This window comes from Snodgrassella alvi, assembly GCF_002777855.1.
GTDB classification, from domain to species: Bacteria; Pseudomonadota; Gammaproteobacteria; order Burkholderiales; family Neisseriaceae; genus Snodgrassella; species Snodgrassella alvi_E.
This window is the reverse complement of sequence record NZ_MEIK01000035.1, coordinates 57,672-115,342: the sequence shown is the minus strand read 5'-3', so window position 1 is coordinate 115,342 and position 57,671 is coordinate 57,672. Positions and strand designations below refer to the sequence as shown.

The window sequence follows — 57,671 nt, the reverse complement described above, 5'->3', positions numbered from 1 at the left end:
TACTAGTTGTATAACCATTCTCATTATTCTCAAAATTTGCTGTTTCTGTTTCTGAAAGTCTTGAGTCAGTAGCAATAACTGTATTCTGACCTTCATTTACTTTTAAGCTACCATTATTTATAAAATCTCCTTTATCACCTAATATAACACCTTTAATTTCAGTGTATAAATTATCTAGTTCATCTTTAATAGTAATATCAGCTCCTTTCGAAGCATTATATTTTCCATTGGATACAAAAATTGCAGAAAAATCTTGGCCAGGACGATCTTGTTTTTGTTCTTGAACTTGATCTCTATTTTTTATCATAGAAATAATTGTTTCACCACCAACATTTATTTGGCCAGATTCAACGCGGATAGCCTCATTTTCATCTAATATTTCACCAGCATTTATTTCAATATTATTATTCACATTTATTGATGGTGTTTTGGCGTTGTTATCAACAGATGTTTGTATAATCGCATTATTTCTATCTTTTTGATTAATAATGATATTATTTGCAGAAATTGTACCATTAACATTATTAATAGCTGTTGTGCCACCGTTGCTTCTTTGTGCATTAACAGTTATGTCACCTTGAGCAATAATTGTACTGTTATTATTTTCAATTCCATCAATAACAGTTCTGGCTGTATCAGTTACAGTTATATTTCCCCCTACATTTAATGTAGAACCGTTAGAATTTTTAATAACAGTTGTACTTGTGCCTGAAGAGTTTGCTTGCAAATTTTGCTCAATGTTAGCTACAGATTTATCCAGTGAAAGAGCGTTAGAGTCTGATGAACTTGATGCTTTGTTTACAGTTGTTACATTTTTTGCGGTTAATGATGATGAATTGTTTAATTCAATTGTTTTTTTAGATCCGGTAGCACGAGAAATTGTACCTGTAGCATTAATTGTCTCTCCTACCAGTTTTGCGCCATCAGTAGCAGAAATTGTATTATAACTACTCGCATCTAAATTACATTCACTTTCAGAACCCGAAGCTATTAAATTTGGATCGGCTCCGGTAGTTGGTACAGTGTCACAAGCCGCATAAGCACCGAAACTGGCTATGGATAATGCAACAGCCAAAATGATTTTAGTACAATTATTTTTTGTTTTGCCACGTGTCAGTTCCGAGCAGGCTACCCATGTATTGGTAGATTCACTCCATTTGGATTTGTAGATGATATTCATCAGTTTTCCTTGGTTTTGCAGATTCAATAAAATAAATCTTAACTCTTGATTAAAATTTAATTAATTAAGCTTTTTATGTAATTGGATAATGAATTAATACTAAATAGTATTAATTCATTATAGAAGATATGTTATATCGTATCCAAATAAAGTTAACTTAATGCTAATGGTTTGTGTCAGTTAGTTTGTTAGCATTTTTTGTGTGAATCATTAAAAATTCTAATATATTCATATATATAATCATTTGACATACCTATGATGTTCAATAAAACATTCAAAATAAAAAAGTGTGGTTAACTTTACTTTGTTATTTTAATACACCCTAAATGTTATGAACCTATTTATAAGTGTTAATAGAAAGTTTTGTTATTTATAGGGAATATTATTTTATGTTTTTTGAATGTGGTTGTTGCCAGAGCTTCTATTGGCGGGAAATTCAGGCTATAAAAAGAAAAATAAATAATATATAAATAAGTGTATGAATTTTGCAACTAATTTGTAGCAGAGAATGTTTTGCGTTAACTAAATTTGGATATCAAACTATATTAGTCATTATGTTGAGTTTTAATAATTAAAAAATCTTGGTTTAAAGATGGCTGAATTTAATCAAAAACATTCTTTTTATCGCTTGATTTTGTTTTTAAAAAGCAGTAAATGCTAAAGAGAGGAAAGGATATTTCAGAAAAATATAAATTAAATATCTATATTAAATATTAAACTTTAATTATTTTTGAATAACCTCGGTTGTGAAAAGTTGCATTTGTTAAAAAGCAGAATCGAAATAATTTTATTGTAGGTTTAAACCAAAAAATGAAAATTTTTGATGTTGTTGAATTTATATCTTAGATTTTTTGGGTAAAAAAATCTCATGAGATGAAAATTCAAGCTTTATGCTAATTTTTTATTGAGATTAAATAGTAATAGTAGAATAGATAAACTAAATCTCTGATAAATAGATCAGCAGATAATTAAGAAATCAGCACTGTTAAATTAGATACCTAGCTGATACAAAATCATATGAGGTTTTTTGGTGGGTCCAGTGGGTTTCGAACCCACGACCAAGGGATTATGAGTCCCCTGCTCTAACCCCTGAGCTACAGACCCGAGAAAGGCGTATTTTAGCTAATACGCCAGACGATTGCAAGGTTTTACATAAAAAATCATCCGCAGAGTGCGGATGATTTTGGTTTTAAAAGTAAAAAATTTACTGTTTGTTTTCGTCACTGTCGAGAAAGCTCTTTAGCCGGTCAGAGCGAGTAGGGTGACGCAGTTTGCGTAATGCTTTGGCTTCAATTTGACGAATACGTTCGCGGGTAACATCAAACTGTTTGCCCACTTCTTCGAGTGTATGATCTGTATTCATGTCGATACCAAAGCGCATCCGCAAAACTTTGGCTTCGCGCGGTGTTAGGCTTTCGAGTACATCTTTTGTGACTTCCCGCAGACTGGAATACATGGCTGCGTCTGCCGGTGCAACGTTATTCGCATCTTCAATGAAATCGCCCAGATGTGAATCATCATCATCGCCAATTGGTGTTTCCATGGAAATCGGTTCTTTGGCAATTTTCATGATTTTTCGGATTTTATCTTCCGGCATTTCCATCAGTTCGGCTAGTTTGGCTGAGTCGGCCTCTTCACCGTTTTCTTGTAAATACTGACGGGAAATACGATTCATTTTGTTGATGGTTTCGATCATATGTACCGGTATGCGAATAGTACGAGCCTGATCTGCAATTGAGCGGGTAATAGCCTGTCGTATCCACCAGGTGGCATAGGTGGAGAATTTATAGCCTCGACGATATTCAAATTTATCCACGGCTTTCATCAGGCCGATATTGCCTTCCTGAATTAAATCCAGAAATTGCAGACCACGATTGGTGTATTTTTTAGCAATCGAAATTACCAAACGTAAGTTGGCCTGAATCATTTCTTGCTTGGCGGCGGCAGTTTCCTGCTCACTTTTGACCATGTTTTTGTTAATCTGTTTCAGCTCATCCAGTGAAATCTGAGCGGCCTCTTCCAGATTAGCCAGTTCAGTTTGCTTTTCAATAATGGCATACTGGAAACGACGTAGTGCTTCTGTCCAGACGCGGTTCAGAGAAAGTTCTTCATCTACCCAGCCCAAATCGGTAGTGCGATTGGCAAAGCTTTTGATAAAGTAATCACGCTCCATATGCACACGATTCAGAGCTATATCGCGAATATCTCGTTCCAGCTGACGTACTTGATTGACGCGCATGCGCAGGTTTTCACATAGGCTTTCAATCTGGCGGGTAGCAAAGCGTACCTGTAATAATTGCTCTGCAATTTCCTCTTGCAGTTTGAGGTAGGTAGCGTCTTTGCTGCCTTTTTCCTGAAGTGCGGCAACCATGGCTTCATAACGGCTCTGAATTCCATCGAAGTGTTCTAGCGTTTTTTGGCGCAGCTCTTCTAGATTAGCAGATGCTGCTAATGCAGCATTTTCTTCTTCGTTTTCTTCAGAATCATCGTCTACGTCAACGCTGTCTTCATTGTCGTCCTCTACCTCAGTATCCTCATTTTTGCTGTCGATACCGATACCCAGTTCATCGAGAAGTTCTTCATGTGGGTCGACAATAGCCTCTACAACTTCATCAACTTTGATTTCTTCTTTGCGTACAGCATCAATCAAAGCCAGTATTTCAGCTACAGAACCTGGGCAGGCAGAGATGGCCTGAATCATGTTGCGCAGGGCATTCTCAATTTTTTTGGCGATGATGATTTCATCTTCACGCGTTAATAGGTCTACCTGACCCATTTCGCGCATGTACATACGTACGGGGTCGGTGGTTCGTCCAAATTCATTATCTGCATTAGACAGAGCTGCTTCAGCTTCGGCTACCGCATCGTCGTCAGTCATGTTGGCGGTGTTATCGCCCATTAGCAGACTTTCGGCATCAGGTGCTTCTTCGGTAACCTGAATTCCAAGGCCAGATATCATCGAAACAATGTTATCAATCTGGTCGGCATCCGACATTTCATCCGGCAAAGCATCATTTATTTCAGCATATGTAATGTAACCACGTTCCTTGCCCTGAATAATCAGCTGACGCAGTCGTGCACGTTGTTCCTCAGCGGTTAACGGACGAGTATCGTCTTGTTCCTTACTACTATCAATAGTGGTTTTTTTGGGTGTTGGGTTTGCCATATTTTACTCAATATATTGCAGCAGCTATGGCGCTGCAAGGGGTTAAAATAGACGTCAGGCTAAGCTGACGGCATTTTGGGCGGGCTTAAGAGCAGCAGGAGTAACTGTTTTTCGTCGGCACTGAGACGTCCATGCTGGAGTTTGCGCTTCAACGCATCAATCTGCTGGGTCTTAAGACTATCCAGTAATTTTTGCATGCCCTGTTTGAACGTGGTGCAGTCATCTTCATTTCCTGGCTGCAAGATATCCGGTGAGTCCAGATAATCATGGATAATCTGCCGAATGACGGGTTCAAATTCTGTATTACGCATCAGTTCCAACACAGCTCCGCTGTTTAACGGTGTTACGGAGGCTTGTATGCGTTCAGCCAGCGCAGCGAGGCATGCATAATCGCCGTGCAGGTCCAGATATTCTGGTAATTCTATAAATGCGGCCCATTGCGGATTTATCAATAGTGCCCGTATCTGTTTTTGTGCCAGTGACATGACAGGAGGTTGTCGGAAAGTGTTCTGTGGTAGACGGTAACTTTTCTGTCTGACAGGTGCTGATCTAGGTTGTTCTTGACCCAATAGCTGAGCCAGATTATGTTCATCTATACCTACTTTCTGGCTGAGTTCTTGGCGCAGTAGGAAAGACAATGCTGGTGCCTTGATTTGAGCTAGCAAAGGGCTGGCAGTTTTAATCAATTCTGCTTTACCTTCCTGAGTGTTAAGGTCAATCTGTGCAGTTAGTGTTTGCCAGAAGTAAGCAGAAAGTGGCAAGCTTTGGTTCAGTAGTGCATCTTCAAATGTGCTTAATCCATAGCTGCGTACATAGCTGTCGGGGTCATGTTCAGCTGGTAAAAAAAGAAAGTGTAAAATTTTGTCATCTTTTAATTGTGGCAAAGCGTTTTCCAATGCTCGCCATGCAGCTTTTTTGCCGGCAGTGTCACCGTCAAAGCAGAAATAGATATGATCGCTTTGCCGCATCAGCAAATGTATGTGTTCTGCCGTGGTAGATGTGCCAAGTGCAGCTACAGCATATCCTAGACCATACTGTGCTAAGGCAACGACATCCATATAGCCTTCTACGACCAGTACTCGCTGTGCATCTTTGATTGCCGCGCGTGCTTCATATAGTCCGTACAGACTCCGCCCTTTATCAAATAGGGGCGTTTCAGGTGAGTTGAGATATTTAGGTTCGCTTGCATCAATAACGCGAGCACCAAAACCGATTATTTGTCCACGGGTACTGCGTATGGGGAACATAATGCGATCGCGGAAGCGGTCATAATGGCGGCTGTCTTTTTCGATAACCATGCCACTGTTTACCAATGCATTGCTGGGATAGGGCTGAAAAACTTTGGCTAGAGCCTGCCAGTCGTCCGGTGCATAGCCAAGGCCATAATGAATGATAATTTCATCACTGAGGCCACGCTGCTGTAGATATTGCTGTGCACGCAGTGAGGTTTTTAGCTGTTGTTGATAGTAGGTGGCAGCCGCAGCTGTAGTTTGCTCTAGTGTCTGCTGAATCTGTTTATGAGCTTTCTGTACATGTGGATTGGATTTTCCAGACTGTTTTGGGACAGTCATGCCGATGCGGTCTGCCAGAAATTGTACGGCTTCCTGAAAGCTCAATCCTTGATATTCCATGACGAAGCCAATGGCGGATCCATGTACGCCACAACCAAAGCAATGATAAAACTGTTTGGCAGGACTAACCGAAAACGAAGGGGATTTTTCTTTGTGAAAGGGGCAGCAGGCCATGTAGTTGGCACCACTTTTTTTAAGTGGTACAAATTCTTCAATGACATCAACGATGTCTATTTTATTTAAAAGCTCGTCAATAAATTCGTTTGGAATCATGCCTACCATGCCCGTCAATTGCTGCACATAATTTCTAGACCTGATTATCCTGTCTCTTTTTTTGGATGTTGAATTAATTAGGCCAAGAGCTGTTTGATTTTCTTACTAACTTCACTCATATCGGCTTTGCCTGCCAGTGTTTTTTTCAATATGCCCATTACTTTCCCCATATCACTCGGTTGAGAAGCACCCACATTGGCAATAGCATCTTTGATAGCAGCTTCAATAGCGGTATCGTCTAGCATTTCGGGTAAGTAATTTTGGAGTAAGTTAATTTCTGCTTGCTCCTTTTCGGCAAGATCGTTTCTACCACCCTCGTTAAACATGCGTACCGATTCTTTCCGCTGTTTAACCATTTTGCTGATAACTGCTACGAAGCGGCTATCGTCTACCTCGATTCTTTCATCTACTTCAATCTGTTTGATAGCAGCCAATGCCATACGAATGGTAGACAGGGATGCTGCATCGTGATTGCGCATTGCTGATTTCATGTCTTCCTGTAATTTTTGTTTCAGGCTCATAATGGGGCTCGCAGTAAGTGAATTGGTTATTATAGAGATTTGCTGAGAAAATACGTTTTACTTCAAGTTTTACCTGTAAAAAGCAAATACCGCAAGCAATGCCTGCGGTATTCTGATTAATTGTAATTTCCCGGTTGTTAATGCAAAGCCGGAAATTCCAATTAATAATTTTTAGGTGGCAATTGCTGGCTGCGTAGGCGTTTCTGTAAGCGTTTAACGGCTGCTGCTTTTTTACGTTTACGCTCAGTTGTTGGTTTTTCATAAGCTTCGCGTGCGCGCAGTTCGGTCATCAAACCTGTTTTTTCAACAGAGCGTTTGAAACGGCGCATAGCAACTTCAAAAGGTTCATTTTCTTTTACACGAATAGAAGGCATGTTTTTTCCTGAATAAATAATTATATTACTGATTGTATATCAGATAGATAAATACTAAATAAAGGCCACTAAAGGCAAAGGCGGTGTTTACGGTTCCGCATTACCGTTTACAACATCACCTCCCAAGGTGTAATTGAGGCTATATCTGTTAGAAGTTGAAGTAAAACGGATATAGGGTTACTTTAAACAAATAAAGAAAGATTATGGCTGATTAAATATGTTTCGTCAAGCAAGCTGGAAAAGTACGCTTGTGACAGAATTAAAGATGATGAGCATTATATTCTGTTTACACGACGAATCTGGGGGACAGAATGTAAATCACGGGTAATATGATTGAGCTGATTTAAATCTTTTACCTGTAACACAAAACGAAATTCAATAAATCCTTCCACACCTTCGAGTTTTTTTGAGGTGGTTTCTACAGATGTTATATCACCGCCATTGGAAGAAATAGCCTGAGCAATGGTGGCCAGTAATCCATGACTATCAATAGCATTGAGGCATAAAGTTGTCTGATAGTTATTTGCTTGTAGTAAATCCCAGTTTGCATCCAGCTGAAGCTCGGGGTCTGTTTTCAAAATCGTATTACAAGTATCACGATGAATAATAATGCCCTGATCTTTGATTAACAAAGCTTTAATGGTATCACCAGGAATAGGGTGGCAGCATTTGCCTAAATGAATATGAGTTGACTCATTGCCAGTTAAATTAATTGGTGCCAGTTTAATGGTGTCATTAAAATGCTCGCCAGCCAGTTCAGCTATATGCATGGCTACAGATACTGGCTGTAGTAACCCCATACCTACTTCGCAGAGAACATTTTCAAAAGAAGTATTTTTTTTGCGTAAATCGGTCAGATATTTATCTTTTAGAGAGTCTGACAGTAAAACGTTTTCTGGCAGTAGGCTGGATAAGGCTTTTTGTAATAATTTTTCGCCTAAGCGTATCGCATCGGAACGATCCATTTTTTTTATTTGGCTGCGAATGGCACTACGGGCATGGCTTGAAACGGTAAAGCCAAGCCATGCCGGAGTAGGGTGGCCATTGCTGGAAGTAATTATTTCTACGGTATCACCTGTATGCAGACGGGTACGTAAAGGCATTAAATTGTGATTAATGCGTGCAGAAACTGTTCGATTGCCGATATCTGTATGAACAGCATAGGCAAAATCTACAGGTGTGGCACCTTCTGGAAGGGTAATAATTTTACCTTTAGGGGTGAAGACATAAACTTCATTCGGAAATAAATCTGTTTTTACATGTTCCAGAAATTCAATGGCATTGGCACTATGTGCTTGAATGTCTAGAATACTTTGCAACCATTGATTGGTACGCATTTGTGCCTGATCAAAACTGTTCTGCTCTCCATCTTTATGCATCCAGTAGCTAGCGATACCGCGTTCGGCTATAGTATCCATTTCGTGTGTTCGTATCTGAACTTCAATAGGTAGCCCGTAGGGTCCAATTAAGATGGTATGCAGGCTCTGGTAACCATTGTTTTTGGGAATGGCAATGTAATCTTTAATTCGTCCAGGTTTGGGTTTGTACAGATTATGCAGAACACCTAATGCGGTATAGCATGAAGGTATGTTATTTACAATAACCCTGAATGCATAAATATCCATTACATCGGCAAAATGGAGATTTTTACGACGCATTTTTTCATAAATGCTGTATAGGTTTTTTTCTCTACCTCTTACCTGTGCTTCAATATTGGCGCTCACAAGACGTTGACTGAAGGCTCGCAGTACTTTACCTACTATGTCGCGCCTGTTTCGTCTTGAAGACTGAATGGCTTTGGCAAGTACTTCATAGCGGTGGGGGTACAGATGTCTAAATGCTAAGTCTTGCAATTCACGATATACATGATTCAAACCGATACGATTGGCCAGTTGCGCATAGATTTCCATGGTTTCTTGTGCGATACGCCTGCGACTGGCTGGTTTTTTAGCTGACAGTGTGCGCATGTTGTGCAACCTGTCTGAAAGTTTGACAATTATGACACGAACATCTTGTGTCATTGCCATAATCAATTTACGGAAGCTTTCAGCCTGTGCTTCCTGCTGGTTGTTATATTCAAGTTTTTCCAGTTTGGATAGTCCGTCAACCATGTTGGCAATGGTTTCACCGAATTCGGCAATAATTTCTTCTTTGGTAGTACCAGTGTCCTCTAGTACATCATGTAATACACCGGCACATAAAGCCTGAATGTCTACATGCCATTCTGCTAATTGAGTCGCCACGGCCAGAGGATGAGTGATATAAGGTAAGCCGCTGTTACGGAATTGTCCATGATGGGCATGGGCACCGAATTTGCAAGCTCGGGACAGCATTTGTAAATCTTCTTTGCTGAGGTAAGAGGCAGTGTGTAGAAGTTTATTTTCTGCTTCGGTAATAATGTCCTGATAACTTGTTTCAATCTGTTGTTGACAGCATTGTAGCTGGTCGTTTGTGCTGGTGCATGATGAAGTATTAATAGCATCAAATATTTTCATTCCCACCGGACCTATAGCTGCGCTGGGTAAATGACTGTCTGAAGAAGATAAATCTTCAAAGGCTATTTTGATCAGCACGGCTGCCAGTGCTTGTACTCGTTGCTGATTTTGTGCCAAAGATGTAGTAATGGCAAAACTGCGTTTAAGTAGAGCAGTTTTGCCATCTTTTTCGGCCAGAGTGTAGATATAGGCACACGCTTGTTCCAGTAATTCCCAGCGTTCCTGTTTATTTAAATACTCTGTTTGTGCAAAGAGAGTGTTACGCCATTGTTTAACAGGTGGTTTGTAGGTCTGGCTGGGAGGGTACATGGCTGTTTGCCTTATTATTTTTGTTGGTTGAGTAACTCTGCACCAATTTGTCCACTGGCTATCTCGCGCAAAGCAATGACTGTGGGTTTGTCATGATCTTCTTCTACCAGTGATGTTGCACCATTTGCCAGCTGGCGTGCTCGCAGGGCAGCAATCATGGTCAGGTCAAAGTGATTAGGGATGCGTCCGATACAATCTTCTACAGTAATGCGTGCCATAATATAAATTCCAATAGAAATAATTGTTTAACATTAAACTTGAAATATTTATTTTCCAGATAAAATCCGAGTAATGGTTTGTTGCTGCGCCTTTGCGCATAACCCAACCGAACGGATAATTGCTAATAAATCCTGCTCTGCCTGATTAAGATCTTGATTAACAATAACATAATCAAACAAAAGACTTTGTTCAATTTCTTCACGGGATTTTGCTAAACGATAGGCTATCACGTCTTCGCTATCAGTGCCTCTATTTTTAAGACGTTCGGTGAGTTCTATCATCGAAGGAGGTAGTATGAAAATACTGGTAGCATTAGGCAGTAAACGGCGAATCTGTTCCGCACCCTGAACATCAATTTCTAAAATAACGTTGAAACCTTGCTGGGTTAATGATTCTACGGCCTGTAAACTGGTGCCATAATAATTGCCATAAACATTGGCATGCTCAATAAAAGCATTGCTGGCAATCATATCCTCAAATTCACTACGGCTGACAAAATGATAATGTACACCATTTTGTTCACCCTCACGCGGCATTCTGGTTGTATGGGAAATAGATATGCGAATATTCGGCTGACGCGCACTCAGGCGCGAAACAAGTGTGGTTTTGCCAGTACCTGAAGCAGCAGAAACAATGAAAATATGTCCAGATTGCAACATAATATAAATTTAAGGATTACGGTGACTAATTATGCCACAGCCGTGATTATTACGCCAATCCGAGCAAGCAGATTATTGCATATACTTGCAGAGTTTGAAAAAGGGAATGTCTTTCTTTTGGTGTTATTTTCAGCTAAAATGCTAAATTCAATTTCCTGCTGATTGTCATGACCAAGTTTATTTTTGTAACTGGCGGTGTGGTCTCTTCACTGGGTAAAGGCATTGCCGCTGCGTCTACTGCTGCTATTTTGGAATCTCGTGGTCTGAAAGTGACCATGCTTAAACTGGATCCTTATATTAATGTGGATCCAGGTACAATGAGCCCTTTTCAGCATGGTGAAGTATTTGTCACTGATGATGGTGCTGAAACTGATCTAGATCTGGGTCATTATGAACGCTTTATTGATGCTACCATGCAAAAGCGTAATAACTTCACTTCTGGCCAGGTTTATGAAAGCGTAATTCATAAAGAGCGGCGTGGTGATTATCTAGGCGGTACTGTTCAGGTAATACCGCATATTACAGATGAAATTAAACGTAAAATACATGAAGGTGCTGCCGGCTATGATGTAGCAATTGTCGAAATCGGTGGAACTGTAGGTGATATTGAATCTTTGCCGTTTTTGGAAGCCATTCGGCAAATGCGTAGCCAGCAAGGTAGAGCAAATACTTTATTTGTTCATCTATCTTATGTTCCTTATATTGCTGCTGCTGGTGAAATCAAAACCAAGCCTACCCAGCATTCAGTCAAAGAATTACGTGAGATTGGTATCCAGCCGGATGTGCTTATTTGTCGTATGGACCGGCCGATGCCTGAAGAAGAAAAACGTAAAATTGCATTATTCTGCAACGTAGAAGAGCGTGCTGTTATAAGTTGCTATGATGCTGATAGTATTTATGAAGTACCAAGAATGCTGCATGATCAGGGTATTGACAATATTATCTGTGAACAATTGCAATTAAACGTTCAGCAGGCTGATCTGACTGCATGGAATAAAATTGTTTATTTGGTACAACATCCGAAACATAAAGTCAAAATCGCCATGGTTGGTAAATATGTGGATTTGACTGAGTCATACAAATCTTTATCTGAAGCATTAAAACATGCAGGTATTCAAACCGAAACAGAGGTAGACATTCATTATATTGATAGTGAAATACTGGAAACAGAAGGCACTGCATGTTTGCAAAATATGGATGCCATTTTGGTTCCGGGCGGTTTTGGTACTCGTGGCGTTGAAGGTAAAATTGCAGCTGTACGCTATGCACGTGAACACAAAATTCCTTATTTGGGTATTTGTCTGGGTATGCAGATTGCACTGATCGAATACGCACGTGACGTTGCCAATCTAGTTGGTGCTAATTCTACCGAATTTGATTTAAAAACACCGCATCCAGTTGTTGCTTTAATTAGTGAATGGCAAGACCGTGATGGACAGATTGAAAAACGTGATATCAATACTAACCTTGGCGGTACCATGCGTTTGGGTGCTCAGGAAGTTAAATTGGCCGATGGATCACTTGCCAAAACCATATATGGCAATGAGTTTATCCGTGAGCGCCATCGTCATCGTTATGAAGTGAATAATTATTATCTGCCACAGTTACAGCAGGCTGGCTTAGTAATTGGAGGTGTATCTACTGGACATGAACAACTTGTAGAGGCCATTGAATTACCTGACCATCCATGGTTTTTTGCTTGTCAGTTCCATCCAGAATTTACTTCAACGCCTAAAAATGGACATCCATTATTTACTGCTTTTATCAAAGCTGCATTAGCTCATAAAAAATAGTTTACTATTTTATTCAAATTAGTATTTCAGGCTACTGGTGTTATCCAGTAGCCTTTTTTTTAGATTAACCTATTAATGTTTTGCTATCTTTGATTACATTTTGTATGATGGTTTCAGTGCTGATTCTGTAGATAGATTAATTCCCTATTATGAAAAATATTATTTTTCTGGTTATCGTAGCACTGGGTTTCTGGTGGTGGCAGCATAGCTCTGTTGATGACCAGCAAAAAAGTCAGGCACATGAACAAATAATTGATTCATTTAAATCAATTCGCAGTAATTTTTCTAAAGAACCTTTGTCTGTATCTCAGATACGCGAAGCTATTTCTTTAAATCAGGCTCAAAATGAGAATTTAGACAGAGTTCAGGTTTATGGTGATGGCTATGTTATCAAAACTTTACCAGATGATAATAAAGGCAGCCGTCACCAGAGGTTTATTTTAAGTACAGGTAGTAGTACGGTTTTAGTGGTACATAATATAGATATCGCTCCGCGATTAGAAAATTTACAGCGTGGTGACCAAGTAGCTTTTACTGGTGAATATATCAGTAATAAAAAGGGCGGGATGATACACTGGACTCACCATGATCCTAGACACCACCATCCTGATGGCTGGCTGATGTACAAGAAGAAGCGATACCAATAGTTTGCTGGAATAGCATGTGTAATATTTATTATTTGCAGTTTACATTTATCTAAAGGAAATAATGTGAATACTCTTTCTTTTCGTAGACCATTAGCTGATTTGTTGTCTGAAAATTGGTGGATAGTACTAGTTCGTGGGTTTGCAGCTTTAATCTTTGGTTTATTAACTTGGTTTTATCCATTTATTTCGATACTGGTTATGGTGATGTTTTTCGGCTTTTATGCGTTGGTTGATGGTGTAATGGGTATTGTTCTTTCCATCAATGGACGAAAAACTCATCAGGATTGGTGGCTGATGCTAATTTGGGGCTTTATAAGTGTACTTGCCGGTTTCCTAACATTTTTTGTGCCAGGAATTACTTGGCTGGTACTGATTACTTTTATTGCGATTTGGGCGTTAGTAAGTGGTGTTCTGCAAATTGTAGCAGCTATTCGTCTGCATAAATCTGTTGGTGGTGCAGGATGGATGATCACAGCAGGTGTATTATCCATGTTAGTTGGTATTATTTTGCTGGTAAATCCTATTCAGGGCGGAATAGCGCTGACTTGGGTAATTGGCATTTATGCTGCTTTGTTTGGTGTAGTTAATATCGCTTTGGCATTCCGTATGCGTAGACTGGGTAGGGAAAATACTAATTGAGCTTTAATTATTGAGAAATAATAATTAATAGAATAAATTATAAAAAAAACTGGCTGGCTAAATCTTGGCCAACCAGTTTTATTTTTTATCAGTAATATTTCTTATTTCAAGACCTCAGCCATGGCATTGGCAACATATTCTATATTGCTACTGTTTAAACCGGCCATGCACATTCTTCCGTTTTCAACCATATATACCCCATATTCACTTTTTAAACGGGCTACCTGCTGAGGATCTAAGCCTGTAAAGCTGAACATGCCACGCTGTTTAATAAAATAGCTGAAATCACGATCAGGAATTTTCGTCTGCAATACTTTATATAATCGAGAACGCATTTTCCGAATTCGATCGCGCATGATATACACTTCTTGCTGCCAGTGTTCATAAGATTTAGTGTTGTTAAGTACTCGGCTTACGACGTGACCACCGTAGGCAGGTGGACTTGAATATAGACGTCGTACAGTGAATTTGAGCTGACTCTGAACTAATCTGGCTTCTTCTGAAGTTGGACATACAATACTTAGACCACCTACACGTTCACCATAGAGCGACATGTTTTTGGAAAAAGAGTTACTGATATAAACGCATAACCCAATTTCTACTGCTTTGCGGATAGCATAAGTATCGGTTTCTAAATCGTCCCCAAAACCTTGATAGGCTATATCCATAAATGGTATTAGCTGTTTATTTTTAATAATATCTAAAAGCTGGTCCCACTGCTCATGACTGGGATCTACGCCAGTGGGATTGTGACAGCATGGATGTAGTAAAATAATACTGCCTACATCGAGTTGTGTCAGAAATTGTTTTAATTCTGTGAATTTAATTCCGATAGTTTTAGGGTCATAATAAGGATATTTATGTACCTCGATTCCAGCACCCTCAAATATGCTGATATGATTTCCCCATGTAGGATTGCTTACATAAGCTTTTGCTTGAGGAAACCATCGATGAATAAATTCTGCTCCTACGCGCAGTGCACCTGATCCGCCCAGACTAGCTATGGTAGCAACACGACCAGATGTAATGGCTTCATGGTTTTTACCTAATAACAATTTCTGGCATGCCTGCCGATAAGCAGGCAGACCATCCATAGGTAAATAGTCGTGTGGCTGATTTTCTTCTACTAATTGTGACTCTACTGTTTTAATACATTCGAGCACAGGTACATGGCCGTTATCATCATAATACACACCTACACCAAGATTTACTTTTGAGCTGCGTGCATCCTGTTTATATTCATCCATCAGACTCAGAATAGGGTCACCTGGATAGTATTTGACATTCTGAAACATTTCAGTTCCTTAGAAAACAGCAATATTATTTGACAGAAAATGATTGCTGTAATGCAATCTAAGGTGATTGTACTCTAAAAGTCTTTACTTTTTATTAATTTGGTCTGTTATTTTTTTACAAAAACTAAATCCCATACACCATGACCTAATTTTTTGCCTCGTGCCTCAAATTTGGTTTCGGGACGGTAGTCAGGGACAGCTGCATAAGTTTCAGCAGTATTGCGCAACTCAGGAAAGCTGTTTAAAACTTCAAGCATTTGTTCTGCATATTCTTGCCAGTCAGTTGCAAGATGAACGTAGCCATTTGATTGAAGTTTTGGAAGTAGTCGTGCAATAAAAGATGCTTGAATCAGGCGCCGTTTATGATGTCGTTTTTTGTGCCAAGGATCAGGAAAAAATATATGAATACCTTGCAGGCAGTTATCTTCAAGCATGTGCTCAACCACTTCAACTGCATCATGGCGCATCACTCTAATATTTTGTATATTCTGTTCTTGAATTAGCTTTAATAGATTTCCTACCCCAGGCCCATGCACATCAATAGCTAGAAAGTCGCAATCAGGAAGGTTTTGTGCAATTGCTGCTGTTGCAACGCCCATACCAAAACCAATTTCAAGTATCTTGGGTGCTGTTCGATTAAATATGGCATTTAAATCAATTTTATTGTTGACGAAATCAATGCCAAAATTTGGCCATTGGTTATCTATAGCACGTTGCTGGGCCGGTGTCATATGGCCTTGACGTAAAACAAAACTACGTATGCTACGCGGGTGATATTTATTAATGTCCGATTTTGAATCAGAATATTGGGTCATGCTGTTCTGTGTTAACTTAAAGTTGATAAATTTTCTAATGCCAATTCTAACATGCTTCAACTTATATATTGGTTCAATGTTGCTGCTAGGTTTTGAGTTGTTACTTTGTCAGTGATTGTTGCTTCACCCAATTGTTTCAACACCACAAAACGCATGTTACCATCCATAACCTTTTTATCATGGCTCATATGCATCAGCCAAGCTTCTAAAGACATTTTAGGAGGCGTAACAGGCAGGTTAACTTGTGATAATAATCTGATTAGACGCTGCGTGTCATCCTGATGCAAATAACCAAGTTGCTCAGATAAACGGCAAGCAAGTATAGTACCTGCAGCAACAGCCTCGCCATGAAGCCAGTTACCATACCCCATTTCAGCTTCAATGGCGTGTCCAAATGTATGGCCTAGATTCAAAAGTGCTCTGACACCACTTTCTTTTTCATCGGCCGCAACAATATCTGCTTTCATTTGACAGCAACGATGAACCGCATGTGCCAATACTTCAGGTTCTTGATTGGTCAATGCTACGATATTACTTTCTAGCCATTCTAGGAATTTTATATCCCCCAGCACTGCGTATTTTATGACTTCTGCCATACCTGCTGAAAATTCACGTGGTGGTAAAGTATGTAAGCTATTTAAATCAATAAATACAGCCTGAGGTTGATAAAATGCACCAATCATATTTTTACCCATTGGGTGGTTAATTCCTGTTTTCCCACCTACGGAAGAATCTACCTGACTAAGTAGTGTTGTAGGAATCTGGATAAATGGAGCACCACGCTGATAAGTTGCAGCAGCAAACCCTGCCATATCCCCAATTACTCCGCCACCTAGAGCCATAATGGTGGTTTTGCGTTCAGCACGATTTTGCATTAAACCATCGTAAATCAGATTAAGTGTTTGCCAGTTCTTATATTTTTCTCCATCAGGCAAAATAATATTGAAATATTCGCGTCCTGAATGATTTAGTATTTTTTCCCATTGTTGCAGGTATAAGGGTGCTACGGTTTCATTGCTGATAAGCGCAATTTTGTTTGTAAAATAGGGTGCCAAAAGATGATTTGCGGATTCAAGCAGGTTGCTTCCAATGAATATAGGATATTGATGTGATGTGGTAGCAACGTTAAGTGTGTACATAATGATTTAAAGTTGAGGTATTTGTTTAGAATGTTGACGTATTAAACGAATTAAACGATTTAGTGAGTGGAAGCTGTAGGGGCTATTCACATCTAAAACAGTATGTGCCGTAGCTCGGTAGATGGGATCACGTAAGCTATATAATTCCTGCAATTTTGCTAAAGGATCTGAGACTTGCAAAAGAGGGCGATTTTTATCGTGCCGTATCCTGTTTAATAAAACTTCAGGTTGCGCATGAAGATAAATCACATGTCCATTCTGCTGCAAATTTAGCCGGTTTTCAATTTGCAATATCGCACCCCCACCTGTTGCTATAACAACATCTTTTTGTTGTGTCAGCTCACTAATAACAGCTGTTTCTCGAGTGCGAAAACCTGCTTCTCCTTCGAGCTCAAAAATAGTAGGTATTGATACTCCGGTACGTTCACAAATTACCTGGTCACTATCATAAAAAATGCGTTTCAGTTTATTGGCAAGTTGTTTTCCAAGAGTAGTTTTACCTGCCCCCATTAAACCGATTAAAATCAGATTGCCTGCGATGTTATCCATGTTTGTAATTGTAACTTAGTATAAGAATTTACGCATTAATTGGCAGAAAAACCATTATCTGGAATTGCTTTGATTGAAACAGAAACGTTGGGTGTGAAAATTTTTTTAGCTATAGTTATAAAGTCACTATAAATATTATTTTAAGTCATTAGTAATTGTATTTCTCAAATAATTTTATTTTTAAGTATGTTTGAAAATTTTTAAGTCTATAAATTGAAAAAAGTCAGCCTGTTATAAACAGGCTGACGAAGTTAAAAATGCTTACTTAATATTTTAATGGGGCACTGCTTGAATCGACTACACGAGGTGTGATAAATACGAGTAATTCATTACGTTGTTGGGTATTTTTTCTGTGTTTGAAAAGATTGCCAATACCTGGGATGTCGCCAAGTAAAGGTACTTTATCTATACTGTTTTCATTATTTTCATTGTAAATACCACCAATAATTAATGTACCACCATTCTCAATCATTGTCTGAGTCACTACATTACGCTTTTGCATACAAATGTCGCCAGAACGGAGAACATCAGGTGCAACATTTGAGCATGCTATGGGTCTGTCATTCTGTACGTTCAATGTCATAATAATATTACCATCAGGTGTAACCTGTGGGGTAACTTTTAAGCCAAGAACGGCATCTTTGAAACTGGTAGAAGTTGCACCGCTGGAAGTTGATTCCTGATAAGGTACTTCATAACCAGATTCAATTTTTGCTTCTTTTCTATCTTGTGTTAATACTCGTGGAGAAGAGATAATTTTGGTTTTGCCTTGAGCTTGTGAGGCTGAAAGCTCTAAAGCGAGAGCCCCAGATGCAAATTTATGCACCCATGATACTACTGATGTTGGATTGGATACGCCAAGGTTGACATTAGGAAAACCTAGTTCAAAATTAGGGTCACGTGTTGTACCTCGATCTTCATCTTTAAGGGATACACTACCACCAATACCATTTCGATAAGTTCCTCTATAGTAGCCAAATTTAGTTCCCAATTCACGGGCAAAACTGTCTGTAGTTTCAACGATTCGTGCTTCGATTAATACTTGTTGAGATGAAACATCAATTTGAGCAACCAGTTTTTCAAATTTCTTAATTACACTACTAATATCGGTAATGATTAAAGTATTTGTTGCGGGATCCAATAATGCGCTGCCGCGTGGACTCAAAATACTTTTATCTGATGAACTGTTACCATCATCGGATAAATGCAAAATCTTTTTAAAATCTTCAACATTACGGTACTTAAGTTGGAAAGTCTGAGAAATCAGGGGACCTAAGTCATCTAATTTTTTTTGTTGTTCTAATGATGCTGTATCCCTGTTCATCAATTCGTCACGTGGAGCAACATTGATAACATTTCCTTCGCGACGCATATCAAGATTTCGAGTTTCCATAACCAAATTTAAAGCTTGATCCCAAGGAACATCTTTTAATGATATTGTCATTTTACCCTGAACACTGTCGCTCGCTATTATATTCATTCCTGATTCTTTTGCCAGAATCTGTAGGATTGTGCGAACATCAATGTCTTGAAAATCAAGTGAAACCCGTTTTCCTTTGAAGGATTTATTAGTTGATTGTAAGCCTTTAGAGTCTAAATCATATTTGCGGGTAACCTGAAGAACCAGATTAGTCCCACTTTTAATTTGGGAATAATCCCAGTCACCCTGCATTTGAATGTTCACTTCGGTATCATTGCCAATCCTGCGCAGGCGAATAGTCCGTACAGGAGTGCTGAAATCGGTTACATCCAGATTACGTTGTTGTTCAGTTAACAAAGGTACATTTTTATACGTTAAAACCAAATTAGATGCATTGCGTCTAATTGTTGGCTCTCCTTTGTCACTCAAACCACTAATGGAAATTACACCATTACCATTTTTCCCTTTTTGAAAATCTATATTTATCGGTACAGAAGCTGATTGATCAAATGCATTACTATTTGAACTGGCAGGCTGACGGCTGACAACTTGTTCAGTAATGTTATTTGATGCTGTATATGGTGTGTTGACAGTTGCCGGAGAAGTAGTAATTTTTTCTGATTTATTTTTTACTTTATTTTTGGACGGAATAGATTCCTGTACATATACCCAGACTTCATTGCCTTTAATTACAGCATTGTACTGGCCAGTTTTGGCTAAGGATAGCATTACACGAGATTTGTCTGTAGTTTGACCAGCTTCAATTTGCTGTAAAACTGTATCATCAAATTTGAGTAAATTCTGTGGTAAGGTTATTCCTGTCCCAGCAAAGTCCAATGCAATTCGTGCAGGATTTTCGGTTGTAAAACCTTTAGGTAACGCGGGGTCTTTATCAAACTGAATTTTAATCAGACGTTGCTGGTTTGGTAACGCACCGACATTGATGGCTGTTATGTTGCCGGCAAAAAGACTCTGACTCAGTAAACCCAGACCCAGAGTGGACAAAATAGATATGGTTTTAATTTTCATATTGGTACCTTCTTAATTTTAAATGGGTTACTTTTTTCAGTTCTGACCGGATGTCTCTGAAGATGCTGCGTCAGCAGCCTGCAAGGGTAAACTAGCCTTTCTGCTAGTCCAATTGCCATATGAGTCTTCAACTAATTCTGATATAACAATTTCATCAGGTGTTATTGTAGTAATTCGTCCATAGCTTTGACCCAGATAATTACCCAGATTAACAGTGTATACATGTCCATTTACTGAAATAAATGCAGATGGTGCTTTTCCCGCTCCTTTAATTAAACCAACATAATGCAATTCATCTAATGAATAATTTTCCAAGATTTGTTTAGGTCGGTTTAGATCAGGTGCATTAGCACCTTGTAAACCTGCTTTGAGACGCGCAGGTTCAAATATATTCATTTGAGGCTGTGGAGGAGGGGTGTAAGAAGGCTGAATATTTATTGTGGTTTGCTTCTGTTTCATGGGTTTGATTTTTGCCTGTTGGCTGGTATTCCGCATCCATTCATGTAAATCTTCATTTGCTGCCGAACAGGCACTCAGTGTAAAAATACACAGGCAGATTAGATATTTATTCATATTTTTTCCGTAGCTTATATATTAAATTACCCTAGTTACAGCTATAGGCAGCCTATTTTTGGTCGTTTTTATTTTTATTTTGAGCTTTAATTTCTGCATCTGTTAAAGCTTTATATGTATTGGCAACTGCGTTTAAGGTAAGCGTATTATCTTTCTCATTTCGTTTTAGTACGATTGAGTTTAATGTGACTATTCGCGATAGCTTCCCTACATCACGAAGAAACTGACTTATCTGATTATAACTACCTGTCAATGTGATGTTGTAAGGTAAGGTTTGAATTACTTGTTGATCTGATTTATTTTGTGGCTGATCATCTGAGTTTGAATTAAGAACTTGTGCTGGAGTGATACTATCCATATTTAAACCATTTTTAGTAGCACATTCATGTAGTTCTTGAATAAGATTAGGGATTTCTGCTTGTGTTGGGAGCTGTTTTAATAATAAATGAAATGAACCATTAATATTATTAAGTTCTGCTTTCAATACATCAAGATTAGCTGCCTGTTTACTTTTTTCAGTATAGGTTTGCTTTAGAGATTCTTCTTCTTCCTTCAATCCACTAAGCCGCTCATTTAATCCGCTGTAAACAAAGAAATAGGCAATAAGAAGTATCAATACAATGATACCACCGGCTATGCCTAGCTGTACAGGTTTAGCTTGTTGGGAGAGGAAATTTAGATTTATTGATTTAAGATCTATATTTTTGGCCATTGTCAGTACTCCTTCAATTTGTTGGTTCAGATGCACTAGACTCATTTTCTTGCTGAGGTGCTTCTGTATCCTGATTTAGTTCAGTTGATGAAGAGTTTGGGTTAATAGCCTGATTGGTTTCTCTCATATCTTCTTGCTGGCCAATAAGATTATTCAAACGTATACGAATACTAAATTCCTGAGTATTATTAACTCGTTTGATATTTAATAATTCAGGTGTAGTAAATAGTTGTCCTGGTAAAGCATTCATAAAAGCTGCAGTTTTAGCATCACTAAAAGCTTTACCATTAATGACATATGTATTGGCATCTTGAGCTTCTATACTGGTTATATACAATCCTAAAGGTGCTAATGTATTCAACGTATCTAGTATACGAGCTGCTTCAAAACGTTTATTTGATAACTCTTCTACTTTTTCTTGTCTGGCAGTGAAATTTTTGCGCTCATCTTGTAATTGAGCGATCTGTTTAATTTCTCCATCCAGTTTGTCTATTCCATCTTTTAATACTTGATTACGGGCTTCTTGACTGCTTACCCGACTATCTATAGCTAAGTATCCTAATACTGCCAGACCTATACCGATTAAAGCAGCAACGGCCAGTAGAGTCTGAAATTGTTTCTTTTGTTTGGTTTGTAAGGCTTCTCGATAGGGCAGCAGATTAATTTTTAATAAAGGTAACATCTTATAATCCTCTTACGGCCAGGCCAAAGGCTACGGTTAATAAACTACTGTCCTGTTGCAATTTAGCCTGTTGAATGGCATCACCGGGCTGTGCTAACAGTATAGGGTTGATCTGTTGCGCAGGAATACTGGTTTGCTGGCTGATGCTGTCAGCAAGGCTATTGGCTGCCTGATTATTGCTGTAACCAAAAACAAGAATTTCTTCAATTTCATTTTCTTGACTAGCCGAAGTAAAATAAAATTGTAAAACTCTCTGTATTTCCTGAATAAATTGTTGTTGGAATGGCTGTGCTACAGTCTGATTGTAATCTTCTGGCTTAGTTTGACTATAGAGCATTTCCCACGCTTCTTCATCAGTCAGCTGGTAGTTTCGGCGCAAGGATTGCATTAGATGATCATAGCCAAGATTAATTTCTTGTTTATAAAGTAATTTGCCATGACGCATGATAATTGCTTGTGTTTCACCGAAATCAATGTTGAAAACTGCGATACATTTTTCTGTTAATTCAGGCTGTCTGGTGTTTATCCATGTGATGGCGCTATTCATTATTGCCAGTATATCGACATCCATTTGTGTGGGTGTGATACCTGCATCGGTAAAAGCATCCATCAGAATATTGACGTCATCTCGTTTGCTGTTGACCAGTAGCAAACTTTCTTTTCCATCCTCATTGATACTAACATTTTGATAGTCGTAACTTACATCATCCATTGAGTCATATTGACTCAATTCAGCCATGATTTGTTCTTCTTCGGTATACTCTGTATCTTCATCTCTATCGAGAAACTGGATGGAGGTTTGCTTTTGTGAAATGGCTACGGTAATGTTGCGACAATTGCTTTGGAGCATTTGTTTAGCCTGTTGTAGATGAACAACAAGTTCATCATGATTTTCGATGTTGCCGTTACCAATAATATTTTTTGGCAAAGGCACAACAACGTATTTTTCGAGACGAAATTGATTTAAACTGCGTGCATTCAGGAGCACCATGTTAATGCTTTTATCAGTAAGACTGATACCAAGACACTGTCTCGATGAAGTTGTGGCCACCTTCTTATTCTTTGAATTTATTTTGAAATTATTCAGTTTCATGAAAGGGCTTTCTGTCTGTTTATCAAACGGGTGATGAAGTGCTTAAAACTCGATTTTGTATGTTGCTAACGAAATGAAGAACAAAGTTTACTTTATTTTGAATATGTTTCGCAGCCTTTAAATGAAAATTAGTTGATTATGATTAGAAAATTATTGCTATCTACCGTTGGTTTTTTTGTAGGACTGGCGCTATTTGCTGCTGGTCTGGTGGCGATTGCAATTATGGTAACTTATCCTAAATTGCCTTCTCTAGAAGCTGTAACTCATTATCAGCCGAAAATGCCACTTACTATTTATTCTGCTGATGGCAAGCTAATGGGGCAGTTTGGTGAAGAACGACGTGCTTTTACTCGTATCAATGATTTTCCACAAGTACTGAAAGATGCTGTTGTTGCAGCTGAGGATAAGCGGTTTTATGAACATGGTGGTGTTGATTTTATTGGCATTAGCCGTGCGCTTATTTCTAATCTAACTGGTGGTGTGCAATCTGGAGCCAGCACTATTACTCAGCAGGTAGCTCGCAATTTTTATCTTACTAATGAGCGTACCTATACGCGCAAGTTCAATGAGGCTTTGCTGGCCTATAAAATTGAACAAAAACTGACTAAAGATCAGATACTGGAACTTTACTTTAATCAGATTTATCTGGGGCAGCGTGCGTATGGTTTTGCAGCTGCTTCTTTGGTTTATTTTAATAAGCCTGTACAACAATTAGATTTGGCAGAGGCGACGATTCTGGCTGGTTTGCCTAAGGCTCCTTCTACTTTTAATCCTGTTGTAAATCCACAACGGGCTAAAATGCGTCAGCGATATATTCTGAATAATATGGTTGAACTGGGCAAAATTACTCAGGCTCAGGCTGATGCTGCTTATGCTGAACCATTAAAATATGTGCATTATCAGCAGGCAATAGATCAGAATGCTCTTTATGTAGCCGAAATGGTACGTCAGCAGATGTATGAAAAATATGGTGACGCGGCGTATACCCAAGGTTTCAAGGTATACACCACAGTAAATTCTCAGGCTCAGGCTGTAGCTACTCAGGCGCTGCGTAAGGTATTGAACAATTTTGATAAAGGTTCTGCTTACCGGGGTGCTGAAGGCTTTTTTGATTTAAGCAAAATTCCAGATGATATTCGCGATGAACAGATAGAGCAGTATTTGGCCAATCGCTCTGCGGTGGATGGGATGCTACCGGCTGTGGTGACGGCTCTGAATTCCAATTCAATAGTAGTTTATATCGCTGGTGTTGGGGAGATGCGCATTAGTGGTAATAGTTATAACTGGATAAAGCGTGCAATTAACAATGCTAAATTGGGTGAAGCATCTGTACGTGTTGGTTCGGTAGTGCATGTGCATAGAGAAGGTAATAGTTATCGTGTTGTGCAGCAGCCAGAACTTCAAGGTGCAATTGTTGCTTTAGATGCTCAGACAGGGGCAATCAAAGCACTTGTGGGCGGTTATGACTTTTACCGCCGTAGTTTTAATCGTGCCACTCAGGCAAAAAGGCAACCTGGGTCATCATTTAAACCGTTTATTTATTCTGCTGCTATTGCTAAAGGTTTTACGCCGGCTACGATGGTTAATGATGCGCCGATTGTTTTGCCAGGTATGGGTAATGGTGGACGTGCATGGGCACCAAAAAATTCGGATGGACGCTATGCTGGATTTATAACATTGCGACAAGCATTAACTGCCTCTAAAAATATGGTGTCTATTCGTATTTTGATGGCAATGGGGGTGGATTATGCCAGACAGTATGTGCAGCATTTCGGTTTTAGGCCAGATCAGATTCCCAATAGTTTGTCGATGGCATTGGGTAGTGGGCAGGTAACGCCAATGCAAATGGCTGAAGGCTATGCAATTTTCGCTAATGGGGGATACAAGGTTTCCAATTATGTGATAGACCGAATTTATGACAGTCGTGGTAATTTGCGCGCGCAGATGCAGCCGTTGGTGGCCAAACAGAATGCTCCTATGGCTATAGATCCGCGTAATGCATTTATTTTGTATCACATGATGATGGACGTGGTTAATCATGGTACTGCTTATAGTGCTCATGCATTGGGACGGAGTGATATAGCGGGTAAAACAGGTACGACTAATGATAATAAGGATGCTTGGTTTGTAGGTTTCAATCCGAATATAGTTAGTGCGGTATTTATTGGTTATGACCGTCCACGCAGTATGGGACGTTCAGCTTTTGGTGGTACGATTGCGGTGCCAGTATGGCTTGATTACATGCGCTATGCGTTAAAAGATAAACCGGTTGTAAATACACCAGTGCCTGCCGGAATTGTTCAGAAATCCGGTGAATTCTATCTGAAGGAATATCAGACAACTAATCCTGATCTACCACTGGATAATCGAGCTGACGGGCCGATTACGCCAAAGCAGGGAAATAGTAATAATGATGGAGATGATGATGGTGCTGAAATTCCAGTTGTTCCCCAGTCAGGTAATAATGGCCAATTAGATTCTCTTTTCTAAACAATATTAGATAAAGATATTTATTAATAAAAACGGGTAATCTGTATAGATACCCGTTTTTATTAAATATATTTTTGAAAAGAAAAATTAAATTTAAAAAATTATTTGTTATCTGGTTGAATTAAATTTTTATTATGGAAATGAATATTTGAAGATTAGAATTTTTGAAATTACAAAGGTTTTTAGTTGTCATAGTTGTAATAGACTAAGGTTTTATTAATCTATGACATTTTGTTTGGTAAGTAGACTGTACATTGAGTTACAATACTTATACAGATTATCACATTTCTTAAAATGAAAATTTGGCTTACTCTGAGCCATATAGGAAAGGAAGAATATGAGTGAGCAGATACTAAAGCCTGAACAATCCTCTGAAGTGAACAATCAGGATAAAGACACTAAATTAAATGTTTTTGAAAAAAGTGTGCTGGAGTATCGAGGAAAACATTCCGATGAAGATTCATCTTCAGCACCTTTGCCAGCTAGTTATCCATACCGCACTCGGATGCGGCGGGCTACTTATGAGCGTGAGAAAGCCAGATTGCAAATTGAGCTATTGAAAGTGCAAAACTGGGTTAAGGAATCTGGTCAGAAAATTGTCTCCTTATTTGAAGGTCGGGATGCTGCCGGTAAAGGGGGGACAATCAAGCGATTTATGGAACATCTCAATCCGCGCGGTGCCCGAGTTGTAGCGCTGGAAAAACCGACTGAAACTGAAAAAGGGCAGTGGTATTTTCAACGCTATATTGAGCGTTTGCCGACAAGTGGTGAGATGGTTTTTTTCGATCGATCTTGGTATAACCGTGCTGGTGTGGAAAGAGTAATGGGTTTTTGCCAGCCGCATGAATATTTGCAGTTTATGCGTCAAACACCAGAATTGGAACGTATGTTAGTTAACAGCGGGATTTATCTGTTTAAGTTTTGGTTTTCTGTTTCTCGAGAAGAGCAGTTGCGTAGATTTATTTCTCGTCGTGACGACCCGTTGAAACACTGGAAACTTTCGCCTGTTGATATTCAGTCTCTGGATCGCTGGGATGATTATACGGCAGCTAAGAATGATATGTTTTTTCATACGCATACTGGTGATGCACCCTGGACGGTTATTAAATCCGATGATAAAAAACGAGCCCGTCTGAATTGTATTCGCCATTTTCTGACTGAACTTGATTATCCAGGTAAGGATACCAATGCCATTGGTGCTGTTGACCACTTAATAGTGTTGAGGCCACAAACCAATTTTAAGGATTCTACCGATACACATATTGATTAGTTCTATTATGTGTGCAGGGTTCTTTTAGCCTGATAATTTTTACCTATCATGTGGATTTCAGGGTATATGCAAGGGTAGTTGTAATTGGGTAAATGTATTCTTTGTGATTTTATATGAGAATAAGAATGATTTTAGTGTTTTTTTCTGGAAAGTAAATTCACGTGGAATTGACCAAATATATTACTGAAACGGCTAAAGCAGCTAAAGAGGCTTTTTATTCTCTGACTAGAGTTTCTGCTGCACAAAAAAATCAGGCTTTAATGCTGATTGCTAATAATCTAGCTGCACAACAGCACCTTATTCTTGCAGCCAATGAAGCAGATATGAAGGCAGCACGTTTGCAGGGATTGGATGCTGCTTTACTTGATCGTCTGCATCTGAGCAATCGTAGTATTGATGCGATGATTGAAGGTGTTCATAAGGTTGCGGCACTGCCTGATCCAGTAGGTGAAATGGATGATTTTAGAACTCTGCACAGTGGTATCACCGTTGGTAAAATGCGTGTTCCGCTTGGTGTAATTGGTATGATTTATGAATCACGCCCGAATGTGACGCTGGATGCGGCGATTTTATGTCTGAAAGCTGGTAATAGTTGTTTATTACGCGGTGGAAGTGAAGCCATTAATAGCAATAAAGCTATTGCTGCTGTCATCAATTCTGCTTTGATTGAAACTGGAATACCCCAAGCTGCTGTTAATCTGATTACTGAGACTGATCGTGCAGGTGTTGATGTGCTGCTTAATCTGCCCGAATATATTGATGTGATTATTCCACGTGGCGGTAAAGGGCTGGTGCAAAGAGTGAAGGAAAAATCCCGGGTACCGGTAATCAAACATCTTGATGGTATTTGTCATGTTTATATTGACGCTTCCGCTTCTGCAGAAATGGCAGTTGATATAGCTATAAACGCGAAGACTTCGCGCTATGGTACTTGCAATACTATGGAAACCTTATTGATTCATGCTAGCCAAGCAAAAAAATTATTACCTTTGTTACAGCAAAAGTATGCTGAGAAAAATGTTGAATTACGTGGCTGTGCGCAAACTGTGCAGATTTTGAAGGATGATGTTTTACCGGCTACTGAGGAGGATTGGTCTACTGAATATTTGGCTCCAATTCTGTCTATAAAGGTAGTAGCCAATATTGAAGACGCTATAGAGCATATAAATCATTTTGGCAGCCATCATACTGATAGTATTGTAACCAATGATTTACTACATGCTCAGCTTTTTCTACGTGCTGTAGACTCTGCTAGTGTTATGCTGAATGCGTCTACTCGTTTTGCAGATGGCTATGAGTATGGTCTTGGGGCTGAAATTGGTATATCTACTGATAAAATCCATGTACGAGGTCCAGTAGGATTGCAGGGTTTAACCAGCCAGAAGTGGATTGTTTTGGGACATGGAGAGGTACGTATTTAGGGATTAGTCTGTTTTAATCATCGCTATATTCTTTTGACTTAAATGTTTCTTTCTCTATACAGAATGTCACTTTTCAAAGTTGAATTCGTGAATTAAATCATTTCTTTAACTTATATGATAATTTTTGTTTGTGACTTCTGATTTATAAACTGTTTGTTCCAAGTTTGGTATTTAGATTTTTATATGTCAATATGATATTGTGCTGATTAAATTCTGCAGAAATTAAAAGGGCATAATGTGAAACGCATTTTATTGTTTATTGCTACAAATCTAGCCGTTATTATCGTTATTAATATTGTTCTGTACATCTTATGTGCATTTTTGGGTATTAGGCTTAACAGTAATACGACCAGCAGTTTGTTGTTAGTGGCAGCTGTAGTGGGTTTTACCGGTTCGTTTATCTCTTTGTTGATGTCAAAATCGCTAGCTCTTGCTTCGGTTGATGGTCAGATAATTGGTCAACCTCAAAGTGCTGCGGAGGCATGGCTACTAAACACTGTAGCTCGGCTGGCAAATCAGTGGAATATTACTATGCCGGAAGTGGCGATTTATGATTCTCCAGAGCCCAACGCTTTTGCGACTGGTGCTACTAAAAATAGCTCACTGGTCGCGGTGAGTACTGGTTTGTTACATGGTATGTCTCAGGATGAAGTAGAAGCTGTGCTGGCTCATGAAATGGCACATATTGGTAATGGTGATATGGTGACAATGACATTGTTACAGGGTGTGGTTAATACATTTGTGTTTTTCTGGGCACGCCGTATTGCAGATGTTATGGCCAGAGATGAAAATGGAGAAGTGTCTCAGGGTGCCTACTTTGCGATAAGTCTGATTTTGCAGATTATATTTGGTTTTTTGGCCAGTCTAGTTGTGATGTGGTTTAGCCGTCAGCGTGAGTATCGGGCAGATGCAGGTGCTGCGCGTTTAGTGGGCGCACCAAAAATGATCGCTGCTTTGCAGCGGTTGAAAGGTGAAACCAGTCAGTTGCCGACTGGTATGTCTGCTCTGGGAATTGCCAGTGAGTCGGATGACTCTTTGTTTAGCACCCATCCAACGTTGGATAACCGAATTAATCGTTTGCGCCAAATGTGAAATCTGTTTTTTTATAAGTAGACTTCTTTAAATCAATCTCTTATATTTATTTTGTGCAAAATGCTAGTAATTATTTTGAATCTAAATTGCTGATTACTATTATAAATGAGGTTCATTAGAAATTAGTTATAGCCGATTTATACTGCAGCCATAGGTTAGTTGAAAAAATAGTTTGTGGATTTATGATTTTTCGGCTTTTTATAAAAAGTATTTATAAGTTTCTGATCGAATATTTCCCTTATTTGTTTCAGTCTTAGATTTATAATTAAGGTAATTCTGAACACTGCAGAGATAAATAAACAATTCCTTCAGAATATTCTTTTAAAAATGCACTAATTCAAACCTTTGTAATTGACTAATAAATCTGTTTTTAGTTTTAAGAATTTAGCTTTAAGAGTTATTCTGGTTTTATGAATAACATATGAGAATTATGATTTAATTGGTACTTCATATTTGATATTTATTTCAAATTTTAATGAGTTATGATTAATTTTTCTGTCTATTTTGATGAAGGTTTTTGTCTGGATAGATGTTATGGAAATTAGTTATCTAAATAGTTTTTTGCATAAAACTTATGATAAATGCTAAACATATAAGTTTGGAAATTTGAAAAATGTTCGCATTTTATCTTTTTACTTTATATAAGCTTATTGTGAAGCTGATATTTTATTCAGGTTAATCTTTACTGAATCAGTTGTAGGTATGTTTTCTTTTTTTGTTCATCAGGTTTATGATACAGCGAGATATCAGAACCTGATTACCTCTGATTATGATAAATGTATAGATTAATAGAGAGAAATATGCATAATTATTTAACACCTAATTTTAGTTTTGCACCTATGCTGCCTATTCGTGCTGAAGGTAGCCATGTATGGGATGATAACGGGCAGGAATACATAGATTTAGCAGGTGGTATTGCTGTGAATGCTTTGGGTCACTGTCATCCGCTTCTGATTAATGCGTTGATGGAACAGGCACATAAGTTATGGCACATTTCCAATATTTATACCACCCAACCGGCACAGAATTTGGCTGAGCGTCTGGTAAAACACACATTTGCTGAGCAAGTATTTTTTTGTAATTCTGGCGCAGAAGCCAATGAAGCTGCTTTTAAACTGGCCCGAAAATACGCGCGTGACCATTTTCCTGATACAGGAAAACACGAAATAATTGCTTGTATTAATGGATTTCATGGTCGTACGCTTTTTACTGTCTCTGTAGGCGGTCAATCCAAATACAGTAATGATTTTGCGCCCTTGCCTGCTGGTATCCGGCATATTCCGTTTAATGATGTTGCTGCTATTGATGCAGCGGTCAATGATAAAACCTGTGCGGTAGTTATTGAACCGATTCAAGGTGAAAGTGGTGTATTGCCTGTAACAGAAGCATTTTTGCAGGCGGCACGTCGTGCCTGCGATCGTCATCAAGCTTTGTTGATTCTTGATGAAGTGCAAACGGGGATGGGACGTACCGGTAAGTTGTTTGCACATCAGTATTATGATATCCGGCCGGATATTGTTTCAACTGCTAAAGCACTGGGTTGTGGGATTCCTATAGGTGCTATGTTGACGACAGAAGCTGTTGGCCGCAGTTTTACGCCTGGTAGTCATGGCAGTACCTTTGGTGGCAATCCGCTAGCGTGTGCGGTGGGCTGTGCGGCATTTGATATTATAAATACGCCTGAGACCATACAGAATGTTTTGCGGCAAGGTGAAAAATTGAAGGAAGGTTTGCAGGAATTATCTGCTGCATCTGGTGTGTTTGCTCAGGTAAGAGGACAGGGTTTATTGCTTGGTTGTGTAATGTCTGATAATTACAATGGACGGGCTGCGCAATTAATGCAGCTGGCTTTGCAGCATGGCTTGCTGGTTTTGGTGGCAGGTAATAATGTCTTACGCTTTGCACCTAGTCTGCTATTGACTGATGCTGATTTGCAGACTGGCTTGCAAAGACTAAAAGCTGCAATTAAAGCTTTTGTGCACATATGAGTAAGCATTCGTCTATAGGCCGGCATAAAATTGTTGTGTTGACAGGTTCGGGCATCAGTGCAGAAAGTGGTTTGCAGACTTTCCGTAATCATGGTGGATTATGGGATGGTGAAAAAATTGAGGATATTGCTACACCTGAGGCTTTTGAGCGCCATCCTGAACGAGTTTTAGAATTTTATAATCTTTTAAGGCGGAAGTTGCTAAGAGCTCAACCTAATACGGCTCATTTAGCACTAAAAAATCTGGAAACAAGATACGATGTTAATATTATCACGCAGAATGTAGATGATTTGCATGAGCGTGCTGGTAGTAGTCATGTACTACACTTACATGGTGAACTGTTAAAAGCAAGAAGTAGTGTTGATGAAAATTATATTGTCGATTGTTTTTCAGATCAGACGCTGGAAGATAAAGATAATCACGGTTTCCAGATGCGGCCGCATATTGTGTGGTTTGGAGAGACTGTGCCGATGATTGACTCTGCCATTCAACTAATGCGTTGTGCTGATATAGTTATCATTGTTGGCACATCTTTGCAAGTATATCCGGCTGCAGGTCTGTTTCACTATGCGGCAAGATCTGCAGAAATTTTTCTGGTTGATCCTCAACCACTTGAAGGGCTGCAGAATATACAAATCATTCGTGCATCTGCTCAAGCTGGTGTAAGTGGTCTGGTTGATGAGTTATTGTTACGAACTGAAGCTTGACTTTGAATACATATTGGGTTGTGTAAGTAAATGCAGCTTAATTTACAGTTAATGCTAAAATTTATGTTTTAATTTTTGGTTTTATGTGTCTTGGTATGAAAAAAAATAATTTGGTCATTGCTAGTCGTGAAAGCGCACTGGCTATGTGGCAAGCACGACACATACAGCAGTGTTTGCAGGTGCTTTATCCTAATATATCTATCACTATTCAAGGTATGACGACAAAGGGTGACCAGATACTAAGCCAGTCTTTGTCTAAAATAGGTGGTAAAGGACTGTTTATCAAAGAGCTGGAATGGGCATTGCAAGCAGGAACCGCCGATATTGCGGTTCATTCACTTAAGGATGTACCTATGGAGTTGCCAGAAGGTTTTGTTCTGGCTGCTATAACTGAGCGGGCTAATCCTTTTGATGCTTTTGTTTCACAACAGTATGCCCATCTGTCGGAATTGCCAGAAGGAGCCATTGTTGGCACATCTAGTCTGCGCCGCGAAGCTCAGCTTCGATTGCACTATCCGAATTTACACATAAAACCTTTGCGCGGTAATGTGCAGACCCGCCTCAGTAAATTAGATAAACAAGAATATGCAGCTATTATTCTTGCTGCTGCTGGTTTGGAACGTTTGGGTTTAGATCATCGTATCCGTAGCATTTTGCCGGTTGAAATTTCCATACCTGCGGCTGGTCAAGGTGCACTGGCAATTGAGGTGGCTTCTCACCGGACTGATTTATTACACTTATTGCAGCCTCTTCATCATGCAGTTACAGCGGCTTGTGTGACGGCAGAACGAACCATGGCAAAGTTTTTGGGTGGTAGCTGTCAAGTCCCTTTGGCTGCTTATTGTGTTGAAAGCTCTGGTACGCTTGAATTGTTTGGTTTGGTTTCTTCTGTTGATGGAAAAACGGTGCTGCGTGCTAGCGCGCAGGCTTCTATGAGTGATACGGAACAACTGGGTTTAAACGTGGCACAAAAATTAGCCAGTTTGGGCGCCAGAGACTTGATTAATGAAGTGCTGTCCGGTCAATGATTACTCATCCCAGCATTGTATTGATGCGTCCGCGACAGGCTGCGGCTGCTGATATAGAAAGCTGTATTCGTGCTGGATGGCAGCCATTATTAATGGAGTATCAGCAGTTGCTACCTTTTGATGATATCTTGCAGCAGCTGGCTGAGCGCAGCTTGAAACAAGATGTTATTGTGTGGGTCAGCCCTAGCGCAGTGCACATTGCTGCCAAATATCTTGTTCAGTCTGATAATGTAATGCATGTGGCTGTAGGCGCGGCTACAGCAAAAGTGTTAGTTGCTTACGGTTTTAAACAGGTAGTTTATCCGCTTGATGGCAATGATAGTGAAGCAGTTTTACGTTTAGCTATATGGCATCAGAAAAATGGAAGGATGATGCTGATTAGGGGTGTTGGCGGTCGTGAATTGCTGGTTGACAAGCTAGGTCAGCAAGGATGGCAGGTTGAGCTGGCTGAAGTGTATGAGCGCCAGCCACAGCTGCTTAATTGGTCAGTATTGAGGCAGCCACTTAAAGAAAAGCGTTTGAAGGCTGTTTATATGACGACAAGTGCTGCTGTAAATGCGTGGTTTTCGCAGATGCCGCCAGATTTGTACGCAATTGGCAAAAGCTTGTTATACTTAGTTCACCATCCACGTGTGGAAGCAGCGCTGTCGAGTTATGATGTAGCTACGATGCTGGTATCGGATTTACAGCGTGGATTGGAAATTTTGCATTCAGACAGTACAGTGTGATAGTTGTTCTGCTGAGCTGTTGTCCCAATTATCGTGCAGGGAGTATACCGAATGAGTGAACAACAAGATACGCAGTCTGGTCAGTCTCCGGAGCAAGGTAAGCAGCCATTGCTGGTGAATACACAAGGTGAAGTGCGTGTACCTCCTGAATCGACTACATCCGCGGCAGCTGAACCTTCAGATAAACAAAAAGCCGGCATCCATCAAACTAAAGATTTTCAAAAAAACAACACAGGATCAGGAATGTCTGTACCTCAAGAAACCAGCCGGCCAGCTTCAGTAAAACAAGTATCTGGTACGGGTAAGGGAATAGCACTGGGTGCTTTGGTACTGTCGATACTTGCATTGGGTGCCAGTGGATTTTTATTTGTCGAGGGACAGAATCTGCTGAAAAATCAGCAACTGCAATTTGATCAGAAAATCGAAAATGCAGGTATTGGAGCCAGTAAAACCGCGGCTACGGTGGAAACAAGTTTGGCGCTGGTTGATGAATTAAGTAAGCAGTTGCAAGATTTGCAAACGCAGCAGAAAACACAGGGTGATAATGTTGACCGTCTGACTCGTGCTTATCAGGAGCTGGTAAAAAGCCGCACTGATTGGTTGGTTGATGAGATTGAGGCTACGCTAAATCTGGCTGCACAGCAGTTGCTGATATCGGGTAATGTTCCGGTGGCCGTAAATGTGCTGGAAAATCTGGATAGTCGTTTGGCACGTTTTGACCAACCTCAGTTACTACCAATTAAAAAAGCCATCAGTAGTGATCTCGAAAACTTAAAAGGTCGTCCATATCTTGATGTAGCTAGTGCTTCTTTGCGTCTAAATCGTCTGGAATCTGGCGTCGCGGGGTTACCTTTAGTGGTTGATAATCAGTTGCAGCCTAATGTCTCTTCTGGTACGGCAACTATTAATCCAAATGCATCATGGTGGCAGCGTACGTGGCAAGCTACACTGCATTCGCTAAGTAGTATGGTTGAAGTTCGGCATATCAATCATAATGATTCGATGTTAATGTCGCCGGAACAAATTTATTTTGTACGAGAAAATCTACGTCTGCGTTTGTTGGATGCGCGTATTGCGCTGATTCAGCGGCGTAGTGAGGTTTATGCCGCTGATTTGAACACAGCCGAGGCCACGGTTAAACAGTATTTTGATGGTAGCTCTGCGGCGACACAATCTTGGCTTAAAGAGCTGTCTCAACTGAAAATGTTGAATGTTCAGACCAATCAGGACAGTAATCTTTCTGCAAGTTTGGCAGCAGTGCGAGATTATCAGCATCAGGCTGGTATGGATATGTCAACTGCGTTGCCAGATTTAAGTGCTTCAAGTGCCAGCAGTGCTTCTGCTGTGGCCGAAACTCATTCAGCAAAAGCAGCCAGTGCGGAAAGCGCTAAAAATGCAACAGCAGCTTCTGCCGTGCAGGGAGAACATTCATTATGAGATCTTTGTTATGGTTGATTATACTATTTATAGTGGCTGTAGCTGTGGTACTGGGTGCCAAGTATTACAGTGGTGATGTTTATATTGTCGTAGAACAGACGTTGATACGTATTAATCTGCAGCTCTTTATCGGTATGGTGCTTTTGACGGTGGTAATGCTGTATATTTTGCTGCGCATTGTTATGGGTTTTGTGCATCTCCCCGGCCATTGGCAACATTGGCGCATAAATCATCAGCGCCATCAGGTTGAAATGGCCTTGAATCATGCTGGTTTGGCTTATTTTGAAGGACGCTATCAGTTTGCTGCCCGAGAGGCTGAACGAGTGCTGCGCAATAAACAGGGTCAGCATAGCCGATCACTGGCTTTATTGCTGGCTGCTCACAGTGCAGACCAAATGGATGATATGAGTACTCGAGACCGCTATTTAAACGAGGTGGCCAAGCTGCCCGAAAAACAGCAACTCTCACGTTATCTGCTGCTTAGTCAATCAGCTCTGGCTCAGCACAATGAGCTGCAGGCTAAGAATGCATTGGATGCTGCTGCCAAAATCAATCCGAATTTAACTCAGCTTGTGAAACTACAACTACGCTATGACTGGGATCAGTATGATGCACGAGGAGTATTGCAGCAAGTGGATAAACTGAGCCGTGCAAGTGCATTAAGTGATAGTGAACAACAGCAATATAGATATTGGGCTTACCGGCAATTACTGGCTGAAGCCAAAAATCCTGTTGAACTGAAAAATAGTCTCAAATCAATACCAGTGGACGAACAAGAAAGCTTGTTGAATGCAGATATTGCAGAAAAGTATTTACAGCTAGGGATGTATACACAGGCTGTGAAATGGGTAAAGAAATATTATCCACGTAGCCATGATGCTGCATTGTTACCTGCTTTTAATCACGCTAACCAGTTTTTGAGCAGTAAAGAACAGCAAAAAAATATGATAGCAGCGGATAAATGGTTACAACAGGAGCCACATAATGCGGATTTGTTATTGCTGATGGGAGAGATGAGCTACCAGCAGCAATTATGGGGTAAGGCGAAAAATTATTTAGAAGCGAGCTTGCAAGCGAAAAACAATAATGTGACCAGATTGTTGCTGGCAAAAGTGCTGGAGCAATCGGGTGAAAATGAGGCCGCAGAAGAGCAGCGTAATCAGATTCTGTCCAGTATCAGTAATGATGATGAATTGTAATTTTTTATTTTGATTTTACAGGCAGTCAGTACTTTTTTTGCTGACTGCCTGAGGTAGACTATGGCAGTGTTACATAACGATACTTTTTTACGAGCTTTATTGAAACAGCCAGTAGAGTACACGCCAGTATGGCTGATGCGTCAGGCTGGACGTTACTTGCCTGAATACCGCGCTACTCGCGCTAAGGCTGGTAGTTTTCTGGCGTTATGCCATAATACCGAGCTGGCTACAGAAGTAACATTGCAACCACTGGAGCGCTTTGCACTGGATGCGGCGATACTTTTTTCAGATATTCTGACTGTACCTGATGCCATGGGTCTGGGCTTGCACTTTGTGGAAGGCGAGGGGCCTAAGTTTATGAATCCGCTTCGGCAGGAGCAAGATGTACAGCGGTTGCATGTACCGGATATGCAGCGGTTGCGCTATGTGTTTGATGCTGTAAACAGTATTCGGCGGGCTTTAAACGGACGTGTGCCATTGATTGGTTTCAGTGGTAGCCCGTTTACATTGGCCTGCTACATGGTTGAAGGTAGCGGTAGCCGAGATTTTCGTTTATTAAAAACTATGATGTACCAGCGGCCGCAGTTATTGCATCATATTCTGGATATCAATGCACAAACGGTTAGTCTTTACTTGAATGAGCAAATCAGAGCAGGTGCTCAGGCTGTGCAGATTTTTGATACTTGGGGCGGTATTCTGAGTGATGCAGCTTTTCAGGAGTTTGATTTACGCTATCTGCAACAGGTGATTTCAGGCTTGCAGAGAGAAGCAGATGGCCGGCAAGTACCAGTAATTGTGTTTACCAAGGGCGGTGGGCAGTGGCTTGACCAGCTGGCTGATTTGGAAATCGAAGCTTTGGGGGTGGATTGGACTGTAAATTTACATCAGGCACGTAAGTTAGCTGGTGATCGAGTAGCTTTGCAGGGAAATCTTGACCCGTTGGCATTATTTGGTAATTCTGAAAGTATTGAATGTGAAGTGCGTCGTTTACTGACCGATTATGGTAAAGGTAGCGGCCATGTGTTTAATTTAGGACATGGAATTAATCAATATACTGATCCAGAAATGGTAAAGTTTGCTGTAGAAGCAGTACATAATTTGTCAGCTCCATATCATCAGATTTAGTCATCATTAGATACTGACAACTACGGGGCTCATACAGTTTTCAGCTAAATTACCTTAATGTACAGGCAGGCACAGGAAGTGATGATTCCGGTACCTGCCAGATTTTTGTCTGGCTGTTATTTTATTTGCGTATTTATTCTTAGTTGCTTTATTTTTATAATTAATCATTTTTTGTGTTTAAGAACAACAGGTCAGCTTTTATGTTACACAATATTCCTTGGGCAGAAATTTTTGTTGTTTTACACGTGTTGGTGGTGACTGTACTGATGGTACGGGTGTTGTATCACCAGCGTAATACAGGTGTTTCTGTTGCTTGGATATTAATGCTGATGGCGTTTCCTCTTGTAGGTGCTGTGGCTTATTTGCTGATTGGTGAACCCAGACTCGGTTCGCGCCGATTGCGGCGCCAGCGGGAACTGGTGAAATTTTATCATAAATTCAGTGACACCTATCTTCATGATTTCAATCAGCATGCTTGTAGTGGTCTGAATGAGCGCTATCATGGAATCAGCCTGATTGCAGCAGACAAAACGGGTTTTGAGGCTACTGAGTACAATCATCTAACTTTGCTGACACATGATGAGGAAATTATTTCTGCTATCCGCCATGATATTCAGCAGGCCAAAACGAGCTGCCTGCTGGCTTTTTATATTGTTGATCCTCAGGGTGTGATTGTCGATTTGCTGAATGATGCTATGGCGGCTGCTCAACGAGGTGTGGTGACCAGTATGCTGGTGGACAGTATTGGCAGCGCTAGATTCTGGCGTAGTGACTGGCCGCGGCGATTACGCAGTGCTGGTATTACTTTAACAGAAGCGTTACCTATACAGCTGTGGCGTACATTTTTTGTCCGTGCAGATTTGCGTAATCATCGCAAGATTGCAGTAATCGACCAGAAAATTGGCTATACCGGTAGTTTTAATCTGGTGGATCCTCGGTTTTTTAAAAAGAATGCTGGTGTCGGACAGTGGGTGGATGTGATGATGCGCTGTGAAGGCAGTTTGGTTCAGCCACTAGCTGCTGTGTTTGCCGGTGATATGGCTGTAGAGACCGAATCTAATTTGATGCAGGTACAGCAATGGGTAGACAGCTATGGCAAACAAGCTCTAATGCAAAATTTGCAGGTTGCACAAAAAGAAAAGACCGGAGTGGTAGTACAGGTAATTCCATCAGCACCTGAACAGGGAAGTCCGGTGATTTATGACACGATTGTGAACGCTATTCATGCCGCGACACGCCGGATTATGATTACAACCCCATATTTTGTACCGGATGATGCTTTGCTACTGGCACTGACTACAGCAGCTACTCGAGGGGTGGAAGTAACCTTGATTGTACCTGAGGCTGTAGATTCGAAACTGGTTAAATATGCTTCTCGAGCTTATTATCCGATGTTGCTTCAGGCCGGTGTTAAAATTGCTTTGTTTAAAGGTGGTTTGTTGCATGCTAAAACACTAACTGTTGACAGTGATTATACGCTTTTTGGAACGGTTAATATGGATATGCGCAGTTTTTATCTTAATATGGAAATTAGTCTGGCCATTTATGATGAAGGTATGACGGAAAAGATTGTTGCTTTACAAAATGGCTATCTGCGTGATTGTGACTATATTGAACTTAAAGCATGGCAGGCGCGTTCCAAATGGTGGGGACTAGTCGAAAATTCTGTGCGTCTCGTCGGCCCATTATTGTAGCGGTTTGTGAATGTATACAAAGCTGTCTGGTAAAAACCGGCAGCTTTTTTTATTAGCTGATATTGTAGATGCAGTCTGTGCAGAAAAAACTTCAGGTGTGAGTGAGTACAGTTAGTAGCTTGAGTAATCAATGTTTACTGATAAGCTGCTGTTATTAATATTTTTTAAATATTTTTTGCTTTGATTATTATTTTTGTCAATATTTACAGATAAATAGCTGCTTATTTTATGTCTATTTCAGAATATATAAATATTTCTGTTATATTTATGTATCTTTGATTTAGGAAGTAAATATTTACAAATAATATTTCTTTGAAAAATTTACTTTTTATGTATATTACTTATTCCAACATTTGATAATTATGTCTTACACACACTTGAAGAAATTGGTTTTGTCACTGGCTATGTTGCCTGCTGCTGTTTATGCAGAAGATAAAGATAATGCTCAGTTGCCAGATATAGAAGTAACTGCTTTACGCACGCATGCATCGTGGCTGGATACAGCAGCCTCTGTGCATACCGTTAATGCCAGAGCGCTAACTGATACACCTAAAACGAATATTTCCGATGCCCTAAAAGGGATTCCGGGTTTACAAGCTCTGGAACGGGAAAATTATGCTCAGGATATGCAAATTTCGATGCGTGGTTTTGGCGCGCGTTCAACTTTTGGGGTGCGTGGTATTCGCATTTACGTTGATGGTATTCCAGCTTCTATGCCAGATGGGCAAGGGCAGACTTCTAATATAGATTTGAACTCTTTAGATAAAATAGAAGTGCTTGGTGGCCCTTTTTCATCTCTGTATGGGAATTCCTCAGGAGGAACAATACTGGCAACTACCCGTGAAGGCGAAGGTAAGCCCAGTGTTAGTCTTGGATTCAATACGAGTCGTTTTGCTAAGCAGCAAACTTCATTTCAGTTACAGAGTGGGAGCGAATCAGCGTACCTGCCAGCCTATAATATCAGTTCTAATTATTTTGATACCAATGGATATCGTGAACACAGCGATGCACGGAAGGTACTGAATAATGCTAAATTTACATGGAATCTGAATGATGGCAGTACGCTGAATTGGGTGCTGAATCAGGTACGCATCAGAGCGGCCGATCCCGGTGGACTGACACGTGAACAATGGCAGGAGAATCCGCGCCAGATTGCTCAAAATGTCAGGGATTACAATATGCGTAAGGAAATTGACCAGAGCCAGACTGGTCTAACTTGGGATAAACCCATTAATGAGCATAATAGTCTATATGCAATGGTTTATGCCGGCCGTCGTCATGTAGTGCAATATCAGTCGATTCCAGCTAAAGCGCAAACTGCTCCTAAGCACGCAGGAGGCGTGATTGATTTTACCCGACATTATTATGGAGCCGATTTGCGTTGGCTAAACAAAAACACTTTGCCCAATCTCACTCTTATTGGGGGAGTGGCATTTGACCGTGAGAATGAAGACCGGCAAGGATACAATAATTTTAACGGCAGCCATCTGGGGGTAAAGGGTAAATTGCGTCGGGATGAATACAATACTTTATGGAATCTCGACCCATATATGCAGTTTTCGTGGCGATTTGTGCCGAAATGGCATGTGGATGGAGGCTTGCGTTATAGTAATGTACATTTTAAAACGCAGGATCATTATCTAGCTAATGGCGATGATAGTGGAGCACTGCGTTACCATAAATTATTGCCCAGTATTTCGCTAGGCTGGGATTTCCGGGATGATGCGGCTGCCTATATTGCCTATGGCAAAGGTTTTGAAACGCCTACTTTTACTGAAATGGCTTATCGGCCAGATGGTATGGCCGGTTTTAATTTCAATCTTAAGCCTTCTACCAGCGATACTATTGAAGCAGGACTGAAATTTGACCAGCAATGGGGAATATTTTCTGCAACAGCATTTCACACTGAGTCACATAACGATATAGTCTCAGCTGTATCAGCCGGAGGCCGTAGTACATTTCGTAATGCTGACCGTACCAAAAGATATGGCGCAGAGTTAGGCTGGCAGAAAACACTGTGGCAAAATTTGGAGGCGCGGGCTAGCTATTCATATGTTGATGCCAAATTTGATAGTGATATACCGGCGCTAGGAAAAGCTGTTGCTGTGCGTAAGGGAAATAAAATACCGGGAGTAGCACAGAATCAATTGTATTTTGGTTTGCAATGGCAACCGAAGCAAGGATGGCAAGGCGGTATGGATGTTCGTTATATGGATAAAATATACGTTAATGACAGCAATACTGATCATGCCCCTGGTTATGCGCTGGCATCTGCCAATATTGGTTATGAATGGGCTTATCGAGGCTGGACATTAAGCAGCTACGCACGTATTGATAATCTGTTTAATCGACGTTACACTGGTTCGGTGATTGTCAATGATAGTAATGGCCGTTATTTCGAACCCTCTCCTAAACGGACTTTCAGTACTGGTCTTAATATTCACAAAGCTTTATGATAAAAAAAGCACTGATTTAATCAGTGCTTTTTTTAAACGGCGTAATTTATATTACGCAATGTTCTCAATTAATCCTGCTGAATTCCGGCTATTAACCATTCTTGCTGATTACTAAGCGGTTTAACAAAATGCCAGACTTCACTGAACGGTTGCTGAGGGCTGCCCAGATTTTCACTGACCAGTCCACTAAAACGTACGCTGGCAATGTACTGATCATTTTCCTGTGTGCTGTCAACCAGTTCGGCATTGAGGTCGCTGAATTCGGCCGTATCCTGATTCTGGATAATATCGTCGCGGATGGCGGCAAACATTTCAGGTGTAAAGTAGCGTCTAATTTCTTCCAGATTCGAGGCATTATTCATGGATTGCACATGATTAAAACGCTGCCGAGCAAAGCGAAGAAATGCTTCGGTATTACTGCCATCAGCCATACCCGAAAAATTGTTTGGCATGACAGAGCTATTATTGCTTAGATTTTGACCAAATATGTTGGTTCGGGCACTATTACTGCTATTGTTCTGAGTGCCGAAATGATTGCTGTTTTGCTGAGTATTGTAAGGTATATTGCCCTGATTATTTTTTTTTGCTGCAAAACGACGATACAAATAGACTCCGCCAATCACAATAATGAGAAGCCATAGCCAGCTAAAGCCGCTTTTTTGCTCTGGCTGCGCCATTTGTGTCTGCTGATTAGCCTCAGTAGAGGTCTGATTGTCAACATTTTTGACCGAACTATTGTAATCACTTGCAGGGTTAGCGTTGGTGGTAGCAGGTTGCTGCTGGTTGTGGTTTGCCATAGCATGGCCGGCTAATGCACCAATTGCTGCTCCAGCGACACCGGCACCAATTACTCGAGCAGTACTGTTTCCACGAGGCTGAGCCTGATTGGCGTAACCGTTCTGATTATTACTGTATCGGTAATCATTGCGTCCAGAGTTTGAATAAGAGCGTGACATACCTGCATTATTACCTCCACCTAGACGGCTAGACGAAGAATTTGCATAATTGCTGCGGTTGTACTGGTAGGAAGGGCTGCTATACGTGCTGGAATAGTTGGAACGTGACATACCACGGTTTCCTCCGCCTCCAATGCGTTTGGCTTCTGCTAAAGGGCTCAAAGTAAGGCTGAGGATGACAGCTGAAGCAATATATCGTAGTTTTCGATTGTCCATTATTTGGATACTTTCATATCTTGAATACTAAAGTTAACTTTACTGTACATAGCGTTGAAAAATAAGATTTCAAGCAAAAAAAACAGCAATATTTAAACTATTTTACGGTTTAATGGTAGCTTTTGCGAATTGCACTCGGCATTTTAGCGAAAAATAACTAGCATGGTATGATGAACTTTAGCGTTAAAGAGGTTTGGATTGAGTTTGTTAAACAGCGCTCATCTATGAAGAGTTTTGCAGCTTGCTGTTATTTATTTGATAAAAATGGGGATATCTTGATTAAAAGGATTGCTGGTAGATGAATTAAATTCACTCCAGATAAAAAGAACCCTCTGTGCCAAGGGGAGAAGCAGCAGAGGGCCAAAATAATGTTTCGACAAGAGAATACTAAAAAGCATTTGAAATCTTGAGGTTATACGCTTGTTGCTGCGTATGGATATCATCTTAATGACTTAGACTGTTTTTTGCAGAGAAAGTTCATGTATTTTTGTTATATTTTGTAATTTTTCTTTTTTTGAAATCCGGGCAAGGTGATGTTGTAGCGATAAACGATTAAACGGCTGATGACACCACTGATAAACAACACATTAATGCTCAATGGTGTAACCATATTCCAATGATTCAATATGCATAATAGCAGCCCGAGTAATATTGCTATAGTTCCATAGATGTCACTACGCAAAATGATCGGGACTTCATTGACTAAAATATCACGCAGAATCCCGCCACCCACTGCAGTAACAAAGGCTAAGGTGACTACGCCAAACCAGTTTAATTTCAATGCTAAACCCACCTCGGCACCAGTCAGGCTAAATGCAGCCAGCCCGAGCGCATCTGCTACCACAAACCATACTGCAAGAACTCGGTGACGCTGATACTGAATATGAAACAACCACGATAATAAAAGCGCAATAAAAATAGTCCACAATGAGGTATTGCTTTTAAATATCATCGGAATATGTCCGATAAGGGCATCGCGCATCATGCCGCCGCCCACTGCAGTGAGTAAAGCAACGATTATTACACCGAGAATGTCTAGCCTTTTACGAAATCCGACCAAATAGCCAGACACAGCAAATGCTACAGTACCTATGATGTTAATCAGCTGAAAAATAAGATCAGTATTGAGCATGTTGCAGTTTATCGAAATCGGGTTGAAAAAAACGCCAGCCACCTACCGGTAGATCTTCGGCTTGCCAGGGACCAAATGCGCTACGGTGTAAAGCAACTACCCGATTACCCGCAGCTGCAACCATGCGTTTTACCTGATGATACTTTCCGGAAGTAATGGTAAGCAGCAGGGTATGGGAGTCGGTCAGTTCAGCCTTTTCTGCTTGTACAGTTTCATTGTCATCATGTAACAATACCCCTTGCTGTAACTTCATACACAAACTTTCATCAGCAGCATGTTTCAGGCTAACTCGGTAAATTTTAGGTAGCTTGTGTTTAGGCGAGGTACAGCGATGATTAAACTGGCCATCGTTGGTCAAAATCAGAACACCGGTGGTGTCTGCATCTAGCCGGCCAACAGCTTGCATATTTAGATGGCGCAGTGGTTCGGGTAATATGCTGAATACACTAGGATAAAACTGAGGTTTGTGTGAAGTTTCGTAGTCAGCAGGTTTGTTTAGCAGAATATAAAAGTAGGGCAATGGCACAGGTGGGAGATTCACTTCGTCAATTTGCAGACTGCTGACATTCGATGGTTCTATCTCCATACGTGCATCGGTACAAAGCTGCCCGTTAATAAGTACAGCGGCATCTTTAATCAGCACCTGACATTGTTTACGGCTGCCCAGACCCTGCGCTTGCAGGTATTTCAATAAATGCATAACAAATTAACCTTACAGGCCGTTATTTTCTCGATAAATTAAAAAAATAAAAGCGTATCTACAATAAACAATGGAATAAGTATAGTTAAAGACCAACCCATGTAGCCAAAAAAACTGGGCATGGCGATATGCTGCTGCTCAGCGATTGATTTAATCATCAGATTAGGTGCATTGCCAATATAACTGAGTGCTCCCATAAAAACTGAGCCCATGGAAATAGCCAGCAGTGTTTTAGGATATTGCAGCATCAGTAATTGTGCTTCACCACCGGCAAGATTAAAAAATACCAGATAGGTTGGCGCATTATCCAGAAAACCGGATAAAACACCACTCATCCAGAAATACAGCGTATTTACAGGCGCTCCATTGTGGTGAATGAAATTGACTAGTGGCTTAAACTGACCATCTGATCCTAATTGCAGTATTGCCATCACTGGTGCAATGGTAATAAAAATGCCGATAAACAGCTTTCCGACTTCTTGCATTGGTGCCCAGTTGAATTCATTCTGCTGACGCAGTGCGGATGGAGTGTACTTCAGTCCGCATAAGGTCATCAGTAGTAGTAAACCATCACGAATACAGGCTATTAAGCTAATTTCTATGCCAAAAAACTGCCAGATTGGAAAATTTTTACATAAACCAGACAATAGTATGATAACTATTACTGCCAGCAAAAACAGTAAGTTGATTTTACCCTCAATTGTCCATGTAGACTTGTGTGGTTGTGATAGAGGCTCAATTCTGGCTTCTCGTCGCCATAACCAATTATCTATACAGCTAAACAAGACTAGTAAAAGCACTGTATTCAGCAATACTGGTAAAATCATATGACTAAATGTCCACTGGAATCCTACGCCTTTTAGAAAGCCCAGAAACAAGGGTGGGTCACCAAGCGGTGTTAAACCTCCACCGATATTAGCCACTAAGAAAATGAAAAATACTACTATATGAGCACGATACCTTCTCTGTGCATTGGCACGCAGTATAGGCCGAATGAGTAGCATGGAAGCTCCTGTCGTTCCCATCAGTCCAGCCAGAACGGTACCGCTTGCTAAAAGTAAAACATTTAATTTAACACTGCCAATACCATTATTCCGAATTACTATACCCCCAGAAAGGGTATAGAGCGCCAGTAACAGTAGCATAAATGGCAGATATTCCTGCAGTAGAGTATGCAGAACAAGTGAAACACATGTCATGATACTGAATTGCCAGCATAGTGGTAGCAGGAAGATACAGCACCATATAGCAATAATTTTGCCACTATGGTGATGCCAAAGATTTGGTATCAGTAAAGGACTAACGGCAATGGAAAGAAGTACGCCAATAAAAGGAAGACACCACCACAGACTTAGTTCATCAGCTGGTAAGCCAGCAGCCAGCACTGTAGCAGGTATGAAGAAGCCGATAAATGCGCTGATATAGCGCAATATGTGACTTTTTTGGCACAAAATGGCTAAAGCGGACAGGGAAGAGAAATGGGATACCGGAAGCATTACAAAGGTGGTTTATTTTAACAATCGCGATTTTAACAACAAAAATAAAAAATGGTTGAAGAAAAGTTTTTTCTGCTTTAAAAGTGAGTAGAGAAAAGGAATTTAAATCAAAGATATTTAAGATGTATTGTCTATAGATTGTAACCGACGCGCTTTAGTTAACCTGTACTCTTCTGGCCTATATAAATGTAATCTCTGTTCAGTGCTTTTTTTGTAGCGGATACTTTATGCCGAGGCTAGACCATCCTTCCGTACCCATCGTGCGCAATAATGTTTTGTTGCGTTCATAAATGGATCCTGCATCAGGAAAGGCGGCCACAGCTTGATCTATACTGCTCTCTCTAATCAGATGCAGTATTGGATATGGGCTTCGATTTGTATAATTGGTAATGTCTTCAGCTGGTTCATCAGCGAACTGAAAATTTGGATGGAATGGTGCTATCTGAATGGTGCCTGTGGCATCAATATCTTCTAAAACTTGTTCGGCAAGAGCCACTACGTCGAGGAAAACCTCAAAATCAGCGAATAATTTTGGTTCAATAACTAATGTGGTTTCGATTTCAGTGGCTGGTGTCTGTAATAAAAGGTGTAATTCGTTTTCTAGCAAATCAAGAAATGCATCAGTATGTCTAGCATGGCTGATACTGAAGCGTAGTCTGTGTAGCTGGTATGGTCTGCGAGCAAAAGGGCAAAGATTCAGGCCGATTACTGCCCGTTCTAGCCATTGCTGGCAAATGGCGGAGATATCATCATCAGAATAGACATTGGCAGACATAAATCTCGTTATCGCCTCTATATTAACTGTTTTAACATTAGAAATAATTGATTAATCAGATTGTGCCTGACTCATCGTTTTTCTCATATACTAACTAATATTCAGGTGTTCCAGTGGTAAAGAAGTCGTTGCCTTGATTTCTCTCAGAACGAAACTAGATTTGGCATCTTCCACCCCTGGTGTGGCCAGCAATGTTTCCAACACAAAATGTGAGAAAGCATTCATATCGGAAAAAAAAGCTTGAAGAATATAATCTGATTCGCCGGTTAAGGCAAAACAGTTTAGAACGTGCGGCCAATTTTGCACTGCTTGAGTAAATTCATCTCGCTTTTGTTTATTCTTGTTTACACTAACATGAATAAAAGCCTGTAATCCAAGTGCAACGTGGTTTGGGTCTAGTAGCGCAGCATAGCGACGGATGATTCCTGATTCTTCAAGCTGCTTTAGCCGGCGCAGGCAAGGTGAGGGTGATAGTGCCACGCGCTCGGACAGCTCTACATTAGTAAGACGACCGTTGTCTTGTAAAACTTGCAGGATTTTTAGGTCGGTTTTATCTAAAAAACTTATTGCCATAATGCAAGGATCCTGAGGATTACTGCCGCATTGATGCAACAGGCAGCGATACATAGATTAAAGTTAAAGTTTATGAGTGATGCAAAATTGCATTTTATTACATAAAAAAGTTTATTTTGACATTAATTTAATTTTAATACTAGTTATTCTGAATGATTTTTGTTTATCTATCTACTTTAATAATATAAAAAAATGTAGTCAGCTATTTGTGATAACTGAAAATGAATATTTTAGTGTTAAGTTTCAAGGTTAAGCTGTATACGTCAAGGTTTGATTTATATTTCGTTCTACTTTAACAAGTAATATAAGTGCGACTCATAATTATAATAAATGAATTTAAAATTACCATACCTGTGCTATTGAAAACATCTATTTGTCTTACGACGCCAATATAAGCAATATCTTTTTAAAGTTGTTGAAGTGCTTTAGTGCTAAATGTGATGAAAATTTATTTATTATCATGCGTGAAATTATTACTGCTGAAAATCCAAAGTTGTTCTCAAACCTTTTGAAAAGCAGAAAAGCAACATTTTATATAAAGGGTATAATTACCATTCCACAAAATTTAACTCATGTTAAAAAACATTATTCATAACCCTTTGCTTCACCTATCTTGATGATTTCACATGATTGATAAGTGAAGTTGAATAGTTTTAATCAATTATGTCTGACTTATCTGCGGCTTTAGCCAAACCTAAACTAAATCTTGCTCTCATATTTACCGTATTACTCATCGGGGCTCTGGCTTTTGTGCAAGTCTATTCTGTGCAGTCCATATTGCCTGTGCTAATGCAGGAATTTCATGCCAGTGCTGCTACTGTCGGCTCAACCGTAGGCGCTACTATTCTGGCAGTCGCATTGATGTCTCCGTTTCTAGGTATGATTTCAGATGCTTTCGGACGCAAGATGTTTATTGTTGGTTCAATCATATTTATCTCTATCCCAACACTGGCTGTGTCTTTTGTGCATAGCATCAGCTGGCTTTGGTGGCTGCGATTTGTACAAGGGTTGGCTGTTCCCGGTATCACTGTAGTATTGCTGGCTTATATAGGCGAAGAATTCAGTGGCAATCCGCGCATCAGGCTTATGAGTTTCTTTGTTTCCGGTACAGTGCTTGGTGGCTTTCTTGGCCGGTTTTTGATGGGTTATCTCACTGAATTTATCGGCTGGCGACATGCATTTATGATAATGGGTATCATCAGTTTGCTGGGGGGCATACTGGTTTGGCGCAACTTGCCAGCATCCAAACAGTTTGAAGCTAAGCCACAGGTTTCAACCGCATTGAAGACTCTCTGGCATCATCTGCACAATCGTTACGTTCTTGCGGCGTGTGCACTAGGTTTTTGTGTACTGTTTTCATTGGTTGGATGTTTCACTTATATTAATCTGTATTTGGATCAGCCGCCTTATAATCTTTCAAGCTCGCAACTGGCCAATATATTTGCGGTGTATCTGATAGGTATGATTATTACACCGTTGTCAGCTCGTCTGATTATCAAATTTGGAACTAATCTAACTGTATTAATGGCCATGAGTTTGTCGATTTTCGGCGTATTATTAACATTATTGCATCCATTGTGGATGATTGTTTTGGCACTTGCCGTGATGAGCAGTGGAATTTTTATTACTCAGTCTTCCACCATTACTTATATATCTGCTAATGTCACAGAAGGCCGCTCGCTAGCTTCTGGGTTATATTACATGTGTTACTATGCTGGTGGTTTTACGGGTTCACTGCTTTGTGGCCATGCTTTTGAAAGTGGTGGCTGGTTTATGACAGCAGTCACATTGATTAGCGCTCAACTGCTGGCTATGCTGATAGGTGGTGTACTGATGCGAAAAAAGGCTGAACATAATTAGCCTTGAGCACATGTGCAAAGCTAGCAGACAATATTCATTTCCTAGTAATAAAGAAAAAACCAGACCACAACTTCAATTTATCAATAAGATAATTAGCTTTATCTGCCATAGAAAACATATGTGTAATGAGCAGAAAAAATCTGCCGCACTAAAATCTATGCCAAGTACAGATAGGGATAATGCTTATATGGCTGTTTTTACTTTATCGAGTGGTAAATTACGTTAGAATCTGTTTTTCTGATTGTAAAAGGGTGCATCATGCAACCATTGTCACATTATCCGATTGTGATTATCGGTGCTGGTCCGGTGGGTATGCTTGCAGCCCTGATGTTGCAGCAACAGGGAAAATCTGTATTATTGCTTGAGGCTCGTGCCGCCGGCAGCAGATTGACCGATCAGCGTACACTGGCTTTGTCGTATCACAGTATTCAAATATTTCGTCATGCGGGAGTGGAACTCCCAGACGATGTTTTTACTTTCATTCAGAAGGTGCACGTTTCGCGGCAGCATCATTTTGGTCGAGTACTATTGTCAGCTCAGGATATAAATCTGCCTTATCTCGGTGCCACCATTGATTATGTGAAATTGGTTCAGGCCTGTGAACAAGCACTGACTAAACTTCGGGTTCCCGTACAATGGCAGACTAAGGTAGAAAAAATACATACAACGCCACATTGGGCTTCTATCCAGTGCCAGAGTCAGCTTCAGACACGCATATTTACTGCGCAATGGCTAATTCTCGCTGAGGGCGGTAATTTGGCCGCAGACTTACCTGATATTCAGATACGCAGCTACGATTATCAGCAACAGGCTTTGGTCAGTACTCTTAAATTTGAATTCTCCAATCAATCCGTTGCTTATGAACGTTTCACCCTTAATGGTCCATTGGCATTATTGCCGTATGCAAATGATTTTCGTTTAGTATGGACATGTACGCCGCAGGAAGCAAAACAACGCCAGCAGATGGATTTGGATGCGATGAATCAGCAGTTACAAACGGTGCTGGGAAACCGTCTTGGCCGGCTTTGTCAGATAGGCAATGTGGCAACTTTTCCACTACAATTGCGGCAGCTTAGCCGTGTTTACAGCCAGCGAGTAATCTGTATCGGTAATGCAGCTCAGACCATGCATCCCGTGGCTGCTCAGGGGCTGAATTTGGGTGTACGTGATGCAGAAACACTAAGTGTAGTATTTGGCTCATTTGATATTGCAAAACTGGATAATGATATTTTGGCACGAAACTATGCACAAGCACGTGCTTATGATGCGAATGTGGTTGTAGGTTTCACACATGCTTTGGTTCAACTGTTTGATCATGCCCATAGTGGTCTGGCTTACGGCCAGAGTTTAGGGATGAGTATTCTGGGTGCTATACCAGCGTTCAGACAGTCATTTACCAAACAATTGGTTTATGGTCTGAATTCATCCTTCACAAATTTTGCTGAATAAGAATATTGGCATGATAAGGACGTAAAATGCAGCATAAGCAGCAAACAGATTTTGACATCATTGTTCTCGGTGGTGGGCTAATTGGAGCAACTTTGGCACTCATATTGCAGCAGCAGGGCAAAAGTGTATTACTAGTAGAAAAAGCACCACCAACAACCAAGCTGACCAGTCTGACTCAATCATGGGATGCGCGTATCTATGCAATTAGCCCAGCCAACCAACAGCTTTTAAATAAATTAGGTGTATGGCCTGCCGAGAGGGTACAGCCAGTAAGCCGTATGGAAGTACATGGCGACACCAACGGGCATATCAGTTTTGATGCAGCCAGCGTAAAAGTACCTTATCTGAACTACATGCTGGAAAACCGCTATTTGCTAGCCAGAATATGGCTTGCTTTGGTAGAGACTGATGTAACCATTGTGCAAAGTAAGCCCCAAATGATAAGCACTGATGTCTGGTCAGCACAGCTTACATTGGAAAATGGCTCTTCTTATCGCAGTCAGTTACTCATAGGTGCTGATGGTGCTCAATCGTGGCTACGGCAGCAGGCAGGTATTACAGTAAACGTTTCACCGTACCAGCAGCAAGGTTTGGTAGCTAATTTCAACACAGAAAAATATCATCACGGTTGCGCTTATCAGTGGTTTAGTCATGGCGATATTCTTGCTTATCTGCCTTTACCAGGGCATCAAATTTCCATTGTTTGGTCTACAGCTTCCGCAGACAAGCTTTCACACCTGAATGGTGAAGATTTTGCTTGTAAAGTAGCTGAAGCAGGCAATTATCAGTTGGGTGAACTAAGCCCGATCACTCCGGTATTTGCTTTCAACCTTATTAAGCGCCAGCCGCAGACTATCATCAGTCAGCGTATTGCTTTGATTGGTGATGCAGCACATACCGTTCATCCTTTGGCAGGACAAGGTGTTAATCTGGGTTTCGCAGATGTAGAATATCTCAGTCAGTTGCTAGTACATGCCGATGATTTAGGTAGCTGGTCTTTGCTCAGACAATATCAGCGTTCCCGCTTACTAGCAGTGCGTACAATGCAGCAGGGTTGTGATGGATTGTTCAGACTGTTTGCCAATAATTACCTACCCGGAATAAGCTGGTTGCGCAATCAGGGAATGAATATGGTGAATAATTTAGATTCGCTTAAAAATCAGCTAATTCGTCAAGCTATGGGTCTGTAATAATCTCAAGCCTAACTACTGTAAAATAGATTTTAATTAATGAGTAAAAATTCAGATTTCTGTATTGAAATATTTTTATTTATAAAAATATATTAATTTCTGCAAATTTAATAAAAATTGATATAAATATAGATTAATAGGCACTCACATAAAAGTGCTATATTATCAATCATCAAAATGTATTAATTTGGTACGCCAGCTCATTTTGATCAATAACGTTTTCTTATCACATCATAATATCAAGGCTGAATTAAGACTTAATTGCTGCATATTTTGCATGGGTAGTTCTTTAAGTTATTTCTTTCCCTCAGGTAGTAACTTTTGTGAGATAAAAAGCTCTAAAATTAGCTGCTAGACTCAAAATGCTTGAATTATTAAATATTAATCCAGATGATATAGAGACAAAGTACGCATAAACAGAATTAAATTATTTTAATATTATTGATTATGTATTTTTATATTGATGAATTTATTTAATTTTTATTAAGTTGTTATACTGTAACAAGCTTGATGTCGAAAGCTTATATGTTTATTACTATTTTCAGGTTAGAATGTTTGGAATAAATATTTCAACTTTCACAATGCATGTGTTTTTGACTAATTTGTGATTGATAAGCTTCTGACATTCTTAGAAATACGTGTTATTTGTATAATTTATTATTTTTTGGTTTTTTAGCCTGAAGAATCAATAGAGCATAATGCAAGGATTTGGCTTTTTCTTAAGCTCTCACATCGGCTTATTAAAATTTAAAATAAAGTAAGTTATACGTATATTAAGATTGATACTTGTAGTGCTTAAAACTCAAGTTTTAGTTCGAGTACTTTGATTGAGCAATATTAGAAAAAAACTCAAGCTATATCTGAACTGATTAAAGGTTTACCATTGGATGCAATATTATGTGGATTGATTATCACAGTTCAGTTCTAGTTTGTTTTCCCAAGTTTGCATAGAAAACTGCTGATATCACACTCAAATCGGTAACTGAATAAGACTGTACGAAGATAATCTAAAAATTAGCTGTGTACCAATTCTTGGTGTAGATGTTATATTCTGCTATAAATAGGATTAAAAACTTGAACAACTTTAAATATCTAAAGTTCAAACTCATTTGCACAAGTTTGTACATTTATGAGTATATGAGAGTATAGAATGGTGCCCGGAGCCGGAATCGAACCGGCACGGCCGTTTTAAGAGCCGACGGATTTTAAGTCCGTTGTGTCTACCTATTTCACCACCCGGGCGGATGGAAATTAATACAAAAGATGTATTAACTTTTATGTTGGAGGCGGGGGCACGGATTTAAACCGGCCTACACAGCTTTGCACACTGTGGCATAGTCACTCTGCCACCCCGCCATAAAACTATTCAAACTATCTGGAGGCGGGAGTCGGAATCGAACCGGCGTACACGGATTTGCAGTCCGCTGCATGACCACTCTGCCATCCCGCCTTAAATCTTAAATATTTACTCAATCGGGTAGAGCAACTACTAAATCAAAATCTGGAGCGGGAAACGAGTCTCGAACTCGCGACCTCAACCTTGGCAAGGTTGCGCTCTACCAACTGAGCTATTCCCGCATTTTCACTTTATACATGTGAGCATGTTTTTTGGAGCGGGAAACGAGTCTCGAACTCGCGACCTCAACCTTGGCAAGGTTGCGCTCTACCAACTGAGCTATTCCCGCATTTTCACTTTATACATGTGAGCATGTTTTTTTGGAGCGGGAAACGAGTCTCGAACTCGCGACCTCAACCTTGGCAAGGTTGCGCTCTACCAACTGAGCTATTCCCGCGTTGCTCATTCGTACTGAATGAAGAAGCAACATTATATCGATGAAAAAATCTGTGTCAAGGCTATTAGTGAAGCTTGCTTGTTTTTTTTTGCTTTCACTATGATTTTTTAAGATTTAAATTCTTTAGTAGCCATTTTTAAATAATACAGCATGGACCAGATGGTCAGAATGCAGGCTACAAGCATCAGAATATTTCCAATTTTCCATAGCAGATTGGGTTCTGCTAATGGGGGAGATGTCATCAATAGTATAAATATGGCACCCATTTGAGCCGCGGTTTTGAATTTGCCTAGTTTGGCTACTGCCACACTATTGCGTTTACCCAGTTGAGCCATCCATTCACGCAAAGCAGAAATGGTGATTTCCCGCCCGATAATTATCATGGCAAATATAGCGTAAGTGCGGCCGGTTGCTACTAGTAATATCAAGGCTACAGCTACCATTAGTTTATCGGCAACAGGGTCAAGGAAAGCACCAAAATTAGATGTTTGCCCCCATCGGCGTGCCAGATATCCATCAAACCAGTCAGTAATGGCCGCGGCTGCAAAAAAGCCTGCCGCTAGCCAGTTGATAATCTGACGGTCGCTGATCCAGTCTGTAGGCAAATAAAATAAGAGGGTGAATACAGGAATGATAAGGATACGCAACCAAGTGAGCAATATCGGAAAATTCCATGGCATAACGGGGTGTTCCTGATGGGTTTAGGTTTGGTTAGTTCACATGATACCTGTTTGATCGTTTTCAGGTAATTTTTTATTATTCGTTGTTGTCCGCATCAGTGCATAGAAAGATGTAGGTTCTTAATTTCAAAATAATATCGGTTAAATATTGCTTTGGTTCTAGATATGGGCAGTAGTATTTAAATCTTTAATCAGGCAGCATGGCTATTGCACCCGTGCTGCCTAAACGGTAGATATTATTTGACCATATCCTTATAAGCGCCATAGCCTGCTGCTTCCATTTCATCATATGGAATGAAGCGCAGGCTAGAGCCGTTGATACAGTAGCGCAAACCACCCCGTTCTTGCGGACCATCATTGAATACATGTCCTAAATGCGAATCAGCCTGATGGCTACGTATCTCTGTGCGTTGCATACCATGGCTGTTATCATGATGTTCACTAACGGCTTCTGATTGAATTGGCTGGCTAAAAGCGGGCCAGCCACAGCCGGAATTGAATTTGTCACGCGAACTGAATAAGGGTTCTCCACTTACAATATCCACGTAAATACCGGGAACAAACAGCTCATCATAGGGATGGCTAAAAGGTCGTTCGGTAGCAGAATTCTGTGTTACCTGATAGGCTTCTTCGCTTAACTGTTGATGTAAAGCAGCATTATCGGGTTTGTGAAATGAATTAGGGTTGTAGGCTTGAGTAGGAGTAGTTGGCTGAGGCAGTTCGGGCAATGGTTCACGCGCTTTTTGTAAATCAATATGGCAATAGCCCTGTGGATTTTTATCCAGATAGTCCTGATGATATTCTTCAGCCGGGAAAAAATTTTGTAATGGCAGATTTTCCACAACAATTGGTGCTGTGTACCGACCCTGTTCAGCTTTGATGGCCGCCTGAATAATATCGCGATCAGCTGCATCAACATAATAAATACCACTGCGGTACTGGGTACCTACATCGTGGGCCTGCCGGTTTAGGGTAGTGGGGTCAATGATTCGAAAAAAATGTCGCAGAATATCTGTTAAGGACAGAATGTCTGCATCGTATTCAAGTTTGATGGTTTCGGCGTGGCCGGTATTTTGGTTGCATACCTCTTCGTAACTGGGATTAGTAGTACGTCCATTGGCATAACCTGCTTCCGTGTGCAACACGCCTTTTAGTCTTTTAAAATAGCCTTTCATACCCCAAAAGCAACCGCCAGCTAAATAAATAGTTTTTTTATTCATGATGTTATAACCTGTCGCTGTATGATATCTATCTATATGCTATCACCTGCTTATTATGAATGAAAGGTGTTGTTTTGCTTAATTATGTGTGTGTGATATAAAATCTTAATATTTGATGAGTAAATCTACGTAGTGCAGACCTAATTTAAAGAATTGTTATGAGTATTATTACTTATTTGCGTCCGGCACGGGCGGAGGATTGTGAAGACATCTACAATGCGCATCGCTATGCAGTGCAATATACTTGCGCACGCAAGTATGATGAAACCGTGTTGAAAGCTTGGTTATCATTATTAAATATTGAAAGTTATTTACATACTCTGGCTGATACAAATAAAGCTTTATGGGTAGTTGATTATAAGGGCCATATACAGGGTTTTTTTCAAATGGATCTTGTTGAGGCACAATTGGATGCATTATATATCCATCCGTTTGTACATAATCAGGGGTTAGGAACGGCTTTGTTGCAGCGTGCTGAAAATGTTGCCATTCGTGCAGGTTTGGGGATGCTGAAGCTGTATGCATCGCTTAATTCTGTAAAGTTTTATGAAATCAATGGCTATGTTTCTTTGGGAGAATGTGCTTTGCCGCTTAATAAAGAGGTTACGGTGAATTGCCTGCTGATGCGAAAATATTTAACAGAGTAGCTTTTTTACAGAAATCTTTTTTTGTAATCACAATTATTATGTCTATTAATTTTGTAATATCTACAATATATATAAATGGTACTTTTTCTTTTTGTTTTAGATAAATCCAAAATTTAATCAATCCTTCCACATCTTTGTTTATTTGTGAATTTTATTTCAATGTTTATTATGTTTTCACAGGTTGATGTAGATGATTTTAGCTCAGTGAATATATAGTTCCCGATTGTTGTATACACTTAATATTGGTAGGTATTTATAAATTGCCTATTTTTTAATCAATTAAAAATATTTTCTAAAAAACAATAGTATATTATAGTTATCCCCAGATTTTACCCGCAGTTTTGCGCTGAAATTTGTGTACAGGTGGATAAGTTTGCGCTTTATGTTCGAATTGTACTAACTCTGTGTATAAAGAAGCTTGCCAGCCTTGGTAGTGCCTGCCACAATAGTTGTTCAATTCTTTTTTATCAATTTGCATTTATATGAAATGTCCCTTTTGTCAACATCATAATACACAGGTAATAGATACTCGTCTGAGTGAAGGTAATAATAGTATTCGCCGCCGTCGCCGCTGTCTTGCCTGTGATAGCCGCTTTAGTACACTGGAAGTAGTGGAAATGCGCATGCCTTTGATTATCAAGCGGACAGGTGAAAAAGTGCTTTTTGATCCTGCTAAACTTTATACCAGTATTAGTAGGGCATTGCATAAACGGCCAATGGATAGAGAAAGTATTGAGAATGCAGTAGCAGAGATTGAAACCAATCTTTACCATATGGGTATTAAAGAAGTGCCCAGCCATATGATTGGAGATATGGTACTTGGGTTACTGGCAAAACTGGATGAAGTAGCGTATGTCCGCTTTGCATCGGTATATAAAAGTTTTCATGATGTTTCAGAATTCACACAGCTCATCGCTAGTTTAAAAAAGAAAAATTAGAAGTATAAATTCTCATGCTGTTTCTTTCTGTTCGCTGCAATGGCGGCTAAATCTTGTTATACTTTGTAACCATTATGCCTTGTCATGAAAGCTTGAATTTATCATGTTGAAATCTCGTTTATGGTTGCTGGTTGCAATCGCTTTGCTGAGTTTATCTGCTTGTAAACAGAAAGATACCTCTGTAACGATTGATGCCAGCGATACTCAGGCAGCAAGTAGTGCCAGTGACGCTTCTGAGACTAATGCAACCTCTACTCA

Annotated in this window: 46 protein-coding genes, 7 tRNA genes and 1 pseudogene (2 of these 54 cut by a window edge); 22 read left to right on the top strand and 32 right to left on the bottom strand. The window is 40.0% G+C overall.

The features are described 5' to 3' along the window. The 9 genes from BHC43_RS08900 to gmk form a co-directional block, all read right to left on the bottom strand. The coding region annotated (locus BHC43_RS08900; RefSeq protein ID WP_144078751.1) for an ESPR-type extended signal peptide-containing protein crosses the window boundary (this coding region is incomplete at its 3' end): on the bottom strand, positions 1-1,180 show 1,180 of its 2,248 nt. Its footprint begins 1,068 nt before the window's first position. A gap of 1,028 nt (positions 1,181-2,208) precedes the next feature. Then, positions 2,209-2,284 (bottom strand) — tRNA-Ile (locus BHC43_RS08895). Positions 2,285-2,384: 100 nt separating this feature from the next. Continuing rightward, positions 2,385-4,346 carry an RNA polymerase sigma factor RpoD gene (rpoD, locus tag BHC43_RS08890; RefSeq protein WP_100157162.1) on the bottom strand — a complete coding sequence of 654 codons (1,962 nt, stop codon included), beginning with the start codon at positions 4,344-4,346 and terminating at the stop codon, positions 2,385-2,387. A gap of 59 nt (positions 4,347-4,405) precedes the next feature. Further along, positions 4,406-6,190: a DNA primase gene (gene dnaG, locus BHC43_RS08885; RefSeq protein ID WP_100157168.1), complete on the bottom strand. Its 1,785-nt coding sequence runs from the start codon at positions 6,188-6,190 to the stop codon at positions 4,406-4,408. Between the two features lie 77 nt (positions 6,191-6,267). Next, on the bottom strand, positions 6,268-6,711 hold the full coding sequence (locus BHC43_RS08880; RefSeq protein ID WP_100141359.1) for a GatB/YqeY domain-containing protein: 444 nt from the start codon (positions 6,709-6,711) through the stop codon (positions 6,268-6,270). 161 nt (positions 6,712-6,872) lie between these two features. Next, a complete protein-coding gene (gene rpsU, locus BHC43_RS08875; protein ID WP_100141358.1) occupies positions 6,873-7,085 on the bottom strand; it encodes a 30S ribosomal protein S21 in 213 nt (70 codons plus the stop codon). A 275-nt stretch (positions 7,086-7,360) separates the two neighbouring features. Next, complete coding sequence (locus tag BHC43_RS08870; protein WP_100157161.1) at positions 7,361-9,889, bottom strand: RelA/SpoT family protein; 2,529 nt, start codon at positions 9,887-9,889, stop codon at positions 7,361-7,363. Positions 9,890-9,903: 14 nt separating this feature from the next. Next, positions 9,904-10,107, bottom strand: coding sequence for a DNA-directed RNA polymerase subunit omega (gene rpoZ, locus BHC43_RS08865; protein ID WP_100141356.1), 204 nt, complete (start codon positions 10,105-10,107; stop codon positions 9,904-9,906). 48 nt (positions 10,108-10,155) lie between these two features. Further along, positions 10,156-10,767, bottom strand: coding sequence for a guanylate kinase (gene gmk, locus BHC43_RS08860; RefSeq protein WP_100157160.1), 612 nt, complete (start codon positions 10,765-10,767; stop codon positions 10,156-10,158). 167 nt (positions 10,768-10,934) lie between these two features. Between gmk and BHC43_RS08855 the strand changes: the two genes are divergently transcribed. The 3 genes from BHC43_RS08855 (at position 10,935) to BHC43_RS08845 (ending at position 13,846) form a co-directional block, all read left to right on the top strand. Next, complete coding sequence (locus tag BHC43_RS08855; RefSeq protein ID WP_100141354.1) at positions 10,935-12,560, top strand: CTP synthase; 1,626 nt, start codon at positions 10,935-10,937, stop codon at positions 12,558-12,560. 149 nt (positions 12,561-12,709) lie between these two features. Next, on the top strand, positions 12,710-13,207 hold the full coding sequence (locus tag BHC43_RS08850) for a DUF3465 domain-containing protein (RefSeq protein WP_100141353.1): 498 nt from the start codon (positions 12,710-12,712) through the stop codon (positions 13,205-13,207). A 63-nt stretch (positions 13,208-13,270) separates the two neighbouring features. Next, positions 13,271-13,846, top strand: coding sequence for an HdeD family acid-resistance protein (locus BHC43_RS08845; protein WP_180297465.1), 576 nt, complete (start codon positions 13,271-13,273; stop codon positions 13,844-13,846). Positions 13,847-13,947: 101 nt separating this feature from the next. Here the strand turns inward: BHC43_RS08845 and BHC43_RS08840 are convergent, their stop codons facing one another. The 9 genes from BHC43_RS08840 to pilM all read right to left on the bottom strand — a co-directional run bounded on the left by BHC43_RS08840 (position 13,948) and on the right by pilM (position 23,111). Further along, complete coding sequence (locus BHC43_RS08840) at positions 13,948-15,141, bottom strand: amino acid aminotransferase (protein WP_100157158.1); 1,194 nt, start codon at positions 15,139-15,141, stop codon at positions 13,948-13,950. 107 nt (positions 15,142-15,248) lie between these two features. Next, positions 15,249-15,956, bottom strand: coding sequence for a tRNA (guanosine(46)-N7)-methyltransferase TrmB (gene trmB, locus BHC43_RS08835; protein WP_100157157.1), 708 nt, complete (start codon positions 15,954-15,956; stop codon positions 15,249-15,251). A 56-nt stretch (positions 15,957-16,012) separates the two neighbouring features. Then, positions 16,013-17,095, bottom strand: a complete 1,083-nt coding sequence (gene aroB / locus BHC43_RS08830) for a 3-dehydroquinate synthase (RefSeq protein WP_100157156.1) — start codon at positions 17,093-17,095, stop codon at positions 16,013-16,015. 6 nt (positions 17,096-17,101) lie between these two features. Beyond that, positions 17,102-17,644, bottom strand: coding sequence for a shikimate kinase (locus BHC43_RS08825; RefSeq protein WP_373885640.1), 543 nt, complete (start codon positions 17,642-17,644; stop codon positions 17,102-17,104). Between the two features lie 265 nt (positions 17,645-17,909). Further along, the gene (gene pilQ, locus BHC43_RS08820; protein ID WP_100157154.1) at positions 17,910-20,093 is read right to left on the bottom strand and encodes a type IV pilus secretin PilQ; all 2,184 of its coding nucleotides are present in this window, start codon (positions 20,091-20,093) and stop codon (positions 17,910-17,912) included. A 36-nt stretch (positions 20,094-20,129) separates the two neighbouring features. Continuing rightward, the gene (locus BHC43_RS08815) at positions 20,130-20,666 is read right to left on the bottom strand and encodes a pilus assembly protein PilP (RefSeq protein WP_100157153.1); all 537 of its coding nucleotides are present in this window, start codon (positions 20,664-20,666) and stop codon (positions 20,130-20,132) included. Positions 20,667-20,718: 52 nt separating this feature from the next. Next, complete coding sequence (locus BHC43_RS08810; RefSeq protein WP_100157167.1) at positions 20,719-21,378, bottom strand: type 4a pilus biogenesis protein PilO; 660 nt, start codon at positions 21,376-21,378, stop codon at positions 20,719-20,721. Between the two features lie 13 nt (positions 21,379-21,391). Then, positions 21,392-22,060: a PilN domain-containing protein gene (locus BHC43_RS08805; RefSeq protein ID WP_100157152.1), complete on the bottom strand. Its 669-nt coding sequence runs from the start codon at positions 22,058-22,060 to the stop codon at positions 21,392-21,394. 1 nt (position 22,061) lies between these two features. Next, positions 22,062-23,111: a type IV pilus biogenesis protein PilM gene (gene pilM / locus BHC43_RS08800; protein ID WP_180296781.1), complete on the bottom strand. Its 1,050-nt coding sequence runs from the start codon at positions 23,109-23,111 to the stop codon at positions 22,062-22,064. Between the two features lie 180 nt (positions 23,112-23,291). Between pilM and BHC43_RS08795 the strand changes: the two genes are divergently transcribed. The 13 genes from BHC43_RS08795 (at position 23,292) to BHC43_RS08735 (ending at position 41,788) form a co-directional block, all read left to right on the top strand. Further along, positions 23,292-25,643: a penicillin-binding protein 1A gene (locus BHC43_RS08795; protein ID WP_100157151.1), complete on the top strand. Its 2,352-nt coding sequence runs from the start codon at positions 23,292-23,294 to the stop codon at positions 25,641-25,643. A gap of 337 nt (positions 25,644-25,980) precedes the next feature. Next, positions 25,981-26,913: a polyphosphate kinase 2 gene (gene ppk2, locus BHC43_RS08790; RefSeq protein WP_100151997.1), complete on the top strand. Its 933-nt coding sequence runs from the start codon at positions 25,981-25,983 to the stop codon at positions 26,911-26,913. Between the two features lie 161 nt (positions 26,914-27,074). After that, entirely contained in the window at positions 27,075-28,334 is a 1,260-nt protein-coding gene (locus BHC43_RS08785) for a glutamate-5-semialdehyde dehydrogenase (RefSeq protein ID WP_257378013.1), read from the top strand. Positions 28,335-28,571: 237 nt separating this feature from the next. Then, complete coding sequence (gene htpX / locus BHC43_RS08780; RefSeq protein ID WP_100157150.1) at positions 28,572-29,426, top strand: protease HtpX; 855 nt, start codon at positions 28,572-28,574, stop codon at positions 29,424-29,426. An 800-nt stretch (positions 29,427-30,226) separates the two neighbouring features. Then, positions 30,227-31,414 (top strand): acetylornithine/succinyldiaminopimelate transaminase, encoded by a 1,188-nt coding sequence (locus tag BHC43_RS08775; protein ID WP_100157149.1) that lies wholly within the window; start codon positions 30,227-30,229, stop codon positions 31,412-31,414. Next, positions 31,411-32,121 carry a Sir2 family NAD-dependent protein deacetylase gene (locus BHC43_RS08770; RefSeq protein ID WP_100157148.1) on the top strand — a complete coding sequence of 237 codons (711 nt, stop codon included), beginning with the start codon at positions 31,411-31,413 and terminating at the stop codon, positions 32,119-32,121. The genes BHC43_RS08775 and BHC43_RS08770 overlap by 4 nt, the downstream gene beginning before the upstream one ends. A 95-nt stretch (positions 32,122-32,216) precedes the next feature. Further along, positions 32,217-33,149 carry a hydroxymethylbilane synthase gene (gene hemC / locus BHC43_RS08765; protein ID WP_100157165.1) on the top strand — a complete coding sequence of 311 codons (933 nt, stop codon included), beginning with the start codon at positions 32,217-32,219 and terminating at the stop codon, positions 33,147-33,149. Further along, positions 33,146-33,877, top strand: coding sequence for a uroporphyrinogen-III synthase (locus tag BHC43_RS08760; RefSeq protein WP_100157147.1), 732 nt, complete (start codon positions 33,146-33,148; stop codon positions 33,875-33,877). Before hemC ends, BHC43_RS08760 begins: the two co-directional genes overlap by 4 nt. A gap of 51 nt (positions 33,878-33,928) precedes the next feature. Further along, positions 33,929-35,314: a uroporphyrinogen-III C-methyltransferase gene (locus BHC43_RS08755; RefSeq protein ID WP_100157146.1), complete on the top strand. Its 1,386-nt coding sequence runs from the start codon at positions 33,929-33,931 to the stop codon at positions 35,312-35,314. Further along, complete coding sequence (locus tag BHC43_RS08750) at positions 35,311-36,513, top strand: heme biosynthesis HemY N-terminal domain-containing protein (RefSeq protein ID WP_100157145.1); 1,203 nt, start codon at positions 35,311-35,313, stop codon at positions 36,511-36,513. Before BHC43_RS08755 ends, BHC43_RS08750 begins: the two co-directional genes overlap by 4 nt. Positions 36,514-36,573: 60 nt before the next feature. Next, the gene (gene hemE / locus BHC43_RS08745; protein ID WP_100157144.1) at positions 36,574-37,638 is read left to right on the top strand and encodes a uroporphyrinogen decarboxylase; all 1,065 of its coding nucleotides are present in this window, start codon (positions 36,574-36,576) and stop codon (positions 37,636-37,638) included. A 200-nt stretch (positions 37,639-37,838) separates the two neighbouring features. Next, on the top strand, positions 37,839-39,332 hold the full coding sequence (cls, locus tag BHC43_RS08740; RefSeq protein WP_100157143.1) for a cardiolipin synthase: 1,494 nt from the start codon (positions 37,839-37,841) through the stop codon (positions 39,330-39,332). Between the two features lie 362 nt (positions 39,333-39,694). Beyond that, positions 39,695-41,788, top strand: a complete 2,094-nt coding sequence (locus BHC43_RS08735) for a TonB-dependent receptor (protein ID WP_100157142.1) — start codon at positions 39,695-39,697, stop codon at positions 41,786-41,788. A gap of 68 nt (positions 41,789-41,856) precedes the next feature. Here BHC43_RS08735 and BHC43_RS08730 read toward each other — a convergent pair whose 3' ends face one another. The 6 genes from BHC43_RS08730 to BHC43_RS08705 form a co-directional block, all read right to left on the bottom strand. Further along, positions 41,857-42,960, bottom strand: a complete 1,104-nt coding sequence (locus tag BHC43_RS08730) for a Tim44 domain-containing protein (RefSeq protein WP_100157141.1) — start codon at positions 42,958-42,960, stop codon at positions 41,857-41,859. A 490-nt stretch (positions 42,961-43,450) separates the two neighbouring features. After that, entirely contained in the window at positions 43,451-44,092 is a 642-nt protein-coding gene (locus BHC43_RS08725; protein ID WP_100157140.1) for a trimeric intracellular cation channel family protein, read from the bottom strand. After that, on the bottom strand, positions 44,079-44,792 hold the full coding sequence (locus BHC43_RS08720; RefSeq protein ID WP_100157139.1) for a pseudouridine synthase: 714 nt from the start codon (positions 44,790-44,792) through the stop codon (positions 44,079-44,081). Before BHC43_RS08720 ends, BHC43_RS08725 begins: the two co-directional genes overlap by 14 nt. Positions 44,793-44,830: 38 nt before the next feature. Continuing rightward, complete coding sequence (locus tag BHC43_RS08715) at positions 44,831-46,288, bottom strand: sodium:proton antiporter (protein ID WP_100157138.1); 1,458 nt, start codon at positions 46,286-46,288, stop codon at positions 44,831-44,833. A 199-nt stretch (positions 46,289-46,487) separates the two neighbouring features. After that, the gene (locus BHC43_RS08710; RefSeq protein WP_100157137.1) at positions 46,488-47,063 is read right to left on the bottom strand and encodes a DUF1415 domain-containing protein; all 576 of its coding nucleotides are present in this window, start codon (positions 47,061-47,063) and stop codon (positions 46,488-46,490) included. Positions 47,064-47,153: 90 nt separating this feature from the next. Beyond that, on the bottom strand, positions 47,154-47,636 hold the full coding sequence (locus BHC43_RS08705; protein ID WP_100141327.1) for an Lrp/AsnC family transcriptional regulator: 483 nt from the start codon (positions 47,634-47,636) through the stop codon (positions 47,154-47,156). A 663-nt stretch (positions 47,637-48,299) separates the two neighbouring features. Here BHC43_RS08705 and BHC43_RS08700 point away from each other — a divergent pair. The 3 genes from BHC43_RS08700 to BHC43_RS08690 all read left to right on the top strand — a co-directional run bounded on the left by BHC43_RS08700 (position 48,300) and on the right by BHC43_RS08690 (position 52,135). Continuing rightward, positions 48,300-49,496 carry an MFS transporter gene (locus BHC43_RS08700; protein WP_100157136.1) on the top strand — a complete coding sequence of 399 codons (1,197 nt, stop codon included), beginning with the start codon at positions 48,300-48,302 and terminating at the stop codon, positions 49,494-49,496. 258 nt (positions 49,497-49,754) lie between these two features. Further along, positions 49,755-50,945 (top strand): FAD-dependent monooxygenase, encoded by a 1,191-nt coding sequence (locus tag BHC43_RS08695; protein WP_100157135.1) that lies wholly within the window; start codon positions 49,755-49,757, stop codon positions 50,943-50,945. Positions 50,946-50,971: 26 nt separating this feature from the next. After that, complete coding sequence (locus BHC43_RS08690) at positions 50,972-52,135, top strand: FAD-dependent monooxygenase (protein WP_100157134.1); 1,164 nt, start codon at positions 50,972-50,974, stop codon at positions 52,133-52,135. 1,151 nt (positions 52,136-53,286) lie between these two features. Here BHC43_RS08690 and BHC43_RS08685 read toward each other — a convergent pair. The 8 genes and pseudogenes from BHC43_RS08685 to msrAB form a co-directional block, all read right to left on the bottom strand. Then, a tRNA-Leu gene (locus BHC43_RS08685) sits at positions 53,287-53,377 on the bottom strand. Between the two features lie 39 nt (positions 53,378-53,416). Continuing rightward, positions 53,417-53,491, bottom strand: a tRNA-Cys gene (locus tag BHC43_RS10780). A 20-nt stretch (positions 53,492-53,511) separates the two neighbouring features. Continuing rightward, positions 53,512-53,585, bottom strand: a tRNA-Cys gene (locus tag BHC43_RS08680). Between the two features lie 52 nt (positions 53,586-53,637). Continuing rightward, positions 53,638-53,713: transfer RNA gene (locus BHC43_RS08675), tRNA-Gly, on the bottom strand. Between the two features lie 31 nt (positions 53,714-53,744). Beyond that, positions 53,745-53,820: transfer RNA gene (locus tag BHC43_RS08670), tRNA-Gly, on the bottom strand. Positions 53,821-53,852: 32 nt separating this feature from the next. Next, a tRNA-Gly gene (locus BHC43_RS08665) sits at positions 53,853-53,928 on the bottom strand. A 107-nt stretch (positions 53,929-54,035) separates the two neighbouring features. After that, entirely contained in the window at positions 54,036-54,608 is a 573-nt protein-coding gene (pgsA, locus tag BHC43_RS08660) for a CDP-diacylglycerol--glycerol-3-phosphate 3-phosphatidyltransferase (RefSeq protein ID WP_100141323.1), read from the bottom strand. 236 nt (positions 54,609-54,844) lie between these two features. Continuing rightward, positions 54,845-55,831: pseudogene (gene msrAB, locus BHC43_RS08655) on the bottom strand (bifunctional peptide-methionine (S)-S-oxide reductase MsrA/peptide-methionine (R)-S-oxide reductase MsrB); the annotation flags it as partial. 155 nt (positions 55,832-55,986) lie between these two features. On the opposite strand from msrAB, the gene BHC43_RS08650 reads away from it, so the two are divergent. The 3 genes from BHC43_RS08650 to BHC43_RS08640 form a co-directional block, all read left to right on the top strand. Beyond that, positions 55,987-56,475: a GNAT family N-acetyltransferase gene (locus BHC43_RS08650; protein WP_100141321.1), complete on the top strand. Its 489-nt coding sequence runs from the start codon at positions 55,987-55,989 to the stop codon at positions 56,473-56,475. 482 nt (positions 56,476-56,957) lie between these two features. Continuing rightward, complete coding sequence (gene nrdR / locus BHC43_RS08645; protein ID WP_100141320.1) at positions 56,958-57,413, top strand: transcriptional regulator NrdR; 456 nt, start codon at positions 56,958-56,960, stop codon at positions 57,411-57,413. 103 nt (positions 57,414-57,516) lie between these two features. Further along, positions 57,517-57,671: the start of a cytochrome C gene (locus BHC43_RS08640; protein ID WP_100157132.1), read on the top strand. Its footprint extends 436 nt past the window's final position; 155 of the gene's 591 nt are visible here — the first part of the coding sequence; its start codon is at positions 57,517-57,519; the stop codon falls past the right edge of the window.

Coding starts and splice junctions, on each gene's coding strand:
- rpoD (WP_100157162.1), bottom strand. CDS start 4,346: ATGGCAAACCCAACACCCAAAAAAACCACTATTGATAGTAGTAAGGAA.
- dnaG (WP_100157168.1), bottom strand. CDS start 6,190: ATGATTCCAAACGAATTTATTGACGAGCTTTTAAATAAAATAGACATC.
- BHC43_RS08880 (WP_100141359.1), bottom strand. CDS start 6,711: ATGAGCCTGAAACAAAAATTACAGGAAGACATGAAATCAGCAATGCGC.
- rpsU (WP_100141358.1), bottom strand. CDS start 7,085: ATGCCTTCTATTCGTGTAAAAGAAAATGAACCTTTTGAAGTTGCTATG.
- BHC43_RS08870 (WP_100157161.1), bottom strand. CDS start 9,889: ATGTACCCTCCCAGCCAGACCTACAAACCACCTGTTAAACAATGGCGT.
- rpoZ (WP_100141356.1), bottom strand. CDS start 10,107: ATGGCACGCATTACTGTAGAAGATTGTATCGGACGCATCCCTAATCAC.
- gmk (WP_100157160.1), bottom strand. CDS start 10,767: ATGTTGCAATCTGGACATATTTTCATTGTTTCTGCTGCTTCAGGTACT.
- BHC43_RS08855 (WP_100141354.1), top strand. CDS start 10,935: ATGACCAAGTTTATTTTTGTAACTGGCGGTGTGGTCTCTTCACTGGGT.
- BHC43_RS08850 (WP_100141353.1), top strand. CDS start 12,710: ATGAAAAATATTATTTTTCTGGTTATCGTAGCACTGGGTTTCTGGTGG.
- BHC43_RS08840 (WP_100157158.1), bottom strand. CDS start 15,141: ATGTTTCAGAATGTCAAATACTATCCAGGTGACCCTATTCTGAGTCTG.
- trmB (WP_100157157.1), bottom strand. CDS start 15,956: ATGACCCAATATTCTGATTCAAAATCGGACATTAATAAATATCACCCG.
- aroB (WP_100157156.1), bottom strand. CDS start 17,095: ATGTACACACTTAACGTTGCTACCACATCACATCAATATCCTATATTC.
- BHC43_RS08825 (WP_373885640.1), bottom strand. CDS start 17,644: ATGGATAACATCGCAGGCAATCTGATTTTAATCGGTTTAATGGGGGCA.
- pilQ (WP_100157154.1), bottom strand. CDS start 20,093: ATGAAAATTAAAACCATATCTATTTTGTCCACTCTGGGTCTGGGTTTA.
- BHC43_RS08815 (WP_100157153.1), bottom strand. CDS start 20,666: ATGAATAAATATCTAATCTGCCTGTGTATTTTTACACTGAGTGCCTGT.
- BHC43_RS08810 (WP_100157167.1), bottom strand. CDS start 21,378: ATGGCCAAAAATATAGATCTTAAATCAATAAATCTAAATTTCCTCTCC.
- BHC43_RS08805 (WP_100157152.1), bottom strand. CDS start 22,060: ATGTTACCTTTATTAAAAATTAATCTGCTGCCCTATCGAGAAGCCTTA.
- BHC43_RS08795 (WP_100157151.1), top strand. CDS start 23,292: ATGATTAGAAAATTATTGCTATCTACCGTTGGTTTTTTTGTAGGACTG.
- ppk2 (WP_100151997.1), top strand. CDS start 25,981: ATGAGTGAGCAGATACTAAAGCCTGAACAATCCTCTGAAGTGAACAAT.
- BHC43_RS08775 (WP_100157149.1), top strand. CDS start 30,227: ATGCATAATTATTTAACACCTAATTTTAGTTTTGCACCTATGCTGCCT.
- BHC43_RS08770 (WP_100157148.1), top strand. CDS start 31,411: ATGAGTAAGCATTCGTCTATAGGCCGGCATAAAATTGTTGTGTTGACA.
- hemC (WP_100157165.1), top strand. CDS start 32,217: ATGAAAAAAAATAATTTGGTCATTGCTAGTCGTGAAAGCGCACTGGCT.
- BHC43_RS08760 (WP_100157147.1), top strand. CDS start 33,146: ATGATTACTCATCCCAGCATTGTATTGATGCGTCCGCGACAGGCTGCG.
- BHC43_RS08755 (WP_100157146.1), top strand. CDS start 33,929: ATGAGTGAACAACAAGATACGCAGTCTGGTCAGTCTCCGGAGCAAGGT.
- BHC43_RS08750 (WP_100157145.1), top strand. CDS start 35,311: ATGAGATCTTTGTTATGGTTGATTATACTATTTATAGTGGCTGTAGCT.
- hemE (WP_100157144.1), top strand. CDS start 36,574: ATGGCAGTGTTACATAACGATACTTTTTTACGAGCTTTATTGAAACAG.
- cls (WP_100157143.1), top strand. CDS start 37,839: ATGTTACACAATATTCCTTGGGCAGAAATTTTTGTTGTTTTACACGTG.
- BHC43_RS08735 (WP_100157142.1), top strand. CDS start 39,695: ATGTCTTACACACACTTGAAGAAATTGGTTTTGTCACTGGCTATGTTG.
- BHC43_RS08730 (WP_100157141.1), bottom strand. CDS start 42,960: ATGGACAATCGAAAACTACGATATATTGCTTCAGCTGTCATCCTCAGC.
- BHC43_RS08725 (WP_100157140.1), bottom strand. CDS start 44,092: ATGCTCAATACTGATCTTATTTTTCAGCTGATTAACATCATAGGTACT.
- BHC43_RS08720 (WP_100157139.1), bottom strand. CDS start 44,792: ATGCATTTATTGAAATACCTGCAAGCGCAGGGTCTGGGCAGCCGTAAA.
- BHC43_RS08715 (WP_100157138.1), bottom strand. CDS start 46,288: ATGCTTCCGGTATCCCATTTCTCTTCCCTGTCCGCTTTAGCCATTTTG.
- BHC43_RS08710 (WP_100157137.1), bottom strand. CDS start 47,063: ATGTCTGCCAATGTCTATTCTGATGATGATATCTCCGCCATTTGCCAG.
- BHC43_RS08705 (WP_100141327.1), bottom strand. CDS start 47,636: ATGGCAATAAGTTTTTTAGATAAAACCGACCTAAAAATCCTGCAAGTT.
- BHC43_RS08700 (WP_100157136.1), top strand. CDS start 48,300: ATGTCTGACTTATCTGCGGCTTTAGCCAAACCTAAACTAAATCTTGCT.
- BHC43_RS08695 (WP_100157135.1), top strand. CDS start 49,755: ATGCAACCATTGTCACATTATCCGATTGTGATTATCGGTGCTGGTCCG.
- BHC43_RS08690 (WP_100157134.1), top strand. CDS start 50,972: ATGCAGCATAAGCAGCAAACAGATTTTGACATCATTGTTCTCGGTGGT.
- pgsA (WP_100141323.1), bottom strand. CDS start 54,608: ATGCCATGGAATTTTCCGATATTGCTCACTTGGTTGCGTATCCTTATC.
- BHC43_RS08650 (WP_100141321.1), top strand. CDS start 55,987: ATGAGTATTATTACTTATTTGCGTCCGGCACGGGCGGAGGATTGTGAA.
- nrdR (WP_100141320.1), top strand. CDS start 56,958: ATGAAATGTCCCTTTTGTCAACATCATAATACACAGGTAATAGATACT.